Genomic DNA, 57671 nt, shown 5'->3' with positions numbered 1-57671 from the left:
GTTTTATCTGAATCTTGGCCCCAAAACCAAAGATCCGTTTTTTAACATAAGTTGCGCGTCAAACCGGCATGGATACAAAGTGTCACATGGCAAAACTAAAATCCGCATGATGACAGTTTCACCCAAGAGGAATCTTATGACCCGCTTACTGATACTACTGCTGTGGCTGTTGCCTGTAGGCATAATGGCTGCACCATTTTCCGGTGAGTTGCTGATAGACAAGGCTTGTCCGCTGTTTCAATCGAAGAACAAGGGCACTAATCCCGGGCAGCTTTACAGCAGCCCAGGGCAGAGACTGGTGATAGTTGAGCGCCTCGGCCAAGACTCTCCCTCTTGGTTCAGGGTCAAGACCTCGGCGGTGCAATCACCACTGCGCTGGATTGCCGCCGATTGTGGCCAACTGCAAACAGGCGCATTGCCTACTGAACCTCAAACCAAAAACGCCTGCAACCTGGCCGACAAATATGATAGCCATCTGCTGGCTCTGTCGTGGCAAAACGCCTTTTGCGAGTCAAGAGGTTCAGGTAAGGCCGAATGTCGCAGCCAGAGCGCCGATCGCTTCGATGCCAGTCATTTCAGCTTGCACGGCTTATGGCCCAATAAGCGTTCCTGCGGTATCAGCTATGGCTATTGCGGCAAGGTCAAACACAAGCCCGATAACTTCTGCGCTTATCCCGCCATTGAGTTGAGTGAAGCCTTATCCCAACGCCTGGGGCGCGTGATGCCCAGTCACGCCTATGGCAGCTGCCTGGAGCGGCACGAATGGTGGAAACACGGCAGCTGCCGGGATGAAAGTGCCGAAGCTTATTTCTCATTGGCACTCAGGCTAACGGCAGAGGTGAATCAGGCAACGCCCTTGCTTAATCTGCTGCAGCAAAATATCGGCACAAAAATAGCGACCGCTGCTTTGAGACAAGCGTTTCAGCAGAGCTTCGGCCCAGAGAGCGGCCACAAGCTGAGTCTTAAATGCCACCAGGGCATGCTGACCGAAATTCAACTCAGCCTTCCAGCCAAGATAGATAACAGCAATCTGAAGGCGCTGCTGGAGCAGGCGCCCAGAATTGCCCCAGGCAACTGTGGCAACTATATGCTCATCGATGCCGCCAACTGAGAGATTAGAGTGCCATTGTCAGGCGAATAATGCTGAATACAGCTCCCTGTGGGTCGTTGATCACCGCAAAGCGCCCCACATTGGGAATATCTGTTGGCGGCACACAAACCTTGCCGCCCAGTTCGGCCGCCCGACTGGCCATCACATCACAATCATCAACACTGAAATAGATCATCCAGTGGGGCGGCACATCGCCCCACAGCTCTGTCATTTCCAGCATGCCGCCAATGCCTTCATCACCACTCTCGCCATTGAGTAACCATTCCGTGTATTCAAAGTCGGCAGCGTTCTCACTGCGGCGCATCTGCCAGTTGAACACCTTGGGATAAAAAGTTTTGGCCAGTTCGGATTGCCGACAGGCGAGCTCTACCCAGCACAGAGTATTGGCTTCCCATTTACGTCCGGCACCAGGATGTTCGACACCTTGCCAGACCGAAAAATGAGCCCCTTCCGGGTCAGTAAGCAGGGCCATCTTACCTGCGCTGCCAACTTCATGAGGGCCCATCAGAAGCTGGCCTCCGGCGGAGCTGACAGCTTCGATACACGCATTAATATCCTCCACCGCGAAATAAACCGCCCAGTGGCTGGGAACACCCTGCTGCTGCAATTCGGCGGGCAATTGATACATGGCACCTATATCCTCATGGGCCTGCTGCAACATGGTATAGGCGCCTTCCGGCATGGGGATATCTTCGGCCTGCCAACCAAAGAGTCGACAATAAAAGTGCTTGGCACTATTCCAGTCCTGCGTCCCCAACTCGACCCAGCAGGGTTCACCATGTCTGTATGCTGTAATCTTCATTACCGATTCCCTTTCAATGTGAAGCTGTGGAGGCTGACCAAGGTCGGTTCCGTTTAAGGTAAACGCTAACAGAAATTATACCAAGCTGTATAGAAAGTGTTCGGCGAGAGGAAAGGGTTAAGCCGTCAAGATGTAAAAAAAGCCGTAGTCTGTTAGTTGGCATAAGCTTCTCCCTGTCACTCCTCCCTGAGCGACGCAGTGTGCCAACTAACAGACTACGGCGGAACAATGAGACTCGATATCTCGTGCGTAAAAAGGATGCAAAAGGGTAATGGACCAAGCCCACTTTGCAGACTCGATACTAAAGAAAGCCCCCTTGGGGGTCTATCAGACAAATCCCAAGGGGGCTTGGATTTATTCCCAACGAAGGGAGACTTTTTGGTGTCACGCCTTATCGGCAAGCTGTTCGCTTACGGCCCCGCACCCGGCTGCGCCACATCCAAAAACCGGACAGCGCCATCAAGCAGGGCAAGAAACCCAACAGACACCAAAGAATTCGGGTTGTCAGGCCACCAAAAGTGCCGTAGTGCAATGGTCTGAAACTATCGACAAACTGGTATAGCGTCCCGGCAGTGCGGACATCAAAACTGCTGCTGAGCTTGCCGGTCTGATCGTCGAAACTGATGATGGAACCAAAACGGCTGCGCAGTGGCCCCTTGTTATCTTGATGACCAAAGAAGTGCACTCCCGGATAACTGGGGTCGGGTAAGCGTACATAGGTAGCGACAAACCCGGGCAACGCTTCTTGGGTGGCGGCCAGCATGGCATCGAAATCCAACTCAGCATTGTAGTAGCGCTTGGTCAGCACAAACTGGCTGTCGTCGTGGCCTCCGAACTCTTCATCAATGAAGTGCTCTATGTTCCACCAGGCTCCGGTAAACCCCAGAATAAGGAAAACCGGCACACCGAGAATTCCCAACATCTTGTGGCCATCACTGAGCAGCAGACGTAAGCCGCGGCCAAACCTCAGGGTAAACAGAGTGCGCCAAAAATGGCGATGCAGAACTATGCCGCTGAGCCCAAGCAGGATCAGCAGCACCGACACCAGTGCCGACAAGAGTAATCCCGCATGATCCAGCAGCAAGGTATAGTGCAGTTCAAGCAGCCAGTCGGTCAGCATATGTGTCATTGACATGGGCGGGCTGAGCAGTTGCCCCGTAGCGGGATCCAACCACAGCTTTTGCCACTCATAGCTGCCCATCTTGGCAACATAGAGACTATCGGCTTCCCCATTGGCGGCAAACTCCCAACCGAGTATTTCATGCTCAGGCAGAGCCTGATCCGCATGCTTCAGCAGTTGTCCGAAGCCCAGCCGGGAATCGGCGCTGGCCAGCACCTGTTCAGGGCTAAGCCAGGCATCCAATTCGGCCTTGAACACCAATAGGCTGCCACTGAGCGCTATGATAAACAGCGGCACAGCGACAATCAGCCCCAGCAGCCCATGCCATTTCCACAGGAATCTACGCATAACAGCAGGACTTCCTTACCAGTGAACACTCAGACTGAGCTTGAACTGACGCCCCTCGCCAGGCATAACCCGCAATAAGCTGTCAGAGCCGGAATAGTAATCTTCATCCAGCAGATTGGTGACGATGAACTTGAGATCATAATCATCCCAGCTGTAGCCCAGATTGAGATCCACCAGAGTGTAAGCCGGCAGGAAGAAATCATCACCACTGTTCAATACCGACTGGGCGTTGCCCTGCTGCTTACCGTAGTGATTCACCCCGGCCGCCATACTAATGCCGGAAAGCATACCCTCATCTATGTTGTATTTGAGCCAGCCGCCCAAGGCATAACGGGGCACATTGGCAACCCAGTTGTCGTATTCGGCGTCCACCGCATGGGTATAAGCCGCATGACCGATAAACTGCAGCGAGTCGCTGACCAACCACTGCATGTCCAGTTCAGCCCCTTTACTGTTGAGTTCTCCGGAAGCTAGATAGGTAAAGTTACCACCTACGTCCACATTGGCGATGGCGATATTCTTCTTGGTCAGATCATAGAGTGACAAGGTAGCATTGAGATCGCCATCGAGCGCCTTGGCCTTGAGGCCAACTTCCCACTGACTGCCCTCTTCCGGATCCAGCACTTTGCCATTGGCATCGACATAGGACTGAGGCGTGAAGGCTTCCGAGTAGCTGGCGAAGGCAACCCAATCGTCGTTGAAGGCGTAACTCAGCCCAACTCGTGGACTGAGCTTATTCTCATATTCATCCACAGATGCTTGCTTGTATCTGTCGACCCTGGCCCCCAGCGTCATGCTCCAGTGGTCACCCCAGTCGATTTGATCCTGGAAATAGAGGCCGAAGATACGGTTTTCCACTTCTGATTCAGGGCCAAAGTTATTGAGTTCCTGATCCGGGAATACGCTGTAATCCGGATTATAGAGATTGATCACCGGGTACTGGCTGCCGAGGGCGCTGCGGGTCTTGAGATCCGACAGGAAAATATCCAACCCTGTGGTAAAGGTATGCTCTGTATCCCCGAGATAGAAACTGCCATTAAAGCCACTGTCTATCGCCCATGTCTGCCACTGGGTTTGATAGCTGAACTTGTACAGTGTCATGTCACCGCTGGTTGCATCATAGCTGCTGGGATAATAGAGGTTATTCCAGTCGCTGGAGGCATCCTGATACCTGAGATTCTGACGAAAACTGATGTTATCCGTCAGTTGATAGCGAAACTCATAGCCTATTCGGTAGGTTTCATCCTCTATGGTGCCGGGATCTTTGATATTACCGTAGAAGAGTTCTGAAGGCAGTTGCCCAAGCTCTGATGGCAACACTGTCCCCTGCGCAGGTAATGGCATTCCGGGTTGATTGCTGTCCTTGGTGTAGCTGGTCAGCAGGGTCAACATGGCTTTGTCACTCAGCTCGAAAGTGACGGATGGTGCAATAAATACTCTATCCTGGCCATCGACATAATCCGTCTCATTGGCACCTTCCCGGTAGGTCAGCCCCAAACGGCCATAGATATTGCCTTCTTCATTCAGCACTTGGTTGAGATCGGCATTCACTTCCCGATAGTCGTTGCTGCCAAGGCGTAAATCCAGATTGCCAAAGTCGCTACCGGTTGGCCTCTTGGTGACCAGGTTCACCATTCCGGCTATGGCTCCCGAACCATAGAGGGTGGATGACGGGCCCTTCATCACTTCCAGGGTTTCCAGGTTGGATTGCTCGACGTTGGCCCCCAAGCCGTTATCATTCAGCCTGAGACCATCCAGATAGATCTCTTTCGAAGCATCGAAACCGCGGATCCGGAAATAGTCATATCCCTTGTAATAACCACCAGGTTGCACCCCGGCAACATTCTTAAGCGAATCCTGCAGTAACACGGCGCCCTGCTCGTCGAGGAAATTCTTCGACAATATCTGAATGTTCTGCGGTGCCTTGAGCAGATTGAAATCACCCTTGGTAGTAGATGGGGAGGTGGCCTTTGTGGTCACGATAATCCTTTCGATACTGGTATCGGCGGCTTCCTCTGCACTCACTGCACTTGCCGACATCAGTGCCACAGTCAGCCCCGAGAGTATCGGTAAGCTGGATCTGGACATGGATTGAGATTTCCTTGGTTGAATGAATCAGCGCACGATACTAACACCAATGATAACGATTTGCGTTAACTTTAATGAGACAAACGTCAGTTAAGTGTAAAGTCGCCAAAAGGCTCACAAAGATACAAAAAGTAACAAAGGTAATCACAAGAAGGATGGGCGATTTTGGAGCGGGTGATGGGAATCGAACCCACGTATGCAGCTTGGGAAGCTGCCGTTCTACCATTGAACTACACCCGCACGAAATACTCGGCGTGGACGGTATAAATTACTGACTTTTATAGTCTTGTCAAGGTGGGGCTCTCTCATTCCCTGAAAAAGAGAGCCGCTCCTCACTTCAGGAATACTTGGGTAACATGCCGGCCATGGCCAACAGATGGCAGGCGGCCGTCAGCACCCCAAACAGCACCACTATGGCTATCAAAGGCGTACCACCCGGTACGCGAAAACCCGGGTTATCGGCAAACTGTTGCCTCGAGCGCCAAGCCATCAAGGCCGGCACTATTACAGCCCAAACCGTGGCCGCCAAGGCAGCGAAGCCGATGGCTACCAGGAAGCCATCTGGAAACAGCATACCTAGCAGAGTCGGAGGCAGGAAAGTCACCAAGGCGGTCTTGACCCTGCCGCTGCGACTGTCGTCAAAACCAAACAGATCTGCCAGATAGTCAAACAAGCCCAAGGTTACTCCAAGGAATGAAGACGCCACGGCCAGATTGGCAAACAGGGTGAGCATGGTGTTGAGCAGCGAGTTATCCATCACCTTGGACAAGGCGCCGACCAATACCCCCATATTACCGCCCTGGGCAATAATGGCGCCGAATTCACCGCGGGAAATATTACCCATGGTTGCCACCAGCCAACACAGGTAGATAGCCAAGGCGATAAAGGTGCCGACAAAAATCGCCTTGATTATGGTGCCCGGCTGTTTGCCGTAGTATTTCACCAGAGACGGCACATTGCCGTGATAACCAAAACTGGCCAGGCCGAAAGGAATGGCCGCCCACAGATATGAGCCATAGCTGCTCTCACCATTAGGTAGCAGAAGCTTACTGGTATCAACGCCGATCAACAGATTGCCTATCGCCAGAAAGAAGCTGATGATCATCCCTCCCAGCATTATGGTAGTGATCCGATCCACGGCCTTGGTGCTGATAAGCACAACCAGCGCCAGCACCAGGGCAAACACCAAGGCGGCAAAACTCTGCGGCAGGCTGATATCCATACCTTCCAGGCTATGATTGACGATGGAGCCGCCGCCACTGATATAGGCATAAGTGAGAATATAGAGCACGAAGGTTATCGAAGCGCCGTTAAGCACCCGCCAAAACTGCCCCAGGGTCTCCTTGGTGAGGGTGTCAAAGCTGGCACCGGGTTCAAAATGCAGGTTGGTTTCCAGCAGCAGCAGCCCGGACATGAACATGCAAAACCACACCCCCAGCAGCATAAGCACAGAATAGCCAAACCACATGCCGGCGCCTTCTACCGGCAGGGAAAACATCCCGGCACCGACCGTGGTCCCGGCGATGATCATGGCGCCGCCCAGCAAAGACGCCTTGGCAGGCGCCGCATTCATATGATTGGCCATCAGGCCTCCTGTTCGGCGGCGACGCTGTCGACTATGGTTTGCTTGACCTGTGGACGCAGCAGCTGGTTGGCATAATCCCGGGTTCGCTCTATATCATGGCGGGTATCTTCCTTGGTGAGATACCCCAGCTCTTTGAGCTTGATACTCAAGATGCCGTAGAGTTTCTTGTCGTAAAACTCGGGGGCCGTAATCCCATGCAGCGCGCCCAGACGACTGGCCAATTTATGGCTTTCGCGCTCCAAATCGCCACGCTCAATACCTGGGTGAGCGGCCAGCAAGTTAAAGATGATGGCGTAGCGCTGCAGGGTTTCACTCATGGTTTCGGCCAACAGCGCCAGCGGGTTTATGCCGGCTTCCAGTACCCGGAAACCATCGGCTTCTTCGGCGACCAAACCTTTGGCAATGAAACGATCCAGCAGCTGATCGGCATAGGCACTGACATCGGCCTTACCCATAAACAGCTCGGCCTGCAGCAGAGGGTAGAAATCCTCAAGCACCGCCTGCATCTGAGCTCGGCTGCACTGCTCCAGGCGCACCAGGCAGCTGGCCAGCAAAGAAGGCACCATAAACAGGTGAATGATGTTGTTGCGATAGTAAGTCATGGTTACCGCGATCGACTCGTCGATTGAGATGATATCGCCCAGTTCATCTTCCTGAACCGTGAACTTATTCAGCTCCAGACCTTGTTGCAGCAACTGCTTACCGTCGCCCTCAGCAACAGAAGTATACTGGGTATATGGCACTTCCTTGAGCAGATCCAGATACAAGTCCAACTGACGTTCCAACTGGCTTCGCTCCAGCGCATTCTGTTCTGATGACAAGAGTACCAGGCTGGTAAGAGTCACGGCGCTGGCAGCGGCGGCATCGTTGATATGAGTCATCACCCTATTGGCCAGAGTATTAACCGCCGGGGTCAGCCAGCTGGGTTTCTGCTCGGGATCGGCCGCCACTTCTTCGCGCCAGTTGGGCGCCGCTTCACTGAGGAAATTCTGCAGCGTCACAGGCTCACCAAAGTTCACATAACCCTGACCGAAATTGCCCAGCTTACGCAAGGCGCCAACCACCTGCCAAACAGATTCTTTCTGCTTTTTCTTGCCGCTGAGTTCTTTGTGGTAAGTGGCCACTTCCATGACATGGTCGTAGCCCAGGTACACAGGCACCAGAGTCACCGGCCGTTCAATGCCCCGCAGCACAGAGTTAACTGTCATCGCCAGCATCCCTGTCTTGGGTGACAACAGCCGTCCGGTACGGGAGCGACCACCTTCGGTGAAGTATTCAACCGAATAGCCTTTGGCAAACAGCTGATCCAGATACTCGCGGAACACAGCGGTATAGAGCTTGTTACCGTTGAAGCTGCGGCGGATGAAGAAAGCACCACCGCGGCGGAACATGGGCCCGGCGGGCCAGAAGTTCAAGTTGATACCGGCGGCTATGTGGGGCGGAACCATACCCTGAAAATAGAGAATATAGGAGAGCAGCAGGTAATCCATATGACTGCGGTGGCAAGGCACATAAACTATCTCATGGCCATCGTGGTGCAGCTGGCGTATCTGCTCGGCGCCCTTGATGTTGATCCCCTTGTAGAGCTTGTTCCACAACCAGGTGAGGATCCGCTCGGCAATACGCACCAGGCTGTCGGAATAGTGGGCGGCAATCTCATCGAGATATTCTTCCGCCATCTCCCTGGCTCTGGCCTCGGGGATCTTCTTGGCAGCGGCCTCTTCTTTAATCGCCTTTTTCAGCGTTTCCGAGCGCAGCAACTCATTGAACAGAGCCTGACGGTTGGGCAGCACGGGTCCTGTCATCACCTTGCGTTGCCGGCGGAAATGTACCCTGGCCACCCGTGACAACTTATGGGCAATAGCCTTGTCGGTCCCATGTTCATCGGCCATCAGCCGCAACGACACGGCATTGGAAAACTGCACAAAGTTGTCGCGCCCCAGAAACAGGATCATCAGAAACTTGCGCAGCCAAGTGGGATTTTCCCGCTCAAATACGGCGGCACGCATGCTGTCATCTTCCTTACCCGGAGTGCGGCCCCAATAGAGGCTCACTGGCACCAATTGAATATCCAGTTGTGGATTAGCCTGATGCAGGTTCAGCAGAGAAGTGAAACAGCTGAGAAATGGCTTGTTGCTCTTGCGCTTGCCGAATAGGGGCTTGGCTCCTTCCAGGCAGACGACTCGGGGAACGGTAATATCATCAACCTTGAGTGCCTCATAAGGACAAGGCAAACCAAACTTACGGGTGACTTCCGCCAATGCCGCAATATCACTGACAGATTCCGTCTTCATTACATAGGCCATCGGCTTGGCCGGATCCAGGTTCAAATCGGCGAAAGGATCCTGAGGCACCACAGTGGTATGCACCAGCTTGCTTTGGAGCCAGCGAAGAGATTTAAACCAGAATGAATCTTGTTTGGACATGTTTTTTCAGTGTCTGAGCCACAATCAATAGCCCAATAGAATACCAGAATTTCCTGAACCTTAGCTAGGGAAGGTGCGAACCGGCCCCGGCAGTTCCTCTGGCCAATGCCTTGAACTCCCCATGCTGCATCAGACAAGCCGTTAAAACCAAAGCACCGAATGGCTTACTTATCCGCTCCCTAAAAGTTTCAATTTTGGTTAATACTTGCACTGACAAAAATACTGTATATACTGACAGGTACTGTATGAAAAAACAGGAATCACCATGAGACCACTGACACCGCGCCAGGCACAGATTCTGGAACTGATTAAACGCAATATAGCCGACACCGGCATGCCGCCAACCCGGGCCGAAATTGCCACCCGGCTGGGCTTCAAGAGCGCCAATGCCGCCGAGGAACACCTCAAGGCATTGGCCAAGAAAGGCTGTATTGAGATCATGCCAGGCACCTCTCGTGGTATTCGCCTGCCTCATGATGAACAAGCGGAGTCAGAAACAGGCTTGCCCCTGATTGGTCAGGTTGCCGCCGGTGAACCCATACTGGCACAGGAACACGTTGAGCAGTATTACCAGGTCGACCCTGGCATGTTCCACCCCAATGCCGACTTTCTGCTACGGGTACGCGGCGACAGCATGAAGAACATAGGTATTCTCGAAGGTGATCTCCTGGCGGTTCACAAGGTACAGGAAGCCCGTAACGGTCAAGTCGTGGTGGCCAGGGTTGAAGACGATGTAACTGTGAAACGCTTTGAAAAGAAAGGTAATGTGGTTTATCTACATGCCGAGAACGAGGCTTACTCCCCAATCAAAGTCGACCTGACTTTCCAGCCATTGACCATTGAAGGACTGGCGGTAGGGATAATACGCAATGGAGACTGGCTATGAGCATAATGACTGGCAACGCCCCAAGACACCCAGGCCTGTGGACAGACACCGGTATTGCCGGCAATCAGCCTTGGCAACATACCGGTATCTCCAGCTTGGCCAGCCATAGCCAGGGACGTCAGGAATTATTGCGCCTCTGCCCTCAATTGGCGCAATTGAGTCAACAGGGACGCTGGATAGTCTTGATTAACGCCCCGGCCAGCATAGGTTACAAAGAAACCTTAGCAAGGGCCGGTGTCAGAATGGATAGAGTACTCTTGGTGCGCACCAAGGATGAAGTAGAAGCCTTGTGGGCAACGGAAAGAGCCCTGACCAACGGCACCTCCAGTGCAGTGATCAGTTGGATAGACAGCCTGGATGCCCGTGATAACCGCCGATTGCAGCTGGTCGCCCGTAACGCCAGAGCCATGGGCATAGTGTTGGAAACGGGACAGCAGGCGAAAGAGGTGGATAACCACCTCAACGAACTTACCCACTCCATCCATTGATTGTGTTTAAAGGCCATCCCTGGGATGGCCTTTTTTCTGTGCCTTTTTGGTGCAATGCCTTCCCCTGTCAATCGGCGGCAAACCGCGCAGCTATGCTACTCACACAGAATTCACCTCTGGATTAACAGACGCTTTTTTTTCATATAGTTAGAAAACATCGTGATCTTGATCAATATTTAATCTACAAGTAATGTAAGAACAACGATTGTGTTATCTCCATGCAATTCGTCGTAGGTTGACCGCCCCATTTCGGTTCATAACGAGTGGTGCCGTCGCCGGAAATGCTGAGTATATTCAGCGGTAAGTGCAACAGTGGTCACCACCTGTATACCTAGAGCTAAGTGAAACCGCCGCCGCACTTTGAAGTCATCGTTGCTTTTTTGGGAACTGAAGAGTTTGCATAGAGCAAAGACTTACTGTGTGACTCTTCTTTGTAGTTGCGAATGCAATTGACAGAGGAGATGTCTTGTGAAGCAATGGCTGTGTGTTTTGCTGACCTTGTTGTGCGTCAGCTTGTTGTCTCCAGGCGCTCAGGCAGATATGCCCTTGAATATGACTCAAGGGGTAACTGAGATCAGTGGCAAGGTGTATCACCTGCACATGATCATTCTTTATATCTGTTGCGCCATAGGTTTGGTCGTATTCGGCGTGATGATCTACGCCATGATCAACCATAGGAAGTCCAAAGGGGCAGTCGCGTCCCAATTCCATGAAAGTACCAAGGTAGAAATTGCCTGGACGCTTATCCCCTTTTTAATCCTGATCCTGATGGCAATCCCCGCAACCAAAACGCTGATTGCCATGGAAGATCCCAGTGATGCCGACCTGACGGTCAAGATCACCGGCTCGCAATGGAAATGGCACTACAGCTATTTCGGCGAAGACATCGACTTCTTCAGCATATTGGCAACGCCGAGATCCCAGATAGAAGGCCAGGAAGCCAAGGGCGAGCACTACTTACTTGAAGTCGACAAGCCTTTGGTATTGCCCATCAATCGCAAAGTCCGATTCCTGATGACCTCAGATGATGTGATCCACTCCTGGTGGGTGCCCGCCTTTGCCGTCAAAAAAGACGCCAATCCCGGTTTTATTAACGAAGCCTGGACCCGGGTGGACAAACCGGGGATCTACCGCGGCCAATGTGCCGAGCTTTGCGGTAAAGACCACGGCTTTATGCCGATTGTGGTGAAGGTACTGGCAGAAGATGAGTTTGACGCCTGGATGGCGGAACAGAAACAAGCCGCGGCTACGGCCGCCGAAGAAGCTCAGGCGGCCCTCAGTGAGACCATGAGCCATGATGAGGCCATGGCGCTTGGCGAACAGATCTATATGGCGCGTTGCGCCGCCTGTCATCAGCCCAACGGCGCCGGACTTCAAGGGGTGTTCCCGGCGCTCAAGGGCAGTGCTATTGCCATAGGCCCAATCGCTGCCCATCTGGACATAGTGATCCATGGCAAGACAGGCACCGCCATGCAGGCCTTCGGCAAACAGATAACCGCCAAGGAACTGGCTGCTGTGGTGACCTATGAGCGTAATGCCTGGGGCAATAATACAGGCGACACTGTGCAAGCCGCCGACGTCAATAACCACGGGCAGTAGGGGGAGAAGATGAACTCATTCAGTCAAGATGCCGAAGCTGGCGTTCAGGAAATCGCTGAACAGGAACACCAGCATCATCACGCCCCCAAGGGGATCATGCGCTGGTTGCTGACCACCAACCATAAAGACATAGGCACACTCTATCTCTGGTTCAGCTTCATCATGTTCCTGATAGGGGGCGCCATGGCCATGGTGATCCGTGCTGAATTATTCCAGCCCGGATTGCAACTGGTCGAGCCCAACTTCTTTAACCAAATGACCACAGTTCATGGCCTTATCATGGTTTTTGGCGCCGTGATGCCGGCCTTTACCGGTCTGGCCAACTGGTTGATCCCCATGATGATAGGTGCGCCGGATATGGCGCTGCCGAGGATGAACAACTGGAGCTTCTGGATTTTGCCCTTCGCCTTCTTAATCCTGCTTAGCTCATTGTTTATGGAAGGTGGCGGCCCCAATTTTGGCTGGACCTTCTATGCCCCATTGTCGACCACTTATAGTGCCGACAGCACAGCCTTGTTTGTTTTTTCAATACATATCATGGGGATAAGCTCAATCATGGGAGCGATCAACGTGATAGTCACCATAGTGAATCTGCGCGCACCTGGCATGAACTGGATGAAGCTGCCCCTGTTCGTCTGGACCTGGCTTATCACCGCATTCCTTCTGATAGCCGTTATGCCGGTATTGGCTGGTGCCGTGACCATGGTACTCACAGACAAATTCTTCGGCACCAGCTTCTTCGATGCCGCCGGCGGCGGAGATCCTGTGATGTTCCAGCATATTTTCTGGTTCTTCGGCCACCCCGAGGTGTACATAATGATCTTGCCGTCATTCGGCATCATCTCGGCCATCATTCCGGCATTCAGTCGCAAACCTTTGTTTGGCTACGCCTCAATGGTCTACGCCACCGCCAGCATCGCAATCCTCTCCTTCCTGGTGTGGGCACACCACATGTTCACCACAGGTATGCCTGTCTTTGCCGAACTCTTCTTTATGTACTGCACCATGCTGATTGCCGTGCCAACCGGGGTCAAGGTATTCAACTGGGTTGCCACCATGTGGCGGGGATCCATCAGCTTTGAAGCCCCTATGATGTTCGCCTGTGCCTTTATTATTCTCTTCACCATAGGCGGCTTCTCCGGCCTGATGTTGGCAATCACCCCAGCCGACTTCCAATACCATGACACTTACTTTGTGGTTGCCCATTTCCATTATGTGCTGGTCACCGGCGCCATCTTCTCCATCATGGCCGCCGCCTATTACTGGCTACCCAAGTGGACCGGGCATATGTACAGCGAGACCTTGGCCAAGTGGCATTTCTGGTGCTCGGTCATTTCGGTCAATGTGTTGTTCTTCCCGATGCATTTCCTCGGGCTGGCCGGTATGCCCAGACGCATCCCCGACTACTCGGTGCAGTTTGCCGATGTCAATCAGATTGTCTCCATAGGCGGTTTTGCCTTTGGCCTGTCACAGCTGATATTTCTGGTGCTGGTGATCAAGTGTATTCGCGGCGGCGCCCAGGCTCCGGCCAAACCTTGGGAAGGAGCCCAGGGGCTTGAGTGGACACTCCCAAGTCCGGCGCCTTATCACACCTTCAGCACTCCGCCGGAGATTAAGTGATATGGCAGACTCCCGCCCCGACAACCGTAAACTGGTACGCCTGCTGCTACTTGGCGCCGTAGCCATGTTCGGCTTCGGCTTTGCCCTGGTGCCGCTCTATGATGTGCTTTGTCAGCAGTTGGGGATCAATGGCAAGACCAACACCAGCGCCGCCACTTATAGTGCCCAAGTGGATAACAGCCGCTTGGTCACTGTGGAGTTTATCTCTCAGGTGGCCAAGGGAATGCCGTGGGAGTTCAAGCCGGAAGTGACCCGTATCAAGGTGCATCCCGGCCAGTTGACCCATACCCGCTTTCTGGCCCGCAACCTGTCACACCAATACAAGATAGGTCAGGCGATCCCTTCCGTTTCACCGGGACAAGGCGCCGCCTACTTCAATAAAACCGAGTGCTTCTGTTTCAATCAGCAGCCGCTGGCTGCCGATGCCAGTGCCGAGCTGCCGCTGGTGTTTTACGTGGATCCGGACCTGCCGGACTCCATCAGCACTCTGACCCTCTCTTACACCCTCTATGACATCACGGATAGACAGATATCCGATGCCCTGGAGCAAGGAGCAGCGAAATGACCAGTAAACATGAACACTATTATGTTCCAGCTCAAAGCGCCTGGCCGATTGTCGGCGCATTGGGGCTTTTCCTTATCGCCTATGGAGCCGGTACTTATGTATCCCAGCTCAAGTCTGACGGTGGCCATGGCAGTTATGTACTGCTGGCAGGAATTGCCGTCATTCTGTTCATGCTGATTGGCTGGTTCAGAAACGTGATCCATGAATCCATGAGTGGTCTCTATTCGCCACAGATGGACAGGTCATTTCGTCAGGGAATGAGTTGGTTCATCTTCTCTGAGGTGATGTTCTTTGCGGCCTTTTTCGGCGCCCTCTTCTATGCCCGTATGGTGGCCGTTCCTTGGTTGGGTGGCGCATCCAACAATGCCATGACCAACGAAGTGCTCTGGCCTGGATTCAGCGCAGGCTGGCCCTTACTGAAAACCCCGAACGGCACTGAAACCCAAGCCATGGGTTGGAATGGTTTACCTCTTTTCAACACCATTATTCTGCTCACCTCCTCTATTACCCTGCACTTTGCCCACCTGGGGTTAGAGAAAGGCAAACGCACCGCCTTAACCCTCTGGCTTGGACTCACCATCTTGCTGGGACTGGCCTTTCTAATCTTGCAGGGAGAGGAATATATCCATGCCTACACTGAGCTGGGGCTGACGCTGCAGTCCGGTGTCTATGGCAACACCTTCTTCCTGTTGACAGGTTTCCACGGTATGCATGTGACTCTGGGCACGCTATTCCTGTTGGTGCTGTTTTTCAGGGTTTTAAAGGGGCACTTCAGCGCTGAGCGTCACTTTGCCTTTCAGGCCGGCAGCTGGTATTGGCACTTTGTCGATGTGGTTTGGCTATGCCTGTTTGTTTTTGTGTATGTGCTTTAGTAAGGCCGGGGATTAGGGGAAATAATCCCCAGCGCCAATGCCAGCAGCAACAAAAGAACCACCAGCGCCGAAAACAACACCCGGCGGCCAAGAAAACGGCTCATGGGAACAGATGAATCGCCGCGCACCATGATCCACAGGGCGCGACCAAGGTTGAAAATGATGAACAGCAGTAGCAGTACCAATATGACTTTAAAGAAAAAACTGACTGACATTCACTCTCCCATCCCTTGGGGGCGTTACCTTGCACTGTTATTTACTTTGGGGCTGTTTCTACTCATGGTCAAGCTGGGATTCTGGCAACTGCAGCGCGCTGAAGAAAAGCAACTATTGGCTCAGGAGATTGCTGCCAAAGCAGATGCGGGGCCAAGCAGTTTTTCAGCTCTGCTGAGGCAAGAGCCTGGCACTCGGCTCACAGGGCAGAAACTGCAGCTGAGTGCCAATGTATTGAGCGGCAAGCAATTACTGCTGGACAACCAGGTGTACCAAGGACGAGTGGGCTACCTGTTGCTGCAACCTCTGCAAGTTGAGCCAGAGCAACCCTGGCTATTGCTGGAGCTGGGGTTTATCCCAGCTCCAGAAAAACGCAGTGAACTGCCAGAGATATTGCCATTACCGCCACGCCTCACCCTCGAAGGCCGATTGTGGCAAAAGGGCAGTAACCCACTGAGCCAGGAGCTCTTGGCCGAAGCCGGTTGGCCCAAGCGAATACAGAATCTCAACTGGTCGCAGCTCGAACACTTGCTTGGGCACAAACTGATTCCGGCCGTGTTGCAGCCGGTTCAGCTGGAAGGTGTGGACTTGCCAAGACCCTGGCAGCCATTGCCCATGCCGGCTGAAAAACACCTGGGTTATGCCCTGCAGTGGTTTTCCATGGCTGCCGCCCTGTTGTTACTGCTTGTCTGGTGGCGCTGGAAACTGAATCGACACTAACCATAGGGCGAGCTGAATTCAGAACGCCCAATTACAGCAAGAGGAGCCAGGATGAACTCCCGAACCCAAAGACCACTCTTGATACTACTGCTGGCCTTTGCCCTGCCGGTGATACTGGCAAAACTGGTACTGAGCTTCGAGCTATATCAAGGTGGAGCCACCAACAAGGGCCAGTTGCTGCCGGTTAATCTGGGTTATCAGCAACTTGGGCTAGACAACCCGCTTCCCGGCCGTTGGCAAGTCCTATACCTGATACCGGCCAACTGCGATGAACTATGCCAGGAACGGCTCTACATATTGCAGCAGAGCCATACGGCGCTGGGCGCCGAGATGGACAGGGTCGACACCCTGATTTTCATCAACCGGGAAAGCGACACGGGTGCTCCGCTAAACAACGACTTTCATCGAGTCACTCTGGATAAACCTCTGACCGCCGAGAATCCATTACAGCAGCAGATGTTGGTGATAGTCGACCCTCTGGGCGCTTGGGTGTTGGCCTATCCGGGGGTAGTGGATCACCAGGGCCAACTCCTGCAGGGCAAGGCCTTGGTCAGCGACCTGCGCAAGCTGTTGAAACTCTCGAGGGTGGGCTGATGAAACTGAACTTGCTACTGAAGATGACCCTCATCTGCACTCTGACGGTAATCCTGTTGGGCGCCTACACCCGGCTGTCGGATGCCGGCCTTGGCTGCCCCGACTGGCCCGGTTGCTATGGCCATATCAAGGTGCCTTCTCAGGCCCATGAATTGGCTCATGTCGAACGCCACTTTCCGGGACAAGAAATAGAACCCAAGAAAGCCTGGCTGGAGATGATCCACAGATACGTGGCCGGCTCGCTGGGGATTCTGGTATTACTTATTTTGATCCAGAGTTGGCGTGGCAGCGCAACCCCGAAGACGCTGCCGGGACTGATCGCCGCACTGATCGTATTTCAAGCGCTGCTGGGAATGTGGACTGTGACCATGAAACTGATGCCCGTCGTGGTCATGTCTCACCTGCTCGGGGGATTCACCCTGTTTTCGCTGTTGTTGCTGCTGTATCTCAGGCTCCGGCCGCTGCAAATCCCGGATGGCGATCCCAAAGCCCGCACCTTGGCGCCTTTGGCCATGGTGGCGCTGGCCATTGTGGTACTGCAAATTATGCTTGGCGGCTGGACCTCCTCCAACTACGCCGCCCTGGCCTGCACAGAGTTGCCTATCTGCGAAGGTGACTGGAGCAACAACCTACGTCTGGCAGATGCCTTCTCTCCTTTTCAGGGGCAGCATCCCAGCTTTGAGTTCGGCGTATTGGATTACCACACCCGGATGACCATACATATTGCCCACCGAATAGGTGCCCTGCTGACCGCGATAGTGGTACTCACCCTGGCATTCATGCTCTGGCGCAGAGCCGACTCGAGCATGCTGAAACGCTCGGCTCTGGTACTCACCTTGGTGCTGGGATTACAGCTGTCATTGGGCCTGGCCAACGTATTGCTGCATCTGCCGCTGCCGGTGGCGGTTGCCCATAACGGCGGTGCAGCCCTGCTGCTGCTGACTTTGGTATTCATCAACTATGCGCTTTGGCGTAAAGCCTGAAGAGGGACTGTTTATGGCCAAACTACTCTCCATAGCCCAGGACGCGACCCGCACAGAGATCTCCTGGCGCGATTACCTGGAAATGACCAAGCCCAAGGTGGTGGCGCTGATGCTGCTCACCGTCCTGGTGGGCATGTGCCTGGCGTTGCCCGGTGCCGTCCCCCTACAGCCCTTGCTTGCCGGGTTAATGGGAATTGCCATGATGGCGGGCTCGGCGGCCGCCTTGAATCACCTTATCGATCGACGCATCGATGGCCTGATGGCCCGCACTTATAACCGCCCCTTACCCAAGGGACGAGTGAGTGTGAGCCGGGCCTTGAGCTTTGCCGTCTTGCTTGGATTGGCGGGCTTTACCCTACTCTATTGGCTGGTGAATCCACTCACCGCTTGGTTGACCTGTGCCAGCCTGATTGGCTACGCCCTTATCTATACCGCCTATTTAAAGCGGGCAACCCCCCAAAATATCGTGATAGGTGGCCTTGCCGGCGCCATGCCGCCACTGCTGGGTTGGACGGCGGTAACCAATGACTTTCACGGCCACGCCTGGCTGTTGGTGATCATTATTTTCACCTGGACTCCACCTCATTTCTGGGCCTTGGCCATTCACCGTCAAAAAGAGTATGCCAAGGTGGATATCCCTATGCTGCCTGTGACTCACGGGGTGGAATTTACCAAGACCTGTATTCTGCTCTACACCCTACTACTGGCCATCGCCTGCTTATTGCCGGTTTTGGTTGGCTTGAGTGGCCCCGTCTATCTGCTGGCTTCCACCATTCTCAGTTGCCTGTTTATCTACAAGGCCTGGCAACTCAAGTTTGCCGACCGCCCCGGGCTGGCGATGGCCGTGTTCCGTTTCTCTATCTATCAGCTGATGTTGCTGTTTATTGCCCTGCTGGTGGATCATTACCTCTGGAGTTGAATCATGAAGAAACGCATCTTGGTGGCGGGTATTTTGCTCATAGGTCTTGGCGGTTTGGCCAGTGTGCAGCTGTTTCACCGACCTTCGTCTCAGCCGCCGCAGGCACTGCAAACCAGCTTTCAATATGAAACCCCAAGGCCACTGCAACCTTTTGAGTTGCAGGACCAAAACGGTCATCAATTCGATAATGACAAGCTAAAACAGAAATGGAGTCTAATTTTCGCCGGTTACACCTCCTGCCCGGACGTATGTCCCACCACCCTTGGCAAACTCAGTGCCGTCTACCCGAAACTGGCACAAGTGGCACCAATACAGGTGATACTGCTCAGTGTCGACCCTGAGCGTGACAGCCAAAGCAAACTCAAGGATTACCTGGCCTTCTTTAATCCCGAGTTCATAGGTTTGCGTGCCGAGCACCCGGCATTACTGCCCTTCAGCCGCGATCTGGGCCTGGTGTATTCACTGGTCGGCGATGGCCCTGACTACCAAGTGGATCACAGCGCCTCTTTGATCCTGATCTCGCCCGACGGCCGCCGCTACGCCACCATCAAGCCCAGTTCACAGACACCCGGACAACTGCCGCAAATCCGCAACGATGAACTGCTGGCCGACTTTCGCACTCTGGTTACTCAGTATCAAGGGCCTCACTAACCCCCTAAAGAGCCTAGACATTCATATACCATTTTTTCTTTTGAAAAGAGGCAGAAGTGAAATTTGCCGACTATCTTTTGTGTGTTGGGAAAACAAGGAAGCACTATGTCCATCGACACACTGGCACTGGGTTCAGAAATAAGCATTCGCAATATTCAGCCACTCTACCAAAAACTATTGGAGCTCTTGCATCGGGTCGATGAATTGATCCTGGATGCCGGTGAGTTGCACAAGGTGGATACTGCCGGCGCCCAGTTGCTTTACCTGTTTGCTCTGAGTTGCGACAAGCGAGGGTTGAAACTGTCATGGCAACAGGCTCAACCCACCTTTATCGCTCAACTGACGCGCCTGGGTATCAGGATCCCGACACTCGATTCGGATTTTGAAAAGGAAACGCTCAATGAAGACAATCCTCGCAGTTGATGATTCAGCCTCCATGCGGCAAATGGTGAGCTTTACTCTCAAGACAGCAGGTTTCGACGTGACCGAAGCCAACAATGGCGAGGAAGCGTTGAAAGTAGCCCAAGGCAGAGAGTTTGACCTGGTGATATCGGACGTCAACATGCCAATTATGGATGGTATCGAGCTGATACGTAACTTGCGCGAGCTGCCCAACTACAAGTTTGTGCCCATGTTGATGCTGACCACAGAGTCGACCACAGACAAGAAGCAACAGGGACGAGCGGCCGGAGCCACCGGTTGGATAGTCAAACCCTTCAACCCGGATCAGCTGTTGGCCACGGTTCGCAAAGTATTGGGTTAGCCTCCGGCAAGGAGCGGATATATGGACATAGATCTGAGCCAATTCACCCAGGTGTTCTTTGAAGAAAGCCTCGAAGGCCTGGAGGTCATGGAATCTGAGCTGCTGAAACTGAACGTGCAGCAACCGGATCCGGAAACTATAAATACCATTTTTCGTGCCGCCCATTCGATTAAGGGAGGCAGTGCCACTTTTGGTTTCAACCAGGTCGCCGGATTCACCCACTTGCTGGAAACCCTGTTGGATGAAATCCGTGATGGCCGCCGGGAAATGACCGCCAATCATCAGGATATGTTGCTCTTGTCGGTGGATCTGCTGCGCAACATGCTGCAGGCCTTGATGGCAGGTCAAAGCTTTGAATCGCCCCAGCAACAAGAGCTGGAAAACCGCTTCAATCAGGAGCTGTCCGCAGTTACCGGGGTCGAAGATGCGCCGGATAACGCCAGCCAAAGCAATGAAAAGTCAGCAGCCAAAGTATCAGAAACCAAAGATTCTGAAACCAAAGATATTGGGCTCAGCTGGCAGATAGATTTCCATGCAGGCGCCGACATTCTCAGATGCGGCAACGACCCCATTTTGATGTTCAACGAACTCGCCGAGCTGGGTGAACTAAAGGTCAGCCTGCCAGCGCAGGAACTGCCTGAGTTTGAAGACCTGGACCCCGAATCCTGCCGTCTGTATTGGCAGCTGCAACTCGACACAGAGGCGCCACTTGAGCGGATAAAAGAGGTGTTTGAGTGGGTCGAGGACGACTGTGAAATCCATTATCAGCAGTTACCCGCCAAGGCACAGCTTGTCGAAGGTGTTTCTCCGCAGGAACAAGCCCCTATCTCGACTTCTGCCCCAGCCTCCCAAGAGACACAGGTCGCAGCCACCACAGCCAAAGTGGAGTCCGGCAAGGCTGTTGCCAAAACGGCGGAAACCAGTTCTATCCGGGTCAGCACCGACAAGATAGACATGCTGATCAATATGGTGGGTGAGCTGGTGATCACCCAGGCTATGCTGGGGCAGATAGGCCAACAGGAACGCATTGACGATAACGCTCTGCTGTCACTGCAGCAGGGGCTGGAGCAATTGGCCAATCACACTCGGGATCTGCAGGAAAGCGTGATGCAGATCCGCATGCTGCCTATCAGCTTCGCCTTCAACCGTTTTCCCCGATTGGTACGCGATATAGGTCAGCAGCTGGGCAAGAAGGTTGAGCTGATCCTCAAAGGTGAGGAGACAGAGCTGGACAAGACAGTGATGGAGAAAATTGTCGACCCCATGGTGCATCTGGTACGTAACTCTTTGGATCACGGCATTGAATCCCCTGCTGTGCGCAGTGCCAAGGGTAAACCGGAAACCGGCAGGATCACCCTCAACGCCTTCCATCAAGGCGGCAATATTGTCATAGAAATAACCGATGACGGTGCCGGATTGGATACCGGCAGAATTCTCGCCAAGGCCAGAGATAAAGGCTTGATCGGCGCCGAAGAGGAACTCAGCACAGAGGCGATTCAGCAACTCATCTTTAAACCCGGCTTTTCTACCGCCGACAGCGTCTCCGACCTCTCTGGCCGGGGCGTGGGTATGGATGTGGTCAGACGCAACATTCAAGCACTCAGCGGCAGTGTAGAGCTGGCCTCGACACCCGGCAAGGGTAGCCGTTTTACCATTCGCTTGCCTTTGACCCTGGCCATTCTCGACGGCCAGTTGGTGAGGGTCGGCGAGCATACTTATGTGGTGCCGCTGGTCTCCATCTATGAGTCGTTGCAAGTGGAAAGCAGTAAGGTCAACAAGCTGTCTGAAGAGCACGAAGTGATCCGCCTGCGAGACGAGTACCTGCCGGTCATCCGCGTTTATCAGGAGTTCAATCACCAGGCTCAGGCCAAAGAGGTCAAAGAGGGGCTGGTGATGGTGGTGGACAACAACAACCAAAAAGTCGGCCTGCTGGTCGATGAGTTGCTGGCGCAGCAACAAGTGGTGATCAAGAGTCTGGAAGACAACTACGCCAAAGTGCCCGGAGTGTCCGGAGCCACCATTCTCGGTGACGGCCGGGTGGCGCTGATAGTGGATATTCCCGGACTCGTGACCATGTCTGGCCTCAATCAAACTCAGGAACATGCAGCCTAGAAGGGAAGCGCAATGACAGAATCCAACCCTGCAACATCGGCAGCTGCGGAAGATCAATCACAGCAATACCTCACCTTTATGATGGCCGATGAGGAATATGGCGTCGATATTCTCTCGGTGCAGGAGATCCGTGGCTGGGAAGCAACCACGGTTATTCCCAATGCACCGCCCCATGTCAAAGGGGTGATCAATCTGCGCGGCACCATAGTCCCCATCATAGATCTGCGCCAAAGGTTCGGTATCAAGACCCTGGCATATGGCCCAACCACAGTAGTGATAGTGCTGAAAGTGCGCCTGGATAAACAGCACAAGGTGATGGGCATAGTGGTGGATGCCGTTTCCGATGTTTTCAGTATCACCCAGAGCGAGATCCGCAGTGCGCCCGATTTTGGCCAGGACACGGACATGCGTTTCATCCATGGGCTCACCTGTGTGGCCGATAAGATGGTCATACTATTGAATATCAATATGTTACTCGGTAATGAAGTGCTGCCGGATGCATCACAACTTTCCAGTTTGCTGCAGCAACTGGACTTGGAACAGCCTCAGGCTGCCAACCTTTAAGACATCGAGGAAAGAAGAATGGATGCCGCCAATGCCAACATAATCAACAGTAATCCCTGGAATCTGCTTGGCTTAATCACGGGCATCGCCGTGATGGCGCTCATGCTGCTAGGCCAGGATCCCAATATCATTATTATTCTGCAGGGCGTCACCCTGGTTTGCATACTGCTTGGGCTATTGCACTCACTCAAGCACAAAGGCACCCTGGATAGCGCCATCAACCAACTGCAGCGGTTGCTGAAAGACGGCACGCAGCAGTTTGCCGAGCTTGATCTGCCGGGCTGGAAGCCACTGCTGGACGAGCTCAGCCGTTGGCGTCAGAGCCAGCAACAGCAGCAAGCCATTCTCAAGGCTCTGGATATCTGCCAGGCCAATGTGATGGTGGCCAATCCAGCCGGTGACATTCTATACTTCAACCACTCGCTGCAACAAACCATGCGGGACGCCGAGGCCGACATTCAAGAGGTATTGCCCAAATTCCAGGCCGACAAGCTGCAAGGTGCCAATATGGATGTTTTCCACCGCAACCCTGAGCATCAAAGGAAATTGATCGCCGGCTTGGAGCAGGTTTACTCGACTCAGATCAAGGTAGGTCGTCGCACCTTCAGCCTGATAGCTTCGCCGGTATTCGACGAAAACAAGCAGCGTATTGCCACTGTGGTCGAATGGCAGGATCTCACCGAAGCCCTTAGCAAACAACAATTGGAGCTGCAAAGCGCTACAGAGAACACCCGCATCAAGCAGGCTCTCAATGTCTGCCAGGCCAATGTGATGGTCGCCGATACCGACTACAACATCATCTACCTGAACGATTCACTGAATGAAATGCTGGCAGGCAATGAGCAAAAGCTGCAACAGGAGTTGCAGGCCTTCAACATGAGCAAGCTGATTGGCAGCAATATCGATATCTTCCATCGCCATCCTGAGCATCAACGACAATTGCTGGACCAGCTCACCGACAGCTATAACACCCGCATCAAGGTAGCCGGGCTGACATTCAACCTGATTGCCACCCCGGTATTTGAGCAGGGCAAGCGTACCGGCACAGTAGTGGAGTGGCAGGATATCACCGCCAGCCTGGCCAGAGAGCAGCAGGAAAAACAGCTGGCGGCCGAAAATGCCCGCATTCGTCAGGCATTGGATAATGTCAGTTCAAATACCATGGTGGCGGATAACGACGGCAATATCATCTACCTCAACCAAGCTGTGCAGCAGATGTTTCAGGCAGCCGAGAAAGATATTCTCCGCGACCTGCCCAAGTTCAATGCCAGCAAACTGCTGGGACAAAATATCGATGGTTTCCACAAGGTCCCCAGCCACCAGCGCAATATTCTCGCCGGATTGACCGAGACCTACGACAGCCAGCTGCAAGTTGGCGGCCGTACCTTCAGAATCATTGCCAACCCGATACTGGACCCGGAACAGGGACGAATTGGCACTGTGGTTGAGTGGGCCGACCGTACCAATGAAGTAGCTATAGAGCAGGAGATTGACGCCATTATCACGGCGGCCAACGACGGCGACCTGAGCCGCCGCCTGGATATTCACAACAAGGAGGGCTTCTTCCTTAATCTCTCCAACGGCCTCAACCGCTTGGTCGGCATCGCCGACAATGTCATCTCCAAAATCGCCGATATCTTCGATGGCCTGGCCAAGGGGCAACTGGATCGTAAGCTCGACGGCGAATATCAGGGTCAGTTTGCCAAGCTGCAGCAAGATGCCAATGCCACCATCAGTAAGTTGACCGAAGTGATTGGGGGCATCAATGACTCGGCCAATACCGTCACCTCAGGAGCCGAAGAGATAGCTCAGGGCAACGCCGACCTTAGCCAGCGTACCGAAGAGCAGGCCGCCTCCCTGGAGCAAACCGCCTCCAGCATGGAGGAGATGACAGCTACTGTGAAGCAAAGCGCCGAAAATGCCACTCTGGCCAACAACTTAGCTCAGGAGGCCAGCGAGAAGGCTGGCGAAGGTGGCAAGGTAGTCAAACAGGCAGTCAGCGCCATGGAGGAGATCAACACCTCGAGCAAACGCATTGCCGACATCATCAGCGTGATAGATGAAATCGCCTTCCAGACCAACCTGCTGGCGCTGAATGCTGCGGTCGAGGCTGCCAGAGCCGGAGAACAGGGCCGTGGTTTTGCTGTAGTGGCCGGAGAGGTACGTAACCTGGCACAGCGCAGCGCCGGTGCCGCCAAAGAGATCAAGGAGCTGATCCGCGACAGCGTCAACAAGGTCACGGATGGCACCCAGTTAGTCAATCAATCCGGTGAAACCCTGCAGGAAATAGTGCAAGCCGTGTCCAAGGTAGCCGGCATGATCAACCAGATCAGCATAGCCGCCGAGCAGCAGTCGGTTGGGATCCAGGAGGTCAATAAAGCTGTGTCGCAGATGGATGAAATGACTCAGCAAAACGCCGCTTTGGTGGAACAGGTCTCGGCAGCAGGAGATGCCATGGCCGAACAGGCCAGAAGCATGAAGCGTCAATTGGGCTTCTTCAATACCGCCAATCTGGAAAAGGGCGCCGGCAAGCCCCTGACCCTGATCGCCGGGGATAAGTCCCCCAAGATCCGTGTCAGTTCAGAAGAGTGGAGCGAGTTCTAGGAGATACTGATTGAGCTTCGATGAAGAGAAGGCATTCCCGATGACAGCCGCGGATTTCGGCATTATCCGCGAGCTGGCCTACCAACACACAGGGATAGTGTTACCCGAGCGCAAGCGCCATATGGTGTATTCCAGGCTCAGCCGCCGACTGCGATTGTTGCGGCTGGCCAACTTCGGGGAATACTGCCTCAAGCTGCAAAGCGACCCTCTGGAACTGGCGCCATTTATCAACGCGTTGACCACCAATCTGACCTCCTTTTTCCGTGAGCGGCACCACTTCAACTTTCTGGAAACCGAGCTGGTGCCCTATTGGCAGCAGCGCAAGCAACGCAGGCTGAGAGTTTGGTCGGCAGCCTGTTCCAGCGGTGAAGAGCCCTACAGCATAGCCATGACCTTGGCAGAGCACTTTCCCGCCGCCTCGGGTTGGGACCTGAAAATATTGGCAACCGATCTCGATACCAATGTGTTGGCCAGAGCCGAAGCCGGAGTTTATCCCCTGGCCGGAATGGAGGCCATCCCTGAAAGGTGGCACCACTATCTGCAAGGCGCAGCTGAAGAGTTTAGTATTAGCAACCAGATCAAAAAATTACTCTTCTTCAAGCAGCTCAACTTACTGGAGCCCTGGCCGATGCAGGGCCCATTCGATGCCATCTTCTGCCGTAATGTGCTGATCTATTTCGACCAGAGCACCAAGCAGAAGATAGTGGCCGGTTTCAGAAAACTCCTGGCCGATGATGGTGTGTTATTTATTGGCCATTCGGAAAGCCTGACCAATATCTCCCGTGAGTTTGAAACCGTCGCTCAAACCACTTATCGCCTACGGCATCAGGATTCGACTCTGCCGCGGCTGTCCCATGTCTCAGGAAGCAAGGAGCCATACTGATCATGGTAAAAGTTCTGATTGTTGACGACTCGGCACTGGTACGCCAGTTGCTGAGTCATATGCTCAGCCAGGCCCAAGACATAGATGTCGTCGGCTGCGCCGAGGACCCCTACGAAGCCAGAGAGATGATTAAGGCGCTGCAGCCTGATGTACTGACCCTGGATGTGGAAATGCCCAAGATGGATGGCCTGGCCTTTCTGCGCAACTTGATGCGCCTAAGGCCCATGCCTGTAGTGATGGTGTCGTCCTTGACCGAGCGCGGCGCCGACGTAACCCTGGAGGCCTTATCCCTCGGGGCGGTCGACTTTATCGCCAAGCCTAAACAGGACTTGACCAATAGGCTTCTGGACTATCAGCAAGAGCTGATCGATAAGGTGCATCTGGCTGCCGCCAGCCATGTCGCCCCTCAACAAGGCAGCACTGCACCACTGAGCGGTGATGCCAAACTCAAAAACCGTATTATAGCCATAGGCGCTTCCACCGGCGGTACTGAGGCCATTCAACGGGTAGTGGCACCGCTGCCGGCCAATACCCCCCCCATAGTCATAGCCCAGCATATTCCCGCGGCCTTCAGCGCTTCATTTGCCCGCCGCCTCAACCAACACGCCAGAATGGAAGTGATAGAGGCTCAGGGCGGGGAAAGATTGAGTCAGGGCGTTGCCTATCTGGCACCGGGCCATGCCCACTTGGTACTCGAGCGCCGCGGCGCTCATATCTACACCAAGCTGCTGGACACGGAAACCGTCAACCGCCATAAGCCCTCGGTGGATGTGCTGTTCAACAGCATTGCCGAGATTGCCGCTAAGTCGGCGATAGGGGTGATACTCACGGGCATGGGTAAAGACGGTGCGGCCGGCCTGCTGAAAATGCATCAGACGGGAGCCCACACCATAGCCCAGGATGAGGCCAGTTCCGTGGTTTGGGGTATGCCTGGCTCGGCAGTGGCACTCAATGCCTGCAACGAGCAGTTGCCACTGGCGAATATCCCGGCCAGGCTGTTGAAATTACTGACTACTCCTTGACCCAGCTGCCGTCATCCTTTGGCCTAACCCATGCCTGGGAAAACCAATAATAGCTGCCGTGACGTTTGCTGGGGGCGGTACAGTTGTATCTGGATCGCCCCGGAGGCAAGTCCAGTTCAGCCTGAATACGGAAACGATTCGCCGACAACCATTGAGGTTTCTTGGCGCCCTGCCCCTGTACATAACACATGAGCTGCGACTGATTGATATCGCTCATGTCCAGAGTCACCTCAAGTTCGGGCCGCCACTGACCCATGGGTAACTCAGGGTTACTGGGGGAGATGGCCTGCACCGGCATATTCAGGCTATGCAGTTTCACCTTGAGAGCATTCATATCGGCATAGGCACCGGCTACGGGGAAACGCGGCAAAGAGGTCAAAGCAGAGTGAGGGCCTGCCGCACCGGACTGCTGCCCCAAGCCAACAAATCCAAGACGCTGCAACAAGGCCTCCAACTGGCTGTTATATTCGCCGTAGGGATAGGCGAGTATCTTCAGGTTGTCGCCGGTTTCTTTGGCAATTCGGGCCTCGGTCTCAAGCAGGTTGGCTTCGATTCGCGCCAGCCACTGCTCCTCGGTTTCGGTGGCATTGCGGCGGATCAGATGCTCATGCCCCCAACTGTGGTTGGCAATCTCGGCGCCTTCTGCCACCAGTGTTCTGAGCTGCTCCCAGCTCATCATCTCACGGTAACCCTTTTCTATCGGTTCTATCGCCACAAACAGTGTGTAGGGAAAGCCAAACTCTTTCAGTATTGGGTGAGCAGCCTCGGCAATGCTGAGGTAACCGTCATCGAAGGTGATGGCAACCGTTCTCGGTGCCAACGTTTTGGACTGACGAATCGCCTCTATTACTTGGGTCAGCGGCACCACATTGAAATCATGATCCGCCAGATACTGCATCTGCTCCCGAAACTGGGCCGGAGTCACACTGGTACTGGCCGGCGAGCTGTCAGAAACATGGTGATACTGTAGAATGACTGCCGCCAGGACGGGTGAACTTATTAGCCCAAGACAACTGCAGAGCAAAAAGCACAGCTTTTTCAACATCATTAACCTCTGAGAAATTATGACCACCAGCATTGGCCTGTTCGACAGGCAAAAAAATCGTCAGCTGTTTGCGCTGGCGCTTCCAATGATACTGTCCAACATAACTGTGCCGCTACTGGGTCTGGTGGATACGGCTGTCATAGGGCACTTGAGTGACGCCTATTATCTCGGGGGCGTCGCCGTTGGTTCGACCATTATAACACTGCTGTTCTGGTTGCTGGGGTTTCTGCGTATGGCCACCACGGGCATGGTTGCCCAAGCCTATGGCGCCGATGACAAGCCTCGGCAACTGCAGCTGTTGATGCAGGCCGGCGCACTGGCACTTTTCCTCGGCTTGATGGCTCTGCTGTTGCAAGGGCCGATACTCAGCCTGGCCGCCAGTTTCTCCGATGCCAGTGAGCAGGTCAGCCACTACGCCGCAAGCTACTTTTCCATTCGTATCTGGTCGGCCCCGTTTGCATTGCTGAACCTGGCTCTGCTTGGCTGGTTGCTCGGCCGTCAGCAACCCAAGGCCGCCATGTGGCAGTTGATCATCGCCAACTGTGCCAATATAGCTCTGGATCTGCTGTTTGTTATAGGTTTGGGTTGGGGCGTAGAAGGCGCGGCCCTGGCATCCGTCATCGCCGATATGACCGCTTGCGCCGTAGCCTGCACCATGGTGTTGCGCCAGTTAAAACAGTTCAATGTGCCGCCTATTGCCGAGCTGCTCGGGCAGTTACATCCCCGTGACTTTGGTCGCCTCTTGAGCCTGAACCTGGATATCTTTATCCGCAGCTTGTGTTTGCAGGCCACCTTCGCCTTTATGACCTTCAAGGGTGCCGGGCTCGGCGATGAAACTGTCGCGGCCAATGCCGTGTTATTGAATATGTTGCTGCTGATCTCCTACGCCCTGGATGGCATCGCCTACTATGCCGAGGCCGAAGTGGGCCGCACCACGGGTCAAAAACACCTGGACGCGCTCAAACAGGCGGTTTCCCTGGCCTTTAGTTGGTCGGCCATAATAGCGCTGGGGTTCAGCGGCTGTTTCTGGATTTTCGGTGAGCAGCTCATCGGCATGCTGACCAATATTCCCGAGGTGCGTCAGGTCGCCTTGATCTACCTGCCATGGCTTATCGCCCTGCCGCTGCTGGCATTTGCTTCCTATCTATTTGACGGTGTCTATATTGGTGCCACCAAGGGTAAAGTGATGCGTAACAGCATGATTTTCGCCAGTTTGGCAGTATTTTTCCCGGTCTGGTTCATGTTGCAACCCTTGGGTAACCATGCTCTATGGGCCGCCATGAGCGCCTTTATGCTGGCGCGTAGCCTGAGCCTGGGGCTGCACTTCCTCTGGCGTCGGCGGCAATTTATTCCTGCCTGATGGCAATAAAAAAGGACAGTGTTGAACTGTCCTTTTCTTTGGAACCTGTACCAGTATTACTGGTAAGAATGGTCGCCATGCTGGTGATCTGTTACATCACGAACACCGGTCAATTCGCCGGGGAAACGCTCCAGCAACTGAGTCTCGATGCCGTCTTTCAGGGTCACATCGACCATGGAGCAACCGTTACAACCACCGCCGAACTGCAGTACCGCCACGCCGTCATCTGTGATCTCCACCAGCATGATGTGACCGCCGTGGCTAGCCAGCTGGGGGTTGATCTCGGCCTGGATCATATACTCCAAGCGTTCGGTCAGCGGAGCATCGTCAGACACTTTACGCATCTTGGCATTGGGCGCTTTCAGGGTCAGTTGTGAACCTAACTGATCGGCCACCAAATCAATGCTGGCTTCTTCCAGGAAAGGAGCGCTCTTTTCATCAACCATGGCCTTGAAACCATTGAATTCCAGCTCGATATCGTCGGCTTCAACCGCATCCGGTGGGCAATATGAAACGCCACATTCGGCCTGAGGAGTCCCAGGGCTGATAACAAAGACCCGAATATGAGTGCCTTCCGGCTGACCATCCAGGAGTTTAACAAAGTGCGCCTGAGCTGCTTCGGAAATGGTAATCATGACAACCTGCTCCGTCAGGGTAAACCTGAGTAAATTAGTAAGAATTAGAGCTATCATACTCCGACTGTCATGCGCTTTGTAGTCCCGAAAGCGATAGAGCTGAGTTTTTTGTTGTCGGGATCTCGATTTTATCTTCCACAATTCCAAGCCGGATCTTGATCTTTAGTTGGCACCATACTTACCGCCTTTAACCGCTCAGGAGCTATGGTTCAATCCGGGCGCTTCGGCTCTGGCCAAACACCAAACCTGAACATCCGGCGACCAGGGAGCCAAAGCTTTGGCGGCTTCCCGGATAGTGGTGCCTGTCGTCACCACGTCATCCACCAACACCAATCGTTGCCATTTTGGTGCCCCGCTCACGGCAAACGCCTTGGCCAGATTACGCCTGCGGGCCTTGCCACTGAGACCGGCCTGTGGCGCAGTATCCGCTATCCGCAGCAACAAAGAATCCTCCAGCGGCAGCGCCAACTCTTGGCTCAGCATAGATGCAATCACCCAGGCCTGATTGAAGCCCCGCTGTTGCAGCCTCGTCGGATGCAAAGGAACAGGCACCAAGGCCTGTGGCCAACAGATAAGTCCGGCTGCCGTCAATGCCTTTACCCTGCAAGACAAGGCCCTAACCAGTGCGGGTAGAGGGGCGAAATCCTGCTGGTATTTGACTCGGCCGACAAGCGGCCCCAATGCCGAGTGATAGCTGGCCGGGGCCACCACAGGGATAGGACTGTGTTTCATGCAGGAACCACAAAAGCGTGCAATGACGGTCAACTCCCGGCCACAGCCGAGGCAAATAGGTTGTCGGTAGCAGGTGGCCGCAAGACAGCAGGCACACAAACCCTGACTGGCTGACGGGATCTGCTGGTGACACAGTAGGCAACGGTTGGGTAAACTGGCGGCCAATAGGGCCCGGCATCCTGCCAATAGAGGGCTCCACATAACAAGTCTTCCATGAGGTGTTTCAGTGAGTCTGCATATCGAAAGCCAGGGACAGGGACGGGATCTGATCTTGCTCCACGGTTGGGGCGTCAACAGTGCCGTTTTTCATCCCCTGCTGTCTGGCTTGTCTCAGTATAGAGTCCACAGTGTCGACCTGCCGGGATTTGGTTTTAGCCAGGCCATTGACGGTGAACTTGACGACTGGGTGGACGCTCTGGTGGCAGCTCTGCCAGAGCAGGCAGTATGGTTGGGTTGGTCGCTTGGTGGCCTGGTTGCCACCCGAGTAGCTCAGCGCTTTCCAGAACGAGTTGCCGGGCTTATCACTGTCGCCTCCTCTCCTTGCTTTATGGCCAGGAGCGATAACCAATGGCCTGGAATAACACCTAATGTGCTGACTCAGTTTGCCGAGCAACTGCAACAGGATCTGCAGCGAACCATAGAAAGGTTTCTGGCAATCCAAGCCATGGGCAGTGATAGCGCCCGCGACGATATTCGCACCATTCGCGAGCTGGTTCTGGCGCGGCCGCTAGCCAATGAACAGGCTCTTGCGCAGGGTTTGGAGATGTTGGCCAAGGTGGATCTGCGCCCCGGACTGGAACGGCTCGCCCTTCCCTGGCTCAGGGTTTGGGGAAGATTGGATGGGCTGGTGCCCAGAAGAGTCGCTAACCTATTGCCGGGTAACGCATCAACCACAGATTTACTGCTGGCCAAGGCATCACACGCCCCCTTTATTTCCCATCCTCAGGAGTTTATTCAGGGGCTAAATAGCTGGCTAACAGAGAAAGACTTTAATTCCTTGCCCTGATTGACTATTATTTGGACAGCAATGTAAGGAATGACCCTATGCAGCTCGTCTCACACTATCCACAGGTACCGATCGCGACCAGTAATCCCGCGACCGATGCCGCTCGGGTAGAGAGTCAGCAAAGACCGCCGGTCATTCCGCCGCAGCAACCCAGTAAAGGCCATGAAGAAAGGGCCTTCAACCCGCAGCACGAACGCACTGCAGACTCGGCGCAGCAACAGGCCAGACTGGCCGACAGAGTCCAGGAGCGCCAACAGCAATCCGGTCAACAACAGCAGCAACAGGAACAACAGCAGCGCCAAGGCAGTAAGCCACTGCAGCTGAATCTGGTCAGCAAGCCGGCCCTGGATCGCCGCGATATCCGTAACCGTCTGCTAGAAGCCGCGGCTTTTCCCAAGCCCGCCATCGAATCAAGTACCGAACGCCATCCCATGCCGAATGAAGCACCGCAGTTTTATCGTGAGCTGGGACAGAGAATCGACACCTTCTACCATCAGCGTACTGAGCCCCTGCCCGATGCCGGCATTTCAGCGTTGGTTTGATCCGTCTTTGGCGGCAGCTTATATAAACCTTCCTGATACGCCATGCTACCCCAAAGCGCTAACCCAAGAGCCTTGCGAGCCATAGGTTCTGCGAGCGGTGCTGTATGCAGTTGTTCCTTAACAGGGTCGTAATCAAAGGTCGCAGGCGCCTTCTCCGGCTGCAATATGGTGACCTTATTGCCCTGCATATAGGCAAAGTTCTTGTCGTACTGCATCAAGGCCCTGCCCGGCCAACTATCGGGCACCTTTGACAGGTCTCGCCCCAACATGGGGTAAGTGGCATCTATGCCGGCTAAAGACAACAGAGTTGGCGGCAGATCTATCTGACTCACTACCCGCAAGTCCCGTTTGGACGTTATCCCATCACCCAGCAACAAGCCCGGGATCCTGAATCTGGGCACAGGCACCAAGGAGGCCCCGGAAACCCGGCTGTCATGATCGGCCACCACCAGGAACAGGGTATCACGCCAATAGTCAGCCTCTTTGGCCAGGCGGAAAAATTCACCTATGGCGTAATCGGCATATTTGGCAGCATTGTTGCGGGTCTGTTTCGGTTGTTCATACAGCTCGATACGGCCATCAGGGAATTCAAAGGGATCATGATTGCTGGAGCTGAACACCAGGCTAAAGAAAGGCTTGCCCTCGGCATGGAGCCGCTTGAACTCTGAATCGGCCTTGCGCATTAAATCTTCATCCGAAGCGCCCCAGGAGCCGACAAAGGCAGGTTTACGATAATCTTTCTGGTCGACGATAGTGCTGAAACCATTACCGAGGAAGAAGCTGCGCATATTGTCAAAGTGGCTTTCACCACCGTAGATAAAAGAGGTGGAATACCCTTTAGCCTGCAGTAATTCCGCCAGGCTGAAGAAGCCGCTCTGGCTCTTGCCGAGTTTCACCACAGAGCGCGCCGGCGTGGGGGTAAAGCCTGTGGTCACCGCCTCTATGCCGCGGACCGAACGTGTACCCGTGGCATACAGGCTCTCGAAATACCAGCCTTCATCGGCCAGGGCATCCAGATTGGGCGTCAGTGGTAAGCCTCCCAGGCTGCCAACGAAACGAGCTCCCAGGCTCTCCTGCAATATGATGACTATATTCTTGGGTTTACCGCGATAACTGGCCTGGTTTTGGCTCAGACTGGGATATTTGTCTGATATGAAGTCAGCAGGCGCACGGCCACTCTCCTGGCGGATTATCTGATAGATCTCCTTTCTGTCCATGTCGCCATAGATCCGCGATGCGTCGGCCTCGTTATTCATTTGGCTGATGGCAAAGGCCAGAGAGTAACCGGAATTGACCACCAACGAGTTGACGAGCGGATCATCGGCGAAGGCCACCATGGCAGGGTTCAAGGGCCTGTGGCCGAGACTGGATCTGGCCCCCGCCAGTGACAAGACAATGATCAGCACACCGAGCACTGGGCGCCAATACCACTTGGGGAAACGACAATTGCGACCGAGGTAACCTGAGAGTTTCCAGCCGCCCCAGAGGATGACTCCGGACAAGACCACGGAGAGGATCAGCTCCAGTTTGCGGCCGCTCCAGAGCATGGAGAGCACTTCTTTGGGGTAAATAAGATATTCGACGTAAAGACGGTTAGGCCTGACACCGTACTCTTCAATAAAGGAGGGTGTGGACAGCTCCAAAAACAGCAAATACCAAAGCCCGAGAGTCAGCCATAGACGTTGTATCCAAGACCAGCAACGCCCAAGCCAATGATCGCCGCCAAACAAGGCAGTACCCAGTGCCACAACGCCCCAGAGCCAACAAAGCATGGCCACATCGACCCGCAGCCCCTGCAACAACATATGGCTCCAACCACCAACGGCGGTTACCCGTTCATATTGCCAAAGCCCCAGCCCAATTCGGCTCAACATCAGGCATAACAGAGCCAATAAACTGAAAGTCAGTACACCGCGAAACGGCCCCGTAAACTTAAGATGGGAAAACTTCATGCCCTAAAATCCTTGCCACTCTTGTATCTCGGTGGTTGATATAAAAATTGAGGTTTAACCGCACGCCAACTCTTTGCCCGAGCCGATTTGCCGCGTCATTATGACAGAAAGGCTACGATAAAGTTTCATTAACATTTGTTTGTAATTGCCGATAACGCCAGAGGGTGAAACAGTTCGCAAAAGACCGGGAAAAGCGGCAGAGCTCAAGGTTCATAGAAAAGAGCAGCATTGGCTCGAGTGTTGGTTGCAGAAAATGGAGTGTAAAAAAATCCCCCGATAATTATCGAGGGATTCATCTACTGTCGGACCGTTAATAGATATTCAACAACTTGTCGATCAGTTTTTCTTCAACTTGGCAAAGGCATCGGCAAAAGCATTACCCATGGCGGCATTCACTGGCTGTGGCTTGGCGGCCGGACGTTGTTTGCCCTGACCAGGCTTATTGCCCTTGGTCTGCGGCTTGCCGGTTCTTTGTTGTGGCTTACCGGGCTCAATCTTTTCGTCCAGGCGCATCGACAACCCAATACGCTTACGCTCCACGTCCACCTCCATGACCTTCACCTTGACCACATCACCGGCCTTAACCACGGTATGAGGATCGCTGACAAACTTGTCGGTCAGAGAAGAGATATGCACCAGGCCATCCTGATGCACGCCGATATCGACAAAGGCGCCAAAGTTGGTGACATTGGTCACCACACCCTCGAGGATCATCTCAGGCTTGAGGTCCTTGAGCGCCTCAACCCCATCTTTGAATTTGGCTGTCTTGAACTCGCCCCGGGGATCCCGACCCGGCTTATCCAACTCCTTGAGGATATCCGTCACTGTCGGCAGGCCGAATTCATCCGTGGTGAACTCGGCCGGATTGATACTGCTCAACAGTTCACTGTTACCTATCAGCTCGGCAACCGGTTGGCCCTTGAGCTTGGCAATATTTTCCACCAGTGAATAGGCCTCGGGGTGAACGGCCGATGCATCCAGTGGGTTGCTGCCTTCACGGATCCGCAGGAAGCCGGCTGCCTGTTCGAAGGCCTTGGGTCCCAGGCGTGGTACTTTGAGCAGCTCTTTACGGTCGTTGAAGCGGCCGTGCTCATCGCGGTATTCCACCAGGTTTTTGGCCAAGGTGCGGTTAAGACCGGCCACCTGACTCAGCAGTGGCATGGAAGCCATGTTCACGTCGACACCGACGCCGTTTACACAGTCTTCAACGACGGCTTCCAAAGAAGCCGACAGCTGGCTCTGGCTGACATCGTGTTGATATTGGCCCACACCGATAGACTTAGGTTCAATCTTAACCAGCTCCGCCAGCGGATCCTGCAAACGTCTGGCGATGGATACGGCGCCGCGCAGTGAAACATCGAGATCAGGAAACTCATTGGCCGCCAGCTCTGAGGCCGAATAAACAGAGGCTCCGGCTTCGCTGACCATCACCTTGGTGATGCCGGGATTGCTGTCTTTGACCATGGCAATCACTTCAGCTGCCAGCTTGTCGGTTTCACGGGAAGCCGTGCCGTTACCTATGGCGATCAGCTCCACCTTGTGCATATTGACCAGATTGGCCAGGGTGCGTATCGACTTGTCCCACTGGTTTTGCGGCGCATGAGGGAAGATAGTGGTATGGCCCACCAGCTTGCCTGTGTCGTTGACCACAGCCACCTTAACCCCGGTGCGCAGCCCGGGATCCAGTCCCATGGTGGCCTTGGCTCCGGCAGGAGGTGCCATCAGCAAGTCGCCCAGGTTACGGGCGAAAACTTTAATCGCCTCGGTTTCCGCCGCTTCACGCATTCTGGCGATAAACTCGGTTTCCATCTGCAGGGCGATTTTGATCCGCCAAGTGGCTGTGATAACCGTCTTCAGCCAGTTATCCAAAGCGCTGTCACTCAGCTTGAGACGCAAGTGCTCGGCGATGAGCACCTCACAATAGCTACCGGCTTTGGCTTCTGCCTCAGGGTCGGCATTCATAGATAGACTCAACACGCCTTCATTACGGCCGCGCAGCATAGCCAACGCCCGGTGAGAAGGCACTGAGCTGAGTTTTTCAGTGTGCTCAAAATAGTCGCGGAACTTGGCGCCTTCCTTCTCCTTGCCTGCAATCAAGCGGCTTTCAATGACAGCCGACTGTTGCAGGTGGTTACGCACCTTGGCCAGCAATTCGGCATCTTCGGCGATCCGTTCCATCAGGATATAACGGGCACCATCCAACACCGCCTTGGCGTCGGCAAAACCGGCTTCCGGATTGAGATAGGCCTCGGCAGCCTGTTCAGGATCCATGGAGGCGCTGCCGACAGCAGCATAGAGGGCATCGGCCAAGGGCTCGATACCGGCTTCAATGGCAATTTGGCCCTTGGTACGGCGCTTGGGTTTATAGGGCAGATACAGATCTTCGAGCCGGGTCTTGCTGTCGGCTTCATTGATGGCGTGCTTCAGCTCGGCGGTCAGTTTTCCCTGGGCCTCTATCGAGGAGAGGATCACCTGACGCCGATCGTTGAGCTCCCGCAGATAACCGAGACGAGTGTGCAGGTTACGCAGCTGGGTATCATCCAGCCCCCCCGTCACCTCTTTACGGTAACGGGCCACAAAAGGCACTGTAGCGCCTTCATCCAGCAAGCTGATAGTTGCAGCAACCTGCTGCTCACGAACGTTCAGCTCCTGGGCAATAATCTGAGCAATATTATGCATAGTAAGGATCTGTTGGATTGACAAAATTCAGTTGCGCCAACCATACCACAGGCTGCCTGAAAGTTTCATAGCCGGAGAGTGAGATTCCAGCCATTAGTCGGCTAATCTCATTCCCGATTAAGCGTTTGACTCGCTCAGGTCTAGCACCTTGACACTCTTTACAAAAATTCATCACAGCTATGGACAGGGAAAACCTGCCTACTTATACTTCACAATCGTTATATAAATGACAATTATTTGTATTTACAAAGTTGGCAGGGAGCGCCGGAAACCGCAAACCAATAAGCCGTCTTCCAAGGTGGCAAACATAGGAATAATGATGAAATTCACTCGCTCCCTCGTCGCTCTGTCAGTACTTTCCGGACTGGCAGCCCAGGTGGCTTACGCCAAAGATCCCCAAATGGAAACCATGGTCATCACTTCCAGTCGGATGGAGAAACCACTCAGTGCCATCCCCAATACTGTGACAGTCATAGACCAGGAACAACTCAAACAACAGTTGGCCACCACCCGGGACTTATCGACCATTTTGGGCAACCTGGCCCCCAGTTTCTCCCCCAGCCGCCAGAAAATGACCAATACCGGTGAAACCCTGCGCGGCCGAGCTCCCCTCATCATGATAGATGGCGTGCCTCAGTCAAACCCTCTGCGCAGTGGTGGTCGCTCGGGTCAAACCATAGATCCCATGATGATAGAACGAATTGAAATCATCCATGGCGCCAATGCCATGCACGGCCTTGGCGCTCAGGGGGGCATAATCAACTACATCACCAAGAAACCCAGCGGCGACAACGAAAGCCGGGTAAGTTTTGATCTGTCCTCCCCCACCAGCTTCGAGTCCGATAGCCTGAGTTTTGGTGCCAACTATGCCTTCTCCGGCCAAAGCGGCAACCTGGATATGCTGGGTTCAGTGGGATACCACAGCAATGGTGTTTACTATGATGCCAACGACGATGTCATAGGTGTCGACACCACCCAGGGCGAGTCGATGGACAGCCAGAGCAAGGACTTCTTCCTCAAGTTGGGCTATGAGTTCAGCGAGTCGCGACTGGAGCTGATGGTCAACCACTACGATATGGACAACAATGGTGATTGGATGCCGGTCAAAGGCAATGTCGCCACAGATACTCCAACATCGGCGGTGAAACAGAAACAACCCTGGCAGGCAGCCAACAACAAGGTCACCACCAGCAGCCTCACCTACAAGCATCGCAACATCGCCGGGCAGCAGTTGGAGCTGCAACTGTTCAACCAGAACTTCAAGGGTGTCTATGGCGGTGGCTGTTTCGGCAGCTTCTATGATCCGGCCTTCGAAGGTGCAGCGAATCTGACAACCTGTGATACCGGCGCCAATGGCGAGCAGTACTTCTATGACCAGTCACGCAACAAGTCCAACAAGTGGGGCCTCAAGGCGTCTATGATCGCCAATAATCTGGCCGACAGCGGCGTGGATCTGGCCTATGGTGTAGACCTTTTCAGCGATACCACAGAGCAGGATCTGGTGCAGACCGGACGCTCCTGGGTACCCGAGACCCGTTACGACAATATCGCCCCCTATGCCCAGTTGAGCTTATCACCTGTGGATGCACTGACCCTTTCCGGCGGCGTTCGTTATGAATATGCTAAACTCAAGGTCGATGACTTCCAAACTCTGTGGGCCTCTGGCCACAAACAGGTTGCCGGTGGCGAACCGGATTTCAATGAAACCCTGTTCAATATAGGTGCCAGCTATAACTTCACCTCAGCGCTGCGCCTCTATACCAGTTACAGCCAAGGTTTTGGTATGGCCGACATAGGGCGAATTCTGCGTGACGGCAACAGCTTCCCGGACCAGAACCCCAGCGTGGAAGGTTCCTTGACGCTGGAGCCCGTGGTCACAGACAACTATGAACTAGGCTTGGACTATCAAGGCGAGTTGTTGGCAGCCAAGCTGGCACTGTATCGCTCCGAGGCCAAACTGGGTGCCCGCTTGGCCCTGAATGAAGACGGCTTCTACAATGTGAAACGGGAAAAGAGCGTGATCCAGGGACTGGAAGCCAATGTCACGGCTTACCTGGGTAATGACGACGATCTGGGGCTAAACCTAGCGCTGCAGCAAGGTGAGTATGACTCCAATAAAGATGGCAGCACAGACACAGATCTCGACGGCGCCAACATAGCACCCAGTCGTCTCAACCTGTTCTGGGAACACAGGTTCAATGCCGAGATGAGTGGGCGCATTCAGGCCAACTACTATATGGACCGTAGCTTCAAGAAGGCCAATGGTGAAGAGTACGCCGAGTTTGACGGCTATGTCACAGTTGATGCCTCCTTCTCTATGCCGCTTTACCAAGGCACTTTGACATTGGGGCTACAGAATCTGCTGAATAAGGACTACTACAGTTACTACTCACAGACTATGGCTAACGACAATCGTTACTTCAAGGGCATGGGCCGTACTGTCAGCATAGGCTTCAGCTTGCCTTTCTAATCCAGCCTGTTAATGACAAATTGAGGGTCGCCAATCGGCGGCCCTTTTTATTACACGAGGCATAATTGCAAGCGACTTTATCCACGAGCCCAGTCAGCGGCGGCATCAGCTCGATAGGGCAACAGAGCCTAAGGAAGGTGCAATCAGTCCTCGTGGCATTCTCTTGTGTAAAGAGTGGCTGACACAGTAATTGGCAGCTGGCACTTTTACAAGCTGCAATGTTTTTTGAAATCAGGGCATAAAAAAACCGCTGCAAGCAGCGGTTTTTCCAGCTCAAAGAAGATTAGCCCTTGGGATAAGGATGCGCTACACCCTTGTGGCAATCCACACAGGTCTTTCTGCTTTCAGGATCTTTCTTGAAGTTCATGCTGTGCATTCTAACAGCCATTTTCTTCATAGTTTCAGGCTGGTTTTCATAGATGCGAGTATGACAATGCTGACAGTTGGCTGAGTCATTATCACGGAAGTAGTGCAGTGCTTTGTCAGCCTGCTCTTTACGGTTGGCATCCAACCATTCCTGAGTATTGAAGCCATCGATAGTCAGGAAACCGTAAAGATCCTTGGAAACGATGATCTTTTTCACCAGATAGTCAACCGGGCCGTGAGGCAGGTGACAGTCTTGACACTGAACAGTTACACCGGCACGACCGCCGCCGTGGGCAGAAGCCAGCACTTCATCTTTCAGTGAGTGGTTGCTGTGGCAGGTCATACAGAACGCATCTGTACTGGTTGCATGCAGCGTCTGCTGGGTAGCGAAGTAACCCACAACACCTATCACTATGCCGACAACCAGCAGCGACAGGATGGAATACTTTGCGCTGGGTTTAAAGATTGCACGCCAGTTCATCACTCTTCTCCAAAATAAAATTCTTATATCTATATTGAGCTATTCGTTGTTCTGAAATTTGATTATAAACCAGTTTTCTTTCATTAATCTGACCTGAAAAGTGCAAAATGAGACTTAGCTCTAACTCTCAAGGCCTATTGACGGTAGGATTTTAAGTCGGCGCCATATATGCACTTTTCCTAAACCTAATGCATGGCACAGGCTTAATCAAGCATAGTCAATCGAATAATTAACATACAGCCAATTCTCGAAACAATAAATGTGATCCAAGCGACACCTAAGAGGTAATGCACAATTTATTTTGGACAAGAGGAAACTATTTAACCAATATGTCTGTCTATTGAGGCAAGCACCTATCGCGTGCTTTGCCAGACCAAAAGGATAATGATGAGAAGCTTGCTGCTGATACTGACACTGATAATGACGCTGGGACAGGCCATGATGCCTGCTGCTGCGTCTATAGCCGTGTCTGAGCATCAGCCGATGGCGACCATGAACCCATCTGCATCCGCTAGCATGACCATGGATATGGATTGCTGCCAAGGCCAGCAACATTGCCCCGACTGCGATCTGGGTATGGATTGCGGCACCATGGGCAACTGTGCCAGCCACTGCACACCAGGTGTAAGCCTGCTTACTACCAGCCACCCTTTGGTGATGACTGGAAGCCAGCAGATTACCCTGCCAAGCTGGAGCCTGCAAACCGCCATACTCTCACAGCAAACACCCCCTCCCAACTCAGTACAGATGTAACTCTGGCCATCAGGCCGCACAGCTTTAGTTAATGTTTTTACATCTGAATATTTTTGGGAGTTCCCACTATGTCTGCATACAAAATTTCTGCAGCTCGTTTTAGCGCCGCCCTGTTAGTGCTTACCGCCCTGTTTATGGCTCCTGGCAGTTTCGCTGCTGAATTAAACTTGCCGGATAATCTGGCGATCAAGGCTATCGATGGCCAGGCAGTATCCAACTTTGACAGCCACAAACTGGCTGCCGGTGAACATGTCGTTGAGCTCCAGTACCGGGATATTTTTGCCGTCAATGCCGATGACTCGGGCGCTTGGGTCAAATCCGGCCCCCTCTACCTGACACTGACAGTGGCTAAGCAACAAAGCCTACAACTGCAGTTACCGACTCTGGATACCGAGGCCGAAGCCAACGCCTTTATTCGCAGCCCACAGTTGCAAGTAGTGGATGAAGCCGGCCAGGCTGTTCCTGCCGAGGTAATGACCCATGGGGGCCTGATGGCCGACTGGTTGGCACAGCTGCGCCGCTGAGTTTTCAGAGTGGAGTGAGGCAGAAGGTCAGCCTGTAAACCAATGATTGCCCGAGAATAGCTGAAGATATTTTCGCACTTCTTCAGATGTGAATCACATCAAGGCAAGCATTTTAAAGCATGGTAAACTAATGAGGTTCATTCTCTCTGGAGTTCAAGCTCAAGATGCTATCGGTTCGCCGCCACATCCTGGTTCTGTTTACCATGCTCGCATTGCTCGGGCAGGGTATGCTAACCAATGGACACTGGATGGTACCCACAGCTGAAGCGCATTCCGGGGAAATGCACTCCACGGCACACCCAATGGCTGCCACCATGGATTGTCACCCTCAACAGACACAGAGCAGTCACTGCTGCGATGACCCGCAAGTTGATACAGTGCTTCCCGACACTGTGAGTCATTGCTGTGAAGGCAAAGGATTCTGCAAGAGTGACTGTAACCATTGTCTGGTGATATCCGTAGCGGGTACCCTCATCGCCGTCGGTTCCTGGCCGGTGATGTCTCTGCCCGAAGCCGCCGTGGCCACGCCTATGCCTCATTTCCACTCTGTTTCTATCGGCCAGACTATCAAACCACCCATAGTTTGATGCCCACGGCACACTTGTGCCCAAAATCTGCCAATAAATACAATTTTTTATGGGATAAGCCCTAGGAATGCCAGCCGGCGCCTGGTCAAAGCCGTATCCCAAACGGAGTGAATCAATGAAAACCTTTATCAGTGTCCTGATTATTGCCTTACTGTCTGTCACCCTGGCCCGTGCCAGCTTCGCAAACGAACGCGAACATCATCACGGCCAGCAACAAGCCGCCGTAACTGCCGAATATGCTTGCCCCATGCACCCTGAAGTGACGGGTAACAAAGGGGATTCCTGCCCCAAGTGCGGTATGTTCCTGGAAAAACAGCAACAAGCCGGCTACCACTGTCCCATGCATCCTGAAGTGACAGGCAAGAAAGGTGACTCCTGCCCCAAATGTGGTATGAATCTTGAGCCTGTAGCAGGCCAGAAACACCACCACCACTAATCAAGCTGTAGCTGGAGATGAGGCATATGAGCGATTCAAACCGTAAACGCCAACGACTGGCCTGCGCGCTTAGTCTGGTGTTGGCTGTCGGCCCGCAATGGAGTATGCAGGCAATGGCCCAGGGCAATCAGCCCCAAGGGCAGGAACAACACAAAGATCATCAACATGGGACGGCAACTCAGGAGTATTACTGCCCCATGCATCCGGAAGTCACCAGCCATAAGCCGGGACGTTGCCCCAAATGCAACATGTTTTTGGTCAAAGATGAGGCTACTGAAGCCTTGGCAGAACCAACACAGGCCCTGCAAAAAACCTATATTTGCCCCATGCATCCGGAAGTGACCAGTCACGAGCCGGGACGCTGCCCCAAATGCAACATGTTCCTGGTTGAAGAGGAAGAAGAGGAGCCCGGTTCCCATGCCGGTCACGCCGAAGCTACAGAAACCCAGGCTACAAAAACCAAAGCTGATGACCATAGCCAGCACGCCATGCAGCAGACAAAGCCCGCGTTGGAGATTAAACCTGCACCTCTTGATCAGGGCAAGAACATCAAATATGTCTGCCCCATGCATTCTCATATCATCAGCGATGTGCCAGGCACCTGCCCCATCTGCGGCATGAATCTGGAAAAAGTCGAGATGGGCGGTCACTCGGAAACCGTTGAAATAGATGTCTCAGGCCAGATGCAACAAGCCTTGGCCCTCAAGGTGGCCAAGGTAGAAAGGGACACGTTGTGGAAGTTCGTCAAAACAGTCGGCCAGATAGACTATGACGAGAGCCAGATCAGTCATATCCATGCCAGGGTCAATGGCTGGATTGAAAAGCTTAAAGTAGAGTCTGTCGGTGACAGGGTCGAGAAAGGCCAGCTGCTGTACGAGATCTATTCACCGGATCTCGTCAATGCCCAGGACGACTATCTGTTGGCCCAAGATACCCTGAAACGCTCAGGCAACAGTGCCAACTACCAAGAGCTGTTGCGTAAGGCCGGGCTACGTCTTGAACTGCTGGGCATGAACCAAGAGCAGATCAAACAGCTGGCCAAGACTGGCAAGACCCAATACCGGGTTCCTTTCTACGCCCGCGAAAGCGGCATAGTCAAACAGCTCGCGGTGCGTGACGGCATGTATATACAACCTCAGACCGAGGTCATGTCACTGGTTGACCTCTCCAAAGTCTGGGTCATCGCCGACGTGTTTGAAAACGAGCAGAGCTGGCTGGAAGTGGGTCAGGCCGCCGAGGTTAATATCCCTGCCATGGGACTCAAGGGCATAGAAGGCAAGATTGACTATATCTATCCCGAGCTGGATCCCGTCACCCGTAGCCTGAGGGTCAGAGTGGTACTCAACAATGATCAAGCAATGGAGCTCAGGCCCAAGACCTTGGCCAAGGTTTCTCTCTATGGTGGCCCGAAACGCGATACTTTGGTGATCCCTCAGGAAGCTTTGATCCAAACAGGCAAAGAGAACCGGGTCATAGTCAAACAGGATGATGCCAGTTTCAGCGCCAGAAAGGTCACTGTCGGCATGTTGAGTCAGGGTAAAGCAGAGATCCTCGAAGGCCTGCATGAAGGCGAAAACGTGGTGATTTCCGGGCAATTCCTGCTGGACTCAGAAGCCAGTCTCAAGGGCAGCCTGATGCGCCTGAGCTCAGGCCACCAGCACTAGGAGGCAACATGCTGAAAAAAATCATTGAAGCCTCTATCAAACAGAGGGTGATGGTGCTGATTGTCACCCTGATGGTGACGGTTTGGGGGATTCAGGCGCTGCGTACCACGCCGCTCGACGCCCTGCCGGATCTGTCCGATGTGCAGGTCATCATCAAAACCGCCTATCCGGGACAGGCACCCAAGCTGGTAGAGGAACAGGTGACCTATCCCCTGTCCACCGCCATGCTGGCCGTGCCCGGGGCCAAGACGGTGCGCGGCTATTCCATGTTCGGTGACTCCTATGTCTATGTGATCTTTGAAGATGGTACAGACATCTATTGGGCCCGCTCCCGGGTATTGGAATACCTGAGCCAGATAAGCAGCCGTCTACCCGAAGGGGTGCAACCCTCACTGGGGCCCGATGCCTCCGGGGTCGGCTGGATCTATGAATACGCCCTGGTAGACCGCAGCGGTAATCTGGACCTTTCGCAACTCAAGAGTTTGCAGGACTGGTATTTGAAGCTGGAATTGCAGAGTGTTGCCGGGGTATCGGAAGTCGCCACAGTCGGAGGCATGGAACAGACCTATCAGATAGTGCTGGAGCCGGACAAGCTGGCGATTTACAAGCTGGATATCGCCTCGGTCAAGCAGGCTATTACCAAGGCCAACAACGAGGCCGGCGGCTCTGTGGTGGAGATGGCCGAAGCCGAGTATATGGTACGCGCCAAGGGCTATCGTCAAACACTGGCGGACTTTCGTGAAATCCCACTTGGGATCACCAGCCCCTCAGGCACACCACTGCTGCTGAAAGACGTTGCCACCGTACGCAAGGGCCCTGCATCTCGCCGTGGCATAGCCGAGCTCGATGGTGAGGGTGAAGTCGTCGGTGGCATCATAGTCATGCGCTACGGGGAAAATGCCCTGGCGACTATCGAGGCGGTGAAAACCAAGCTGGAAGAACTCAAGGCGGGTCTCCCCGAAGGCGTGGAGATAGTTCCCACCTACGACAGATCGCAACTGATTGAAAACTCAGTCGACAACCTGCTGCACAAGGTGCTGGAAGAGATGGTAGTTGTGAGCATTGTTTGCTTGCTGTTTCTGCTGCACGCTCGCTCGACCCTGGTGGCCGTCATTACCCTGCCACTGTCGATACTGATCGCCTTTATTGTGATGAACAAGATGGGGGTTAACGCCAATATCATGAGTCTTGGCGGTATCGCCATCGCCATCGGGGCCGTGGTAGATGGCGCCATTGTGATGATCGAGAATATGCACAAGCACCTCGAGCATTTCAAACAGGACCACCAGCGCCAACCCGACGCCAAAGAGCATTGGAAAATTGTCGCCGAGGCCTCCATTGAGGTGGGCCCGGCACTCTTCTTCTCCTTGCTGATCATTACCCTGAGCTTTGTGCCTGTATTTGCCCTCGAAGCCCAGGAAGGCAGGCTGTTCAGCCCTCTGGCTTATACCAAAACCTTTGCCATGGCCGCCGCGGCTGTGTTGTCGATCACCTTGGTGCCTATCCTGATGGGCTTCTTTATCCGCGGCAAGATCCCCTCGGAAAGCAGCAACCCACTGAGCCGGGTATTGATAGCCATCTACAAACCTATGCTCAATGCCGTGCTGCGCTTCCCCAAGTTGACCCTGCTGGCGGCTCTGGTGGCGCTGGCCAGTGCCTGGTATCCGGTGAGTCATATGGGCAGCGAGTTTATGCCCGAGCTCGAGGAAGGGGATCTCCTGTACATGCCAACAGCCTTGCCTGGCATCAGTGCCAGTAAGGCCGCCGAAGTGCTGCAGCAAACCGACCGGCTGATCAAAACCGTTCCGGAAGTGGCACGGGTGTTTGGCAAGGTTGGCCGCGCCGAAACCGCCACGGATCCCGCGCCATTGACCATGCTGGAAACCACCATAATGCTCAAACCCAAAGAGCAGTGGCGCGAAGGCATGGATCTCGACGGCATCATTGCCCAGTTGCAAAATACGGTCAAAGTGCCCGGTCTCACCAACGCCTGGGTGCAGCCGATCAAGACCCGTATCGACATGCTGTCTACCGGTATCAAGACACCGGTGGGGATTAAGATCACCGGCGCCGATGTCAATCAACTGCAGGAGATAGGGGCCCAGATAGAAGCGATTCTATCGGCGCAGCCTCATACCAAGTCGGCCTATGCCGAGCGGGTGGGTGGCGGCCGCTACATAGACATCACGCCGAAACTCGAGGTGACCTCCAGATATGGCATGACCCTGAGCGATATTCAGGACGTAGTACGTTACGCCATAGGCGGCATGAATATCGGTGAGTCGGTTCAAGGTGCCGAGCGCTATCCCATCAACCTGCGCTATCCAAGAGACTTGCGTGACAATATCGAAAAGCTCAGAGAGCTGCCGGTGATCACCAAGAGTGGCCACTATCTGCCGCTGCGCAATCTGGCCGACATCGAAATCACGGATGGCGCGCCTATGCTCAAGAGTGAGAATGGTCGTTTGATCTCCTGGGTATTTGTCGATATCGGCGGCACGTCCATCGGTGAGTATATCGAAGCCGTCAAGCCGGTATTGGAGCAGGAGCTCAAGCTGCCGGCCAGGTACAGCTACAGCTTTGCCGGCCAGTATGAGTATATGCAGCGGGTCGATGCCAAACTGCAGCAAGTGATCCCCATGGCACTGGCGGTGATCTTCATTCTGCTGATGATGACCTTCGGCTCATCCATGCAGGCCAGCATCATTATGCTGTCGCTGCCGTTTGCCTTGGTGGGCAGTACCTGGTTGCTGTATCTGCTGGACTACAACATGTCGGTCGCTGTCGCGGTGGGCATGATAGCCCTCGCCGGGGTCGCGGCCGAGTTTGGTGTGGTCATGCTGGTGTATCTCAACAATGCCATCAAGCACAAGCAGGACAGAGGCGAATACCACAGAGTGGAAGACCTCAAGGACGCCCTGATTGAAGGTGCGGTGATGCGGATCCGCCCCAAGGCGATGACAGTGGCGACCATCTTCTTCGGTCTGCTCCCGATTATGTGGGGCGCAGGTTCGGGCAACGATGTGATGCAGAAGATTGCCGCGCCCATGGTCGGTGGCATGGTTACCGCCCCCGTGCTGTCGCTCTTTGTACTGCCGGCGCTCTATCTGCTTATCTACCGTCGTCACTTGAGCAAGCCTAAGGCTGAATAAGCCAGTAGATGATTGCAAGAGCAAAAACGGCTGCCAATGCAGCCGTTTTTTATTGGATTGAGCTCAGTTACACCACTTCACCAGCGGCGTAGCCGGAACTCCAGGCCCACTGGAAATTATAGCCGCCGAGCCAGCCACTGACATCCACCACTTCACCGATAAAATAGAGTCCGGGATGACGCTTGGCCTCCATGGTCTTGGAGGATAACTCATTGGTGTCCACTCCGCCCAGAGTCACCTCGGCGGTACGATAACCCTCGGTGCCGCCGGGTTGGATCTGCCAGCAGTGGAAATAACTGTCCAGTGCTGCCACATCTGCCTTGGACAGTTGGTTAAGGTTCTTGTTGGGTAATTCGCCCAGCTCCAGCAGCCTCTCAACCAAGCGCTTAGGTAGCAGCCGAGATAGTCCATTTTTAAGCGACAATTTTGGTGATTCAGCAGTAATTGTTTTGCACCAATCGACAAAATCCAGGTCCGGTAGTAAATCAAAAAGCACACTCTGGCCTGGCTGCCAGTAGGAGGAGATCTGCAGCACAGCCGGCCCGGACAAACCTCTGTGGGTGAATAACATGGCTTCTCTAAACTGCCTGCCGCACTCGGCTTTGGCGATAACCGGCAAGCTGATACCGGACAGGCCTTCAAACCTGGCCTTGTCTTCAGGTTGCAAGGTAAAGGGAACCAGCCCGGCAGTGGTCGGCAGCACCTTGATGGCAAACTGCTCGGCGATGCGGAATCCAAACGGCGTAGCCCCGAGCTTGGGCATGGACAAGCCACCAGTGGCTATCACCAGTGATTCACAACGGTATTCCCCTTCACTGGTTTGTAGGCTGTAACCGTCATCTGTGGCTGCCACAGACAGAATTTCGGTACGCAGCTGAATTTTGACTCCGGCCCAATCGCACTCTGTGGTCAGCATATCAACAATGTCTTTAGCCGAGTCATCACAAAACAGCTGTCCGAGAGTCTTCTCGTGATAATCGATGCCGTGCCGCTCGACCATGGCGATAAAGTCCCACTGGCTGAAACGAGCCAGCGCCGATTTGACGAAGTGTGGGTTACTGCAGAGATAGGCGCCCGGTTCAATGTTCTGATTGGTGAAGTTGCAGCGACCGCCGCCACTGATCAGAATTTTGCGCCCCAGTTGTTTGGCGTTATCCAGCAAGAGGACATCCCGGCCCCGATATCCGGCAGTGAGGGCACACATTAACCCTGCGGCGCCAGCGCCGATAATGATCACCTGATGCTGTTTAACTGACATAACGCTCACTCTCGGGCCCAACAAGGGGCAATAAAAAAGGACGCTATTCTAGCATCCTTTTCCGGGATTGGAGATGGGTCAGTCTGCCGAGGTTTCCGACTTCTTCTCTCTGGCCAGCAGTTCTTTGGCCGCATCAATAGGCGATTTGCCCTGATACAACACCTGATAGATCTGCTCGGTGATCGGCATCTCTACCCCCAAGCGCTTGGCCAGGGTGTAGACCTCTTTGGTGTTGCGGTAACCTTCAACCACCTGACCGATTTCAGCCTGGGCAGTATCGACATCACAACCCTTACCCAATGCCAAACCAAAGCGACGATTGCGCGATTGGTTATCGGTACAGGTCAGCACCAGGTCCCCAAGACCCGCCATTCCCATAAAGGTAGAAGCATGGGCGCCCAGGGCTTCTCCCAGACGGCTCAACTCCACCAGACCTCGGGTGATCAGGGCTGTACGGGCATTGGCACCAAAGCCAATACCATCGGACATGCCGGCGCCTATAGCGATGACATTCTTGACCGCGCCACCGAGTTGCAGGCCGATAAAGTCGTCATTGGCATAGACTCTCAGACGTTTGGGGCTGTGCAACAGCTCCACCAGATCCTGGGTAAACTGGGCATCGGTACCAGCCACTGAGATGGCGGTTGGTAAACCTGCCGCCAGCTCTTTGGCAAAAGTCGGTCCGGACAATACCGCCAGCGGATACTTCTCCCCCAACACATCGCGGGCAACATCCTGCAACAGGCGACCACTTTCCGGCTCCAGCCCCTTGGTGGCCCAAATGATGCGGGCATCATCACGCAGCAGAGGCTTGGCCTGAGCCAGCACATCAGCAAAAACGTGACTTGGTACCACCACCAGAATATTCCGCGACGCCGCCAATGCTTTGGCCAGATCGGCTTCCATCACCAAGGAGTCGGGAAAGGCTATCCCGGGAAGAAAGGCTTGGTTGCTGCGCTCGGCAGCGAGTTTGGCCACATGCTCAGGCTCATGCCCCCACAACAGGGTGCTGTGTCCATTGCTGGCCAAAGAAATGGCAAGGGCGGTGCCATAAGAGCCCGCCCCCAATACCGTTATTTCGGCAGTGTCTTTCATCGGCTGATTACGCGTTCGCTTCTTCGGCCGGAGCTTGCTCGGCGGCGGCTTGACGCTGCTGCACATACTGAGCGAACAGGGCGTCGAAGTTCACAGGAGCCAGGTTCAGCTGTGGGAAAGTACCACGGGATACTAGGCTTGCCACAGTTTCACGGGCATAAGGGAACAGGATGTTAGGGCAGTAAGCACCCAGAGAATGAGCCAGTTGAGGATCACTCAGACCTGAGATAGAGAAGATACCGGCTTGTTGTACTTCACACAGGAACGCAGTTTCTTCACCGTTTTTGGCAGTCACAGTCAGTGACAGTACCACTTCAAATACATCATCGGCCAACTTGGCGCTGCGGGTATCCAGATCCAGCTTAACTTCAGGATTCCACTCTTTCTGGAATACCGCTGGGCTGTTAGGGGTTTCGAAAGAAACGTCCTTGATATACACACGTTGAATGTTGAACTGTGGGGCTTGTTGTTCGTTGTTTGCTACTTCAGCCATAATTCCTACCTATCCATTTAGTCTCGGCTTGCAATGAGCCGGTGTTTGGGGCGTATGTTACTCGGGTCGGTTGCGACTCCCAGTCATCATCCCTGCTATTCATCTGTTCAGCGCCAGAACAGAACTCAGGATGCCGGTTGCCACTTCAGCATGGCCCACTCTACTAATAGAAGGACGCAGGATGCAATGACAACCGCCGACACTCATTATCTTTTGCTTTTGGACACAGGCATATTTGCTGCCTGCCAATCACCCATACCACCTTTGAGGTTAAAGACTTTTTCAAAGCCTTGCTTAACCAAAATCTGAGCCGCTTGAGATGAGGTCATGCCAGCGTTGCATACCAGTATAATGGGTGTGGTTTTGTACTTTTCAAGGTTAGCGATTTGATTATTTTTGATGTCGGCCATAGGTACATTCTGGGCATTGATAATATGCGCCTTACGGAAGTCGGCATTAGCACGCACATCTATCACCTTGGCATCTTCTTTATTCATCAGGAAAATCGCCTGCTGATGATCAACGGTTTTAACCTTGGAGAAGCCAGATTTGAACAGGGTTACCACCACGGCTATAAACAAACCTACCCAGGCCAGGCTCAGCATAGGGTGGGCTTTAAGAAACTCTACATATTCCTGCATTTTTAACTGCCTGTTATCTATTGGGCCATTTAGGACAAGCGCAGAGTATACCCAGAGGCCAGGCAGATTGCAGCTGTTTCGCTGCAGTTTTGCCCCTTGAGTCGGCGTTAAAGCGCGGTCCGCCCTATTATCACAATCGGGGTAAATGGCTTTTGCCCTCAGGACAGACGTAGTAATATTTAACCAATTTCAGATTTGACCGATTCTTTCAACTTTACAGGTATCAACATGAAGACAAGCAAACGTCCTTTGGCACTGCTTATTCTGGACGGCTGGGGTTATCGTGAGGGCACGCATATGAATGCCGTCCATCATGCCAATACTCCAGTTCTCGACAGACTCAACGCCGAATACGCCCACAGTTTGATTTCCGGCTCAGGTAAAGATGTAGGTTTGCCTGACGGGCAGATGGGCAACTCTGAAGTGGGCCATATCAATATTGGTTCCGGCCGTATCGTTTATCAGGAACTGACCCGCATCAGCAAGGCCATTGAAGATGGCGAATTTGAGCAAACCCAAGCACTGATCGAGGCGGTCGACGCCGCCATCGAGGCAGACGGCGCAGTACACATCATGGGACTGCTGTCACCCGGCGGTGTTCACAGCCATGAAGATCATCTTGAAGCCATGTGCCGTATGGCCGTCAAGCGGGGTGCCAAGCAGGTTTACCTGCACGCCTTCCTCGATGGGCGTGACACCCCACCACGCAGCGCCAAAGCCAGCCTGGAACGCTTCGACAAGCTGTTTGCCGAATTGGGCCGAGGTCGCATAGCCTCCATCGTTGGCCGCTACTATGCCATGGACAGGGACAACCGTTGGGACCGAGTCTCCCAAGCCTACGATCTGATCACTCAAGGTCAGGGGAAATACAGTGCCGACTCTGCCGTAGCCGCGCTGGAAGCTGCCTATGACCGCGATGAAAACGATGAGTTTGTTGCCGCAACTGCGATTCTGGATCAAGGTAAGGCCACAACACTGCACGATGGCGATGCGCTGATTTTCATGAACTTCCGTGCCGACCGCGCCAGACAGATCACCCGCGCCTTCGTCAATCCGGATTTCGATGGTTTTGAACGCGCAGTGACACCCAAGGTTAACTTTGTCATGCTCACCGAGTATGCCGCCGATATCAAAGCCCCGGTAGCCTTCCCATCGGAAGACCTGGTCAACACTCTGGGCGAAGTACTGCAGAATCGCGGCCTGACCCAGCTGCGTATTTCAGAAACCGAGAAATACGCCCACGTAACCTTCTTCTTCAATGGCGGTAAAGAACAACCATTCGAGGGTGAAGACCGTATTCTGATCAATTCACCCAAAGTAGCTACCTATGACTTGCAACCTGAGATGAGTTCGACAGAGCTGACAGATAAGTTGATTGAAGCTATTGAATCAACTAAATATGATGTCATTATCTGTAACTACCCCAACGGTGACATGGTAGGTCATACCGGCAAGTTTGATGCTGCGGTCAAGGCTTGCGAAGCTGTAGATGCCTGCATAGGCCGAGTAGTGGACGCACTGGCCAAGGTAGATGGTGAGTGCATTATCACTGCCGACCACGGCAACGCCGAGCAGATGGTGGACGAAACCACAGGCCAGGCTCATACCGCCCACACCAGTGAGCTGGTGCCCTTTATCTATGTCGGTCGCAAGGCCACAATCGATGAAGGTGGCCGCCTGAGTGATATCGCACCAACCATGCTGACACTGATGGGACAGAGCATTCCTGACGAAATGACAGGGCGTCCGTTAATCCATACAAAAGAGTAACACTGACCCGGTGCAGAAGCGTATTTTAGCCAAAGCCAGCATACTTGCTGGCTTTCTCGTGTTTTCCTCTCAGCTGCAGGCATCCGATCTGGAGCGGCGTCAGTCCGAGTTAAAGGCACTGCAATCCCAGATCACCGCCCAGCAAAATGCTCTGAGAGACACAGGCAAACAGCGGGAAAAACTGCTGCAACTGCTGAAAAAAGACGAGCAGGCTATCGCAGATGCCGCCCGTAAGGTCAACCAAACTGAAAATGCTCTCAGCGATGCCGAAAAGCGTCTCTCCGAGCTGAAGCAAAGAGCCGCACAGCTGGACAAGCTCAAAGAAAGCCAACAGCAAACCCTGGCCAAACAGCTAACCAGTGCTTATCTCGCCGGGAATCATGATTACAGTAAGATGCTGCTCAACCAGCAAGACCCGGCCACCATAGAACGGATGCTGGCCTACTATGACTTTCTCAACAAGGCCAGAATGCAGGCCATAGAACAACTGAAACAAACCCGCCAGGAATTGTCGGCGGTACAGCAGAGCGAGCAGCAAGAACGCAATCGACTCAACAAGCTGGTACTGGATCAAAAGGCTCAATCCAAGCGCCTCAATCAAGAACAGGATCAGCGACAACAGACATTGAAAGAACTGCAACGCACCATCAGCAGTAAGGCCTCAGAACTGGAGCAACTGCAGATAGAAGAAGCCTCGCTGAAACGGGTTGTCGAGCAAGCCCTGGCTGCCATGCGTGATAGCCCAAGCATGGATGGATTGGCCAAGTCTCGCGGCTCACTCAATTGGCCCACCAAGGGCAGGATCAAAAACAGCTTTGGCAGTCAGCGCTCCGGCAATGTGCGCTGGAAAGGTGTCATGTTATCGGCTCCGGAGGGCCAGTCTATCAGTGCCATAGCCGCCGGCAAGGTGATCTATGCCGACTGGCTGCGCGGTTTTGGTATGGTGTTGGTTGTCGACCATGGCAAAGGCTTTATGAGCCTTTATGGCCATGCCCAGGCATTGCTGAAAGATGCAGGAGATACGGTCAAGGCCGGCGAAGCTGTGGCACTGGTAGGACGTTCCGGAGGACAAACCGAGCCTGGCCTATACTTTGAGATAAGGCATAAGGGGCAAGCTGTCGATCCGGCAAATTACTGTCGGCGTTAATCATCAGCCCCCTGCACTTCAAAGGGGCAACATGGGCAACTCTATTCGCAACCTGCTGTATATCGGTCTTGGTATAGTCATGGGAATCTCTCTCAGCCTGGCTAGCCACGAAAACTTTCCCAAACCCAGTCACACCCATGAGCTTTCATTGCTGCTGGATGTGATGGATACAGTGGAAACCTACTACGTCAGGGACATCAGCCGCAGGGAACTTGTCGACGCCGCCATTGAAGGCATATTTCAACGTCTCGACCCTTATTCCAGTTTTCTGAAACCCGAGCAGATGAACAGCCTCAGGGACAGCAACCGAGGGGAATACTTCGGCTACGGCTTTGAAGTGTCCACCGAAGGGGAAAAACTCAGAATTATCGCGCCCTTCCCTGGCTCTCCGGCCGAACAAGCCGGGATCATGGCCGGCGATATTGTTACTGCCGTCAATGGAGAGAGTATTGCCAAGCAGTCTCTGGAAGAAGTGCTTAGCCAAATAAAGCACTTCAGCAGCAGCAACCGTGAGTTATCGCTGCAGCTGCATCATGCTCACTCGGATGTCAGCTTTGAAGTCAGCCTCAAACCGGCCACTATCAGCGTCCACTCTGTGCTTGGGAAAATGCTGACCAACGACATTGGCTATATTCGCCTGGCAAGTTTTCAGGAAGATTCGACCCGCGACATAGTCCATCTGTTGAGCGAGTGGCAACAGCAGCCACTAAATGGTTTGATTCTGGATTTGCGCAACAATCCCGGAGGCTTGCTGGATCAAGCGATTCGAATTGCCGATCTGTTTCTGGATAAGGGCCGTATAGTCGCCACCGAAGGGCGCTTCTTCGATGCCAACTCAGATTACTATGCATCTCCGCAAACCATGCTGACCGGCGTGCCCATATTAGTGCTGATCAATCGCGGTTCAGCTTCAGCATCCGAAGTGCTGGCTGCGGCGCTGCAGGAGAACAACCGTGCCAAGGTGATAGGTGAAACCAGCTTCGGTAAAGGTACAGTACAAAGCCTGATCCCAACACTTGTCGATGGTAATGCCATCAAGCTGACCATAGCCCGCTATACCACGCCCAAGGGCCTGGATATCAACGCCAAAGGGGTGGAACCCGATATAAAAATCGCACCCAATACTGTTTCCGATAACAAAACTGTGCCTATAATCGACCTCATATCTCCCCATGCAGATACCGCCAGCGATAGAGCCATTAACTCGGCGGTGGCATGGATACAATCAAATAAATAAAATTAATATAAAACGTGCGCTATTGTTTCTACTTACTACTGCTGGTCGTAAGTTGCTCTCCCGCATGGGGAGCCAGACTGGCAATCGTTATCGATGATATAGGTTACCGCCATACAGATGAGGCCGCCCTGTCCTTGCCTTCAGCTGTGACCTTGTCTGTATTGCCACATACCCCTCTCGGGCAACAACTGGCTCGCCAGGCTCACAGCAAAGGGCACGAAATCATGGTGCACCTCCCCATGCAGGCGCTTAACGGCAAGGCCATGGGGCCTGGTGGGCTCAACAACCAGATGTCAGAAACCGAGTTTAAAGCAACCCTCAAGAGAGCTTTGCAGAGCGTGCCCTTTGCCAGGGGAAGTAACAACCATATGGGGAGTTTATTGACTCAACTTGAGCAACCTATGAGCTGGTTAATGGAAGTATTGCATCAGGAAGAGCACTTCTTTATCGACAGCGTTACCACACGCTACACCAAGGCGGGAGATAAGGCCGATGCCCTCGGCGTTCCGCTGCTGAGACGTCAGGTGTTTCTGGATAATCAGCTAACCGAGCAGGCTTTCGAAAGACAATTGGACTTGGCAATAGCCAAGGCCCAAAGCGAAGGTGAAGCCTTGATGATAGCTCACCCTTACCCAGAGAGTATGCAGTTCCTCAAGAAGAGACTGCCAGAGCTGGCAAAGATAGGGGTCACTCTGGTGCCGGCTTCCAACTTACTGCCAATCTCATGGGCCCAGAAGCAGAATACAAGCGGTGAAAAACTCTGACTAGAGTTGCAGTACAGGGATATCCAGATCCGGCAGCAAGGCTCGCAACTCCTGTTGGTTACTGACAATGTCTGCCAGCGTATAACGGTCGAGCACAGCCAGATAGGCATTCACAGCTTGAGCCAGAACCCCTTTCAGCTGACAAGCAGGAGTCAATCGACAATAAGGCTTGCTGCAATCAATAGGCGCCAGTGAGTTTTCCAGTGCCCGCACCAGTTCGCCGACATTGATCTTCTCCGGAGCCATCCCCAAACGAAAACCACCACTCTTTCCACGTATAGTTTGCAGATAACCCAGCTTACCCAGGTGATGTACTATCTTGGAGACATGATTAGGTGAAAGATCAAAAACTTCAGTGATCTCTGCGATTCGAAACAGAGTCTCACGCTCCGGTTGAATCGCCAGGTACATAAGAGTTCTTATTCCAAAATCTGTATAACGCGTTAACTGCATCTTTCACCTTCAGGAAGAGGTTTCCACCTCTAAAGAGCCTATCAGCCAGAGCGCCTCTTCGTTGCTGTTACCACATACATCGACCGATGCCGAGAACTCGCTGCACACATCGGGACGTTCAGAGGAACCAAAGAGGCGACATAGATTGTTGTCATCCAGTTGCACACAGCGAACCCCTGCGGGTTTACCTCCCGGCATCCCGGGTATGGCACTACTGATGGAGGGTGCAATACAACAGGCCCCGCAACCGATACGACAATCCACAATCATCACCTGTAATAGAATATGACTATTATAACGACAAAAAATTTTCGGGTAAGTACTCAAGTCACAGACTCAAGCGAATCCTACAGCCAAAGCGAATATAACAATAGCGCTTATGCATTCTCTATAGTCAACCTCAAGGACCTGGGTTCTACAGGTCGCAGGGATGATTCCCAGTAAATTTGCAGAAAAGAATCAAACGAAAAAAAGCCTCATCTTTCGATGAGGCTTTCTCTTTAAGTTGGCGGAGCGGACGGGACTCGAACCCGCGACCCCCGGCGTGACAGGCCGGTATTCTAACCAACTGAACTACCGCTCCAAACTCTTGCTTATCGCCTGGGCAATAAGGCTTGAATTCGTTAACTTGACTGGCGGAGCGGACGGGACTCGAACCCGCGACCCCCGGCGTGACAGGCCGGTATTCTAACCAACTGAACTACCGCTCCTTTAGTATCACGCCTTGGCGCACTACTAAAATTGGGCGTCTGGCGATGACCTACTCTCACATGGGGAGACCCCACACTACCATCGGCGCGATTGCGTTTCACTTCTGAGTTCGGGATGGGATCAGGTGGGACCACAATGCTATTGTCACCAGACATAAAATTGTACGGAACAAATTTTAAA

Annotated in this window: 50 protein-coding genes, 3 tRNA genes, 1 rRNA gene and 1 pseudogene; 33 read left to right on the top strand and 22 right to left on the bottom strand. The window is 53.6% G+C overall.

Annotated features, from left to right (window positions below):
• Window positions 1-136 precede the first annotated feature (136 nt).
• Window positions 137-1111, top strand: coding sequence for a ribonuclease T2 family protein (locus tag N512_RS0114935; protein WP_051472825.1), 975 nt, complete (start codon window positions 137-139; stop codon window positions 1109-1111).
• Window positions 1112-1115: 4 nt separating this feature from the next.
• On the opposite strand, the gene N512_RS0114930 is transcribed toward N512_RS0114935, so the two are convergent.
• The 6 genes from N512_RS0114930 to plsB all read right to left on the bottom strand — a co-directional run bounded on the left by N512_RS0114930 (window position 1116) and on the right by plsB (window position 9480).
• Complete coding sequence (locus N512_RS0114930; protein ID WP_028780851.1) at window positions 1116-1913, bottom strand: VOC family protein; 798 nt, start codon at window positions 1911-1913, stop codon at window positions 1116-1118.
• Between the two features lie 391 nt (window positions 1914-2304).
• A complete protein-coding gene (locus N512_RS23150; RefSeq protein ID WP_037475200.1) occupies window positions 2305-3381 on the bottom strand; it encodes a PepSY-associated TM helix domain-containing protein in 1077 nt (358 codons plus the stop codon).
• A gap of 15 nt (window positions 3382-3396) precedes the next feature.
• Complete coding sequence (locus N512_RS0114920) at window positions 3397-5469, bottom strand: TonB-dependent siderophore receptor (RefSeq protein WP_028780850.1); 2073 nt, start codon at window positions 5467-5469, stop codon at window positions 3397-3399.
• A 166-nt stretch (window positions 5470-5635) separates the two neighbouring features.
• Window positions 5636-5709, bottom strand: a tRNA-Gly gene (locus tag N512_RS0114915).
• A gap of 97 nt (window positions 5710-5806) precedes the next feature.
• Entirely contained in the window at window positions 5807-7054 is a 1248-nt protein-coding gene (gene mtr / locus N512_RS0114910; protein WP_028780849.1) for a tryptophan permease, read from the bottom strand.
• A complete protein-coding gene (plsB, locus tag N512_RS0114905) occupies window positions 7054-9480 on the bottom strand; it encodes a glycerol-3-phosphate 1-O-acyltransferase PlsB (RefSeq protein ID WP_028780848.1) in 2427 nt (808 codons plus the stop codon). The genes mtr and plsB overlap by 1 nt, the downstream gene beginning before the upstream one ends.
• Before the next feature lie 265 nt (window positions 9481-9745).
• Between plsB and lexA the strand changes: the two genes are divergently transcribed.
• From lexA to N512_RS0114875, 6 genes and pseudogenes are all read left to right on the top strand, one after another.
• A complete protein-coding gene (lexA, locus tag N512_RS0114900; RefSeq protein ID WP_025010814.1) occupies window positions 9746-10366 on the top strand; it encodes a transcriptional repressor LexA in 621 nt (206 codons plus the stop codon).
• Window positions 10363-10854, top strand: a complete 492-nt coding sequence (locus tag N512_RS23145) for a cell division inhibitor SulA (RefSeq protein WP_037475197.1) — start codon at window positions 10363-10365, stop codon at window positions 10852-10854. Before lexA ends, N512_RS23145 begins: the two co-directional genes overlap by 4 nt.
• Window positions 10855-11322: 468 nt before the next feature.
• Window positions 11323-12444: pseudogene (gene coxB / locus N512_RS0114890) on the top strand (cytochrome c oxidase subunit II); the annotation flags it as partial.
• 18 nt (window positions 12445-12462) lie between these two features.
• The gene (gene ctaD, locus N512_RS0114885; protein ID WP_025010816.1) at window positions 12463-14073 is read left to right on the top strand and encodes a cytochrome c oxidase subunit I; all 1611 of its coding nucleotides are present in this window, start codon (window positions 12463-12465) and stop codon (window positions 14071-14073) included.
• Window position 14074: 1 nt separating this feature from the next.
• The gene (locus N512_RS0114880; RefSeq protein ID WP_028780846.1) at window positions 14075-14638 is read left to right on the top strand and encodes a cytochrome c oxidase assembly protein; all 564 of its coding nucleotides are present in this window, start codon (window positions 14075-14077) and stop codon (window positions 14636-14638) included.
• Complete coding sequence (locus N512_RS0114875) at window positions 14635-15510, top strand: cytochrome c oxidase subunit 3 (protein WP_028780845.1); 876 nt, start codon at window positions 14635-14637, stop codon at window positions 15508-15510. The genes N512_RS0114880 and N512_RS0114875 overlap by 4 nt, the downstream gene beginning before the upstream one ends.
• Here the strand turns inward: N512_RS0114875 and N512_RS0114870 are convergent.
• Window positions 15507-15725 carry a DUF2909 family protein gene (locus N512_RS0114870; protein WP_025010819.1) on the bottom strand — a complete coding sequence of 73 codons (219 nt, stop codon included), beginning with the start codon at window positions 15723-15725 and terminating at the stop codon, window positions 15507-15509. The two genes, N512_RS0114875 and N512_RS0114870, sit on opposite strands and share 4 nt — an antisense overlap.
• On the opposite strand from N512_RS0114870, the gene N512_RS0114865 reads away from it, so the two are divergent.
• The 12 genes from N512_RS0114865 to N512_RS0114810 all read left to right on the top strand — a co-directional run bounded on the left by N512_RS0114865 (window position 15697) and on the right by N512_RS0114810 (window position 27538).
• Window positions 15697-16443 carry an SURF1 family protein gene (locus tag N512_RS0114865; protein WP_081737183.1) on the top strand — a complete coding sequence of 249 codons (747 nt, stop codon included), beginning with the start codon at window positions 15697-15699 and terminating at the stop codon, window positions 16441-16443. The two genes, N512_RS0114870 and N512_RS0114865, sit on opposite strands and share 29 nt — an antisense overlap.
• A gap of 51 nt (window positions 16444-16494) precedes the next feature.
• On the top strand, window positions 16495-17037 hold the full coding sequence (locus tag N512_RS0114860; RefSeq protein WP_025010821.1) for a hypothetical protein: 543 nt from the start codon (window positions 16495-16497) through the stop codon (window positions 17035-17037).
• Entirely contained in the window at window positions 17037-18020 is a 984-nt protein-coding gene (locus N512_RS0114855; protein WP_028780843.1) for a COX15/CtaA family protein, read from the top strand. Before N512_RS0114860 ends, N512_RS0114855 begins: the two co-directional genes overlap by 1 nt.
• Window positions 18021-18033: 13 nt before the next feature.
• A complete protein-coding gene (cyoE, locus tag N512_RS0114850; protein WP_028780842.1) occupies window positions 18034-18939 on the top strand; it encodes a heme o synthase in 906 nt (301 codons plus the stop codon).
• Window positions 18940-18942: 3 nt separating this feature from the next.
• Entirely contained in the window at window positions 18943-19590 is a 648-nt protein-coding gene (locus tag N512_RS0114845) for an SCO family protein (protein WP_028780841.1), read from the top strand.
• A 105-nt stretch (window positions 19591-19695) separates the two neighbouring features.
• Window positions 19696-20013: an STAS domain-containing protein gene (locus tag N512_RS0114840; RefSeq protein ID WP_028780840.1), complete on the top strand. Its 318-nt coding sequence runs from the start codon at window positions 19696-19698 to the stop codon at window positions 20011-20013.
• Window positions 19991-20353 carry a response regulator gene (locus N512_RS0114835; RefSeq protein ID WP_025010825.1) on the top strand — a complete coding sequence of 121 codons (363 nt, stop codon included), beginning with the start codon at window positions 19991-19993 and terminating at the stop codon, window positions 20351-20353. The genes N512_RS0114840 and N512_RS0114835 overlap by 23 nt, the downstream gene beginning before the upstream one ends.
• A 21-nt stretch (window positions 20354-20374) precedes the next feature.
• A complete protein-coding gene (locus N512_RS0114830; protein ID WP_028780839.1) occupies window positions 20375-22465 on the top strand; it encodes a chemotaxis protein CheA in 2091 nt (696 codons plus the stop codon).
• A gap of 12 nt (window positions 22466-22477) precedes the next feature.
• Entirely contained in the window at window positions 22478-23029 is a 552-nt protein-coding gene (locus tag N512_RS0114825; RefSeq protein ID WP_025888185.1) for a chemotaxis protein CheW, read from the top strand.
• 18 nt (window positions 23030-23047) lie between these two features.
• Window positions 23048-25633, top strand: coding sequence for a methyl-accepting chemotaxis protein (locus N512_RS0114820; protein ID WP_028780838.1), 2586 nt, complete (start codon window positions 23048-23050; stop codon window positions 25631-25633).
• A 10-nt stretch (window positions 25634-25643) separates the two neighbouring features.
• Window positions 25644-26516, top strand: coding sequence for a CheR family methyltransferase (locus tag N512_RS0114815; RefSeq protein ID WP_306440268.1), 873 nt, complete (start codon window positions 25644-25646; stop codon window positions 26514-26516).
• 2 nt (window positions 26517-26518) lie between these two features.
• Window positions 26519-27538 (top strand): protein-glutamate methylesterase/protein-glutamine glutaminase, encoded by a 1020-nt coding sequence (locus tag N512_RS0114810; protein WP_028780837.1) that lies wholly within the window; start codon window positions 26519-26521, stop codon window positions 27536-27538.
• Here the strand turns inward: N512_RS0114810 and N512_RS0114805 are convergent.
• A complete protein-coding gene (locus tag N512_RS0114805; protein ID WP_028780836.1) occupies window positions 27528-28583 on the bottom strand; it encodes a polysaccharide deacetylase family protein in 1056 nt (351 codons plus the stop codon). The genes N512_RS0114810 and N512_RS0114805 overlap by 11 nt on opposite strands.
• 19 nt (window positions 28584-28602) lie before the next feature.
• On the opposite strand from N512_RS0114805, the gene N512_RS0114800 reads away from it, so the two are divergent.
• Window positions 28603-29943 (top strand): MATE family efflux transporter, encoded by a 1341-nt coding sequence (locus N512_RS0114800; RefSeq protein ID WP_028780835.1) that lies wholly within the window; start codon window positions 28603-28605, stop codon window positions 29941-29943.
• A 56-nt stretch (window positions 29944-29999) separates the two neighbouring features.
• On the opposite strand, the gene nfuA is transcribed toward N512_RS0114800, so the two are convergent.
• Together nfuA and N512_RS0114790 are read right to left on the bottom strand one after the other, a co-directional pair.
• Complete coding sequence (gene nfuA / locus N512_RS0114795) at window positions 30000-30578, bottom strand: Fe-S biogenesis protein NfuA (RefSeq protein ID WP_028780834.1); 579 nt, start codon at window positions 30576-30578, stop codon at window positions 30000-30002.
• A 195-nt stretch (window positions 30579-30773) separates the two neighbouring features.
• The gene (locus tag N512_RS0114790; RefSeq protein ID WP_231473598.1) at window positions 30774-31310 is read right to left on the bottom strand and encodes a ComF family protein; all 537 of its coding nucleotides are present in this window, start codon (window positions 31308-31310) and stop codon (window positions 30774-30776) included.
• 226 nt (window positions 31311-31536) lie between these two features.
• Here N512_RS0114790 and bioH point away from each other — a divergent pair, with 226 nt between their 5' ends.
• Both bioH and N512_RS0114780 read left to right on the top strand, forming a co-directional pair.
• Window positions 31537-32316 (top strand): pimeloyl-ACP methyl ester esterase BioH, encoded by a 780-nt coding sequence (bioH, locus tag N512_RS0114785; protein ID WP_028780832.1) that lies wholly within the window; start codon window positions 31537-31539, stop codon window positions 32314-32316.
• A gap of 38 nt (window positions 32317-32354) precedes the next feature.
• The gene (locus tag N512_RS0114780; protein WP_028780831.1) at window positions 32355-32858 is read left to right on the top strand and encodes a hypothetical protein; all 504 of its coding nucleotides are present in this window, start codon (window positions 32355-32357) and stop codon (window positions 32856-32858) included.
• Here the strand turns inward: N512_RS0114780 and N512_RS23140 are convergent.
• Entirely contained in the window at window positions 32810-34810 is a 2001-nt protein-coding gene (locus tag N512_RS23140; RefSeq protein ID WP_051472824.1) for an LTA synthase family protein, read from the bottom strand. The two genes, N512_RS0114780 and N512_RS23140, sit on opposite strands and share 49 nt — an antisense overlap.
• A 336-nt stretch (window positions 34811-35146) precedes the next feature.
• Window positions 35147-37489 carry a Tex family protein gene (locus N512_RS0114770; protein ID WP_028780830.1) on the bottom strand — a complete coding sequence of 781 codons (2343 nt, stop codon included), beginning with the start codon at window positions 37487-37489 and terminating at the stop codon, window positions 35147-35149.
• 319 nt (window positions 37490-37808) lie between these two features.
• Here N512_RS0114770 and N512_RS0114765 point away from each other — a divergent pair, with 319 nt between their 5' ends.
• On the top strand, window positions 37809-39959 hold the full coding sequence (locus N512_RS0114765; RefSeq protein WP_028780829.1) for a TonB-dependent receptor: 2151 nt from the start codon (window positions 37809-37811) through the stop codon (window positions 39957-39959).
• Between the two features lie 283 nt (window positions 39960-40242).
• Here N512_RS0114765 and N512_RS0114760 read toward each other — a convergent pair whose 3' ends face one another.
• A complete protein-coding gene (locus tag N512_RS0114760) occupies window positions 40243-40806 on the bottom strand; it encodes a NapC/NirT family cytochrome c (RefSeq protein ID WP_025010834.1) in 564 nt (187 codons plus the stop codon).
• Between the two features lie 384 nt (window positions 40807-41190).
• Here N512_RS0114760 and N512_RS0114755 point away from each other — a divergent pair, with 384 nt between their 5' ends.
• The 6 genes from N512_RS0114755 (at window position 41191) to N512_RS0114735 (ending at window position 47922) form a co-directional block, all read left to right on the top strand.
• On the top strand, window positions 41191-41559 hold the full coding sequence (locus tag N512_RS0114755) for a hypothetical protein (protein ID WP_144225167.1): 369 nt from the start codon (window positions 41191-41193) through the stop codon (window positions 41557-41559).
• Between the two features lie 68 nt (window positions 41560-41627).
• Complete coding sequence (locus N512_RS0114750) at window positions 41628-42083, top strand: DUF2057 family protein (RefSeq protein ID WP_051472823.1); 456 nt, start codon at window positions 41628-41630, stop codon at window positions 42081-42083.
• A gap of 248 nt (window positions 42084-42331) precedes the next feature.
• Window positions 42332-42670 (top strand): hypothetical protein, encoded by a 339-nt coding sequence (locus tag N512_RS24140; RefSeq protein ID WP_240517052.1) that lies wholly within the window; start codon window positions 42332-42334, stop codon window positions 42668-42670.
• Window positions 42671-42785: 115 nt separating this feature from the next.
• The gene (locus N512_RS0114745; protein ID WP_025010837.1) at window positions 42786-43106 is read left to right on the top strand and encodes a heavy metal-binding domain-containing protein; all 321 of its coding nucleotides are present in this window, start codon (window positions 42786-42788) and stop codon (window positions 43104-43106) included.
• A 26-nt stretch (window positions 43107-43132) separates the two neighbouring features.
• Entirely contained in the window at window positions 43133-44770 is a 1638-nt protein-coding gene (locus N512_RS0114740; protein WP_028780826.1) for an efflux RND transporter periplasmic adaptor subunit, read from the top strand.
• A gap of 8 nt (window positions 44771-44778) precedes the next feature.
• Window positions 44779-47922 (top strand): efflux RND transporter permease subunit, encoded by a 3144-nt coding sequence (locus tag N512_RS0114735; protein WP_028780825.1) that lies wholly within the window; start codon window positions 44779-44781, stop codon window positions 47920-47922.
• Between the two features lie 67 nt (window positions 47923-47989).
• On the opposite strand, the gene N512_RS0114730 is transcribed toward N512_RS0114735, so the two are convergent.
• The 4 genes from N512_RS0114730 to N512_RS0114715 all read right to left on the bottom strand — a co-directional run bounded on the left by N512_RS0114730 (window position 47990) and on the right by N512_RS0114715 (window position 51409).
• Window positions 47990-49180, bottom strand: a complete 1191-nt coding sequence (locus tag N512_RS0114730; RefSeq protein ID WP_028780824.1) for an NAD(P)/FAD-dependent oxidoreductase — start codon at window positions 49178-49180, stop codon at window positions 47990-47992.
• Window positions 49181-49258: 78 nt separating this feature from the next.
• Window positions 49259-50275: an NAD(P)H-dependent glycerol-3-phosphate dehydrogenase gene (gene gpsA, locus N512_RS0114725; protein ID WP_025888167.1), complete on the bottom strand. Its 1017-nt coding sequence runs from the start codon at window positions 50273-50275 to the stop codon at window positions 49259-49261.
• 7 nt (window positions 50276-50282) lie between these two features.
• Entirely contained in the window at window positions 50283-50768 is a 486-nt protein-coding gene (gene secB / locus N512_RS0114720; RefSeq protein ID WP_025010842.1) for a protein-export chaperone SecB, read from the bottom strand.
• A 206-nt stretch (window positions 50769-50974) separates the two neighbouring features.
• On the bottom strand, window positions 50975-51409 hold the full coding sequence (locus N512_RS0114715; RefSeq protein WP_025888165.1) for a rhodanese-like domain-containing protein: 435 nt from the start codon (window positions 51407-51409) through the stop codon (window positions 50975-50977).
• Window positions 51410-51637: 228 nt separating this feature from the next.
• Here N512_RS0114715 and gpmM point away from each other — a divergent pair, with 228 nt between their 5' ends.
• From gpmM to N512_RS0114695, 4 genes are read left to right on the top strand one after another with little or no spacing between them, the layout of a single operon-like run.
• Entirely contained in the window at window positions 51638-53179 is a 1542-nt protein-coding gene (gene gpmM, locus N512_RS0114710; RefSeq protein WP_028780823.1) for a 2,3-bisphosphoglycerate-independent phosphoglycerate mutase, read from the top strand.
• A gap of 10 nt (window positions 53180-53189) precedes the next feature.
• Window positions 53190-54326, top strand: a complete 1137-nt coding sequence (locus N512_RS0114705; protein ID WP_028780822.1) for a murein hydrolase activator EnvC family protein — start codon at window positions 53190-53192, stop codon at window positions 54324-54326.
• 31 nt (window positions 54327-54357) lie between these two features.
• A complete protein-coding gene (locus N512_RS0114700; protein ID WP_028780821.1) occupies window positions 54358-55563 on the top strand; it encodes a S41 family peptidase in 1206 nt (401 codons plus the stop codon).
• Between the two features lie 14 nt (window positions 55564-55577).
• Window positions 55578-56327, top strand: a complete 750-nt coding sequence (locus N512_RS0114695; RefSeq protein WP_025888163.1) for a divergent polysaccharide deacetylase family protein — start codon at window positions 55578-55580, stop codon at window positions 56325-56327.
• Here the strand turns inward: N512_RS0114695 and N512_RS0114690 are convergent, their stop codons facing one another.
• The 5 genes from N512_RS0114690 to rrf form a co-directional block, all read right to left on the bottom strand.
• Window positions 56328-56780, bottom strand: a complete 453-nt coding sequence (locus tag N512_RS0114690; protein WP_025010845.1) for an Rrf2 family transcriptional regulator — start codon at window positions 56778-56780, stop codon at window positions 56328-56330.
• 9 nt (window positions 56781-56789) lie between these two features.
• Window positions 56790-57044: a YkgJ family cysteine cluster protein gene (locus N512_RS0114685; protein WP_025010846.1), complete on the bottom strand. Its 255-nt coding sequence runs from the start codon at window positions 57042-57044 to the stop codon at window positions 56790-56792.
• 242 nt (window positions 57045-57286) lie between these two features.
• Window positions 57287-57363 (bottom strand) — tRNA-Asp (locus N512_RS0114680).
• A 50-nt stretch (window positions 57364-57413) separates the two neighbouring features.
• Window positions 57414-57490: transfer RNA gene (locus tag N512_RS0114675), tRNA-Asp, on the bottom strand.
• 37 nt (window positions 57491-57527) lie between these two features.
• Window positions 57528-57643, bottom strand: a 5S ribosomal RNA gene (gene rrf / locus N512_RS0114670).
• Window positions 57644-57671 lie beyond the last annotated feature (28 nt).

Source organism: Shewanella sp. 38A_GOM-205m, assembly GCF_000518445.1.
GTDB classification, from domain to species: Bacteria; Pseudomonadota; Gammaproteobacteria; order Enterobacterales; family Shewanellaceae; genus Shewanella; species Shewanella algae.
This window is presented reverse-complemented; position numbering and strand designations above follow the sequence as displayed.

Bases quoted from the DNA above. Each gene is read 5' to 3' on its own strand.
- N512_RS0114935 (WP_051472825.1), top strand. From the start codon at position 137: ATGACCCGCTTACTGATACTACTGCTGTGGCTGTTGCCTGTAGGCATA.
- N512_RS0114930 (WP_028780851.1), bottom strand. From the start codon at position 1,913: ATGAAGATTACAGCATACAGACATGGTGAACCCTGCTGGGTCGAGTTG.
- N512_RS23150 (WP_037475200.1), bottom strand. From the start codon at position 3,381: ATGCGTAGATTCCTGTGGAAATGGCATGGGCTGCTGGGGCTGATTGTC.
- N512_RS0114920 (WP_028780850.1), bottom strand. From the start codon at position 5,469: ATGTCCAGATCCAGCTTACCGATACTCTCGGGGCTGACTGTGGCACTG.
- mtr (WP_028780849.1), bottom strand. From the start codon at position 7,054: ATGGCCAATCATATGAATGCGGCGCCTGCCAAGGCGTCTTTGCTGGGC.
- plsB (WP_028780848.1), bottom strand. From the start codon at position 9,480: ATGTCCAAACAAGATTCATTCTGGTTTAAATCTCTTCGCTGGCTCCAA.
- lexA (WP_025010814.1), top strand. From the start codon at position 9,746: ATGAGACCACTGACACCGCGCCAGGCACAGATTCTGGAACTGATTAAA.
- N512_RS23145 (WP_037475197.1), top strand. From the start codon at position 10,363: ATGAGCATAATGACTGGCAACGCCCCAAGACACCCAGGCCTGTGGACA.
- ctaD (WP_025010816.1), top strand. From the start codon at position 12,463: ATGAACTCATTCAGTCAAGATGCCGAAGCTGGCGTTCAGGAAATCGCT.
- N512_RS0114880 (WP_028780846.1), top strand. From the start codon at position 14,075: ATGGCAGACTCCCGCCCCGACAACCGTAAACTGGTACGCCTGCTGCTA.
- N512_RS0114875 (WP_028780845.1), top strand. From the start codon at position 14,635: ATGACCAGTAAACATGAACACTATTATGTTCCAGCTCAAAGCGCCTGG.
- N512_RS0114865 (WP_081737183.1), top strand. From the start codon at position 15,697: ATGACTTTAAAGAAAAAACTGACTGACATTCACTCTCCCATCCCTTGG.
- N512_RS0114870 (WP_025010819.1), bottom strand. From the start codon at position 15,725: ATGTCAGTCAGTTTTTTCTTTAAAGTCATATTGGTACTGCTACTGCTG.
- N512_RS0114860 (WP_025010821.1), top strand. From the start codon at position 16,495: ATGAACTCCCGAACCCAAAGACCACTCTTGATACTACTGCTGGCCTTT.
- N512_RS0114855 (WP_028780843.1), top strand. From the start codon at position 17,037: ATGAAACTGAACTTGCTACTGAAGATGACCCTCATCTGCACTCTGACG.
- cyoE (WP_028780842.1), top strand. From the start codon at position 18,034: ATGGCCAAACTACTCTCCATAGCCCAGGACGCGACCCGCACAGAGATC.
- N512_RS0114845 (WP_028780841.1), top strand. From the start codon at position 18,943: ATGAAGAAACGCATCTTGGTGGCGGGTATTTTGCTCATAGGTCTTGGC.
- N512_RS0114840 (WP_028780840.1), top strand. From the start codon at position 19,696: ATGTCCATCGACACACTGGCACTGGGTTCAGAAATAAGCATTCGCAAT.
- N512_RS0114835 (WP_025010825.1), top strand. From the start codon at position 19,991: ATGAAGACAATCCTCGCAGTTGATGATTCAGCCTCCATGCGGCAAATG.
- N512_RS0114830 (WP_028780839.1), top strand. From the start codon at position 20,375: ATGGACATAGATCTGAGCCAATTCACCCAGGTGTTCTTTGAAGAAAGC.
- N512_RS0114825 (WP_025888185.1), top strand. From the start codon at position 22,478: ATGACAGAATCCAACCCTGCAACATCGGCAGCTGCGGAAGATCAATCA.
- N512_RS0114820 (WP_028780838.1), top strand. From the start codon at position 23,048: ATGGATGCCGCCAATGCCAACATAATCAACAGTAATCCCTGGAATCTG.
- N512_RS0114810 (WP_028780837.1), top strand. From the start codon at position 26,519: ATGGTAAAAGTTCTGATTGTTGACGACTCGGCACTGGTACGCCAGTTG.
- N512_RS0114805 (WP_028780836.1), bottom strand. From the start codon at position 28,583: ATGTTGAAAAAGCTGTGCTTTTTGCTCTGCAGTTGTCTTGGGCTAATA.
- N512_RS0114800 (WP_028780835.1), top strand. From the start codon at position 28,603: ATGACCACCAGCATTGGCCTGTTCGACAGGCAAAAAAATCGTCAGCTG.
- nfuA (WP_028780834.1), bottom strand. From the start codon at position 30,578: ATGATTACCATTTCCGAAGCAGCTCAGGCGCACTTTGTTAAACTCCTG.
- N512_RS0114790 (WP_231473598.1), bottom strand. From the start codon at position 31,310: ATGAAACACAGTCCTATCCCTGTGGTGGCCCCGGCCAGCTATCACTCG.
- N512_RS0114780 (WP_028780831.1), top strand. From the start codon at position 32,355: ATGCAGCTCGTCTCACACTATCCACAGGTACCGATCGCGACCAGTAAT.
- N512_RS23140 (WP_051472824.1), bottom strand. From the start codon at position 34,810: ATGAAGTTTTCCCATCTTAAGTTTACGGGGCCGTTTCGCGGTGTACTG.
- N512_RS0114770 (WP_028780830.1), bottom strand. From the start codon at position 37,489: ATGCATAATATTGCTCAGATTATTGCCCAGGAGCTGAACGTTCGTGAG.
- N512_RS0114765 (WP_028780829.1), top strand. From the start codon at position 37,809: ATGAAATTCACTCGCTCCCTCGTCGCTCTGTCAGTACTTTCCGGACTG.
- N512_RS0114760 (WP_025010834.1), bottom strand. From the start codon at position 40,806: ATGAACTGGCGTGCAATCTTTAAACCCAGCGCAAAGTATTCCATCCTG.
- N512_RS0114755 (WP_144225167.1), top strand. From the start codon at position 41,191: ATGATGAGAAGCTTGCTGCTGATACTGACACTGATAATGACGCTGGGA.
- N512_RS0114750 (WP_051472823.1), top strand. From the start codon at position 41,628: ATGTCTGCATACAAAATTTCTGCAGCTCGTTTTAGCGCCGCCCTGTTA.
- N512_RS24140 (WP_240517052.1), top strand. From the start codon at position 42,332: ATGGTACCCACAGCTGAAGCGCATTCCGGGGAAATGCACTCCACGGCA.
- N512_RS0114745 (WP_025010837.1), top strand. From the start codon at position 42,786: ATGAAAACCTTTATCAGTGTCCTGATTATTGCCTTACTGTCTGTCACC.
- N512_RS0114740 (WP_028780826.1), top strand. From the start codon at position 43,133: ATGAGCGATTCAAACCGTAAACGCCAACGACTGGCCTGCGCGCTTAGT.
- N512_RS0114735 (WP_028780825.1), top strand. From the start codon at position 44,779: ATGCTGAAAAAAATCATTGAAGCCTCTATCAAACAGAGGGTGATGGTG.
- N512_RS0114730 (WP_028780824.1), bottom strand. From the start codon at position 49,180: ATGTCAGTTAAACAGCATCAGGTGATCATTATCGGCGCTGGCGCCGCA.
- gpsA (WP_025888167.1), bottom strand. From the start codon at position 50,275: ATGAAAGACACTGCCGAAATAACGGTATTGGGGGCGGGCTCTTATGGC.
- secB (WP_025010842.1), bottom strand. From the start codon at position 50,768: ATGGCTGAAGTAGCAAACAACGAACAACAAGCCCCACAGTTCAACATT.
- N512_RS0114715 (WP_025888165.1), bottom strand. From the start codon at position 51,409: ATGCAGGAATATGTAGAGTTTCTTAAAGCCCACCCTATGCTGAGCCTG.
- gpmM (WP_028780823.1), top strand. From the start codon at position 51,638: ATGAAGACAAGCAAACGTCCTTTGGCACTGCTTATTCTGGACGGCTGG.
- N512_RS0114700 (WP_028780821.1), top strand. From the start codon at position 54,358: ATGGGCAACTCTATTCGCAACCTGCTGTATATCGGTCTTGGTATAGTC.
- N512_RS0114690 (WP_025010845.1), bottom strand. From the start codon at position 56,780: ATGCAGTTAACGCGTTATACAGATTTTGGAATAAGAACTCTTATGTAC.